We start from the raw sequence: 56,121 nt of genomic DNA, 5'->3' as shown, positions 1-56,121 counted from the left end.
ATCACCATCTCGGGCGGCAACGTGTAGTGCTCGGCGAAGCGGCGGATCAGGCGCCGGGCGAGCACGCGCAGGAGCCACGCGACCAGAAGCACCCCTACGATCTGCAGGGCGACGCCGGCGTAGTTCAACCACGGGTGGGTCCAGGGCGGCAGGTGATCCTTCAGCGACAACATCATGGGGCGACAACAGGTGGCAATAGCGACCTTCGATGTTACCCGGCGCGTGCCGGGGATTCGACCGCCGGGGCCCAGGCCAGGCACACCAGCGCCTGGCGGTGCTGTTGCAGGCAGGCACGGCCGTTACCGGGGTGCAGCTGCAGCGACAGGCCCAGTGCCTGCAGCACGACGCAGGCGGCGATCACCAGCAGGGCGGCGCAGGTTGGGCTGGACATGGCAGGACTCCTGGACGGCAATTTCGCGAAGGACCTTCCATGGATGCAGCAGGTGTCGAAAAGGTTGCACGGCAGTGATCGTCGTCCGGCTCTAAACCTTTTCCCGGGCCGCCGCATCCAAGCGATATGCTCGACACCACCATGCCCGCGCCGCCTGCCGCCCACGACGCCGTCGATGAACCCGCCCTGGTGCGGGCGGCCGCCGCCGGCGATACCTCGGCCTATGAACTGCTGTACCGGCGGCATGCACCGCGCGTGTTCGCCGTGCTGTGGCGGCTGTGCGGGGGCCAGCAGGCGCGTGCCGAAGACGCCTTGCAGGAAGCCTTCCTGCAGGCGTGGAAGGCGCTGCCGGGGTTCCGTTTCGAGAGCAGCCTGTCGACCTGGCTGCATCGCCTGGGCGTCAACGCTGCGCTGATGGAACTGCGTGGGCGCGCCGCCGGGCAGGACCACGACAGTCTTGATGATGTGGACGGAGGACTGCAGGAACTGGCCGTACACGACCGCTGCGCCGGTACCGAGCGCGACCTGGAGCGCGCGCTGGCGACGCTGCCGCCGAGGGCGCGCGCGGTACTGGTGCTGCATGACATCGAAGGCTGGAAACACCAGGAGATCGCCGCGCAGCTGCAGATGGCCGTCGGCAGCTCCAAGGCACAGTTGCATCGTGCGCGCGGCCTGTTGCGCGCACGGCTGGGAGACATGACATGAGTACACACGAACACGATTCCGACCACGATCTGGTGGCCCGACTGCGCGCGCTGCCTTCCGAACGCGGCCTGCCCGCCGATGGCTGGACGCGGTTGTCGGCGCAGCTGCCGCCGCGTGAACCACAGGCGGCGCCTGCGCCGACCGGCAACGTGGTGGTGCTGCCGGGGCGTTCGCGCCGGCGCTGGTGGTTGCCGGTGGGGGCCGCACTGGCCGCAAGCCTGGCGCTCTACGCGGTGGCGCCGTGGCGCCATGCGCAACCGGACGCGCCGGTGCCGTCTACCCTGCAACTGCAGGCCGCGGCGATGACCGAGCAGTACCAGCAGGCAGTGGCCTCGTTGCCCGCAGGCCGGGCGCCGGAATGGCAGCCGGCGCTGCACGAACTCGATGAAAGCGCGGCACAGATCCGGGCCGCGCTGGCGCAGGATCCACGCGCGCCGCATCTGCTTGGCCAGCTCAAGCGCACCTATGCGTTGCGGCTGGAATTGACCCGGCAGGCGGCCTATGCCGCCGAGTCCGGCCTGACGACCTGAGGAGACCCCCGATGACACGAACCCTGATGACCTGCTGCGCCGCGCTGTTGCTGCTGCCCGCGGTGGCCCTGGCTGACACCCGGATCGACGAGCGCCACAACCTGGCCGCCGGCGGCCGCATCGAACTGAGCAACGTGGCCGGCAAAGTGAGCGTGCGTGGCTGGGACCGCAACGACGTGCAGCTCACCGGTACGCTAAGCGATGGCCTGCAGCTGCGCCAGGAGAAGAGTGCCAACCGCGTGCGCTGGGAGATCGAGTATCCGCGTCGCAACAACAACGGCGGCGCGACGCTGGTGCTGAACGTGCCGCGCTCGGTGGAACTGCTGCTGAGTACGGTCAGTGCCAGCCAGGACATCAGCGGCATCGATGTGCGCCGCCTGCAGGCCGACACGGTCAGCGGCAGCCTGAGCGCCTCCGGTCGCAGCGGCGACAGCAAGCTCAATACGGTCAGCGGCGGTGTCATCGCGCGCCTGCAGACGCCGAAGCTGGACGTGAACACGGTCAGTGGCCGCATCGAAGCCGGCGGCGGCGTGTCCGGTGACATCGGTGCACAGACGGTATCCGGCCGGGTCGAGGTCGATGCCGGGCGGGTGCAGCGGCTGGCGGTGGAAACCGTGTCGGGCAGCATCGACCTGTCGGCGGCCGGGCTGGCGCCGGGGGGCCGTATCAATGTCGAATCGGTGAGCGCGTCGGTCAACCTGCGCCTGCCACGCACGGTTTCGGCGCAGCTTTCGGTGAACAGCTTCAGCGGGTCGATCAACAGCGACGCCGGCCAGGTGGAACGGCCGCGCTACGGCCCGGGCAGCCATCTCGATACTCGGCTCGGCAATGGCGACGGTGACATCCGCATCCAGTCGCATTCGGGCAGTGTGCGGGTACGCCTGGATCGCTGAGCGCGGTCCGGCAGGCCGCGGCGGCAGCGCCGCCGCGGTCGGAGCTGGGTCAGCTGGCTTTCTTCAGCGCCCAGGTAGTGCCGAGGACTTCGATCTTGCCACCGGCCTTGCGGAACGCTGCCAGGTCCGAAGCGATCGAATCGCTGCTGACCACGGTGCTGGCGGCCGCGCCCTTGCGTTCGCTGCGGATGCTGTTGCTGGCCTTCGCGGGGGTCTTTGCCTTGCGGGGCATGGTTGCTCCTGTCAGGTGGAAGGGGAGGAAAGCGCCCAGGCATCGGCCTGGCGCAGGTAGTCCTGCCGCTCGCGGCGGCAGTCATCGCCGCCCATCGAGAACTGGCGGCAGATCGCCGGGCGCTGCGAATAGATCGTGCAGCGCAGGTGATAGGGATCGATCGCCGCGCACCAGCCTTCCTCGTTGCGCGCCATCACGGCACGGCCGTGGGTGTCGCGTGACAGGAACTGGCCGGGCACGTGGTCGCCGGGCTGCAGCAGCACGGGCAACCGGCAACAGACCGCATCACAACGGCGGCAGTCGATGGGTGCAGGTGCTGCGTCAGGTTGTAAGGCCTCAGGGGCCTGGCGGGTGCCCAAAGCGGGTCTCAATGGCGGCTCAGGTGCTGCGCGGACCATGAACGAGCCAGGAAGGCATGGCCGCTAGGCCCGCTGGGCGGGCCAGGCTGCACCGTGGACACACACCGGCATGGCCGGTGGAAGGGGCAGCAGGGTTCTAGCCGACCAAGAGTAACTTAGACCGCGTAACGTTTTGTTAATCCTGGCTGGCTGCCGCCAGCGCAAGGCCCTGGACCACGCCCAGCGAGGGCTCGCCGTGGACCATGCGGGCGCCCGGGAAGGCGGCCGCCACCGCCTGGCGCAGGTAGCCGGCGCGGGACATGCCACCGGTCAGGAACACGGCATCCGGGTCGCCGCCGATGTCGCTGCGGACCTGGGCCAGCAGCTCGCGGATCTGCTCCAGGTAGCCATGGGCGGCGGCGGCCAGGCCGTCGGCGCTGCTGTCGGCATGCAGGTCGCGGGCGATGTAGTCCAGCGTGCTGCGGTGCTCGCTGGCAGCGCTGAGGGCGATTTTGGCGCGTTCGACGTCACGGTACAGGCGGGCGGTGTTGCCGGTGTCCTGCAGGGCCTGCAGGCGGTCGCCCCAGGGCGCGTCGACATGGTCGTACTTGTGCAGGCGGAATTCGCGCTGGCGGGTCATGTCCTGCACGGTGGCCGCTTCCACGTAGTGGTGGGCCGGCACGCGGGTGATGCCGCGGCCGAACAGCGGCATGTAGCTGGACAGGCTCAGCGCCAGATCGATGTCGGTACCGCCGCGGGCGATACCCCAGGCGCGGTGGATGCGCGGGGCGTCGTCGCCGCCGACTTCGGCATGGGCGATGTCGGTGGTGCCGCCGCCGATATCGACGATCACCGCCTGGTGCCGCTCGCGGCTTTCGGCGTGGTAATGCATGGCCGCCGCGGCTGGCTCCTCGAGGAAATCAACCTGGTCGAAGCCGGCCTGGGTGGCCGCTTCACGCAGGATGTCCAGCGCCTGGTCGTTGCCGGCTGCGCCGATCGAACTGCGGAACTGCACCGGGCGCCCGAGCAGGGCGGCGCGCAGCGGCCGGCCGAGCTGGGCACTGGCGGTCAGGCGGATGTGTTCGAGGATGTGCGCGGCGATGCCGGTGATGGTCTGCTTCGCGCGCGGGTGCAGGTTGTAGCCGAGCATCGACTTCGGGCTCTGCACCAGGTTGCCTTCGTGTTCCTCGAAATAGGCTTCCAGCGCTTCGTCGCCGTAGACCGCGTTCTGCAGCAGGTCGTTGGCGCTGCGTTCCTTGCCGGCGCGGGCTTCCATCCATTCCCGGCGCAGCGCGCGCAGGGCTTCGCGGCGCAGCGCCTGCGGCGTGCGTTCCTGGCCGGCGGCGCGCGCCGCGCGCGCGGCGCTGTCGATCATCTGCTGCAGCTGGTGTTCCTGGCCGTCGTCGAGCTGGAAGTCGTCCGGGTCGGGCACCACGCCGGGGAAGTACACACTGGTGCGGAACTGCTCGGCGTCGCCGAAGCGGATCGGCAGCAGTGTTCCCTCATGCACGATGGCGGCGGCGGAGTTGCTGGTACCGAAGTCGATGCCGAGGCGCATGGGGAGTTCCGGGGGGCGATCAGGGGCCGCGCACTCTGCTGCAGTTCGCCGCCGACTGCAAGTTCCTGCGGCCTCCCATTCCGTATCGGCAGGCCGGATCGGGTCAAGCCGGGAGCCGGGCGCCGCCCGGAAAAGGGCAGGCGAGCCGGGCGGTTACAATGGCGGCTGTTGATTCACTTTGAGGTACTTGCTGATGTCTTCTGCCCCCGCCTGCCCGCAGTGCACCCTGGAAAACACCTATGCCGATGGCGCGCTGTGGATCTGCGCCGACTGCGGCTTCGAATGGACCGCCGAGGAAAGTGCCGGTTCGACCCTGGTCGTGCGTGACAGCAACGGCAATACCCTGCAGGCCGGTGACACCGTCACCGTGATCAAGGACCTGAAGGTGAAGGGTTCCTCGATCCCGCTCAAGCAGGGCACCGTGATCCGCAACATCCGCCTGGTCGAGGACGATGCCGAGCACATCGAAGGCAACTCGGACAAGATCAAGGGCCTGGTCCTGAAGACCTGCTTCCTCAAGAAGGCCTGACCGGCCTTCAGCGCCTGGCCTGCTGCTGTGCGCGCCAGCGGGCCAGGCTGTCCAGCTTGGCCTGGTAGCGCGCCTGCTGCGGGGCACCGCCCAGCGCCTGCGCGCGCAGCAGTTCACGATCGGCGCGCTTGAGCTGGCCGGCCAGGAAATAGGCCCGCGCCAGCCCGAAGTGGAACTGGTGTGCGGTGTCGTACAGGCGCACGGCCTGCCGGTAATAGCGGATCGCCTGATCCAGTCGGCCGGCGCGTTCGGCCTCGGCGCCGAGCATGTACTGCGCGAACGGATCCTCGCGCTGCACCGACTGCAGGCGCTGCTCCAGCGCCTGCGCCTGCATGATCATGCCCAGCTTCCGGTACAGCGCGCTGGCGTTGGTCAGTGCAGCGTCCTGGCGGCCGTCCAGTCGCAGCGCCGTTTCCAATGCCCGGCGCGCGGCGGCGGTATCGCCCGTACGGTTTTCCAGCACGCCCAGGTTGTTCCAGGTGGCGGCGAAGCTGTTGTCCTGTGCCAGCGCGGCATTGAAGAAGGTGCGTGCACCCACCAGATCGCCGCTGGCCATGCGTTCGGCGCCGCGGTTGTTGTAGAAGTGTGCCAATGCCCGTGCCTGGCTGATCGGCAGCGGCCCGCGGCGGTCGTACAGCACGTTGCGATCCAGATCGACGGTGGCGAAGCGGCCGGCGAAGCCGACCCCGGCATTGACGTGGCCGACGCTGTAGACCAGGCCCTGGGCCTGGTCCTGGTACCACGACACGACCTGGCCGACTTCCTGCACGCGTGCCTGGATGCCGGCTTCGCGTGCCAGCGCGACGAACATCAGGGTAAAGGCCAGGCAGTTGGCGCGCCGCTGCTGCCAGATCTCGCTGACGGTGAAGGTCGCATCGGCGTCGTACTGCAGGTCCAGGCCGTGGCGGTCGAAGATCATCTCCACCAGCGCCTGCAGGCGCTGCTCGCGGGAGTAACCGTGATTGATCACCTGCGTGCGCAGCATGTCGCGCATCGCCGGTGGAATCGCGAACACCTGCTGCGGCGTCGGCATCGCCGGAGTGGTGGTGCTGGCAACGGCCAGCGGCGCGGCCGTTCCCGGATGATCCTGTGCGATCGCGGACGGTGCTGCCAATGCGGCCAGTGCGAGCAGAACGAATCGGGCGGCAGGACGGTACATGACGGCTCCCGGCAGCGGCGGGCGCTCCCGCCTGAGGCGAGTGTAGACCTGTGCGCGCACCGCTGCAGCGACCGTTGGTCGGTCCGCACGTTCATCCACAACCGGTGTGGACCAGCGCTCGGGAAAGCTGTGGACAACCGCGTTGCGGCCTAGTGCGAAGGGCGTTGTGAGGACGTGGTGAAAAAAGCGACAGCTTGCCCGTCAACCGCGCAGGCGGGATGATCCGGGCATGGACTTTTCCCCGCTGACGCTCGCTCCGGCGCAGTGGCAGGCGCTGCAGGACAGCTATGCAACGCCACCACGCGCCTACCATCACTTCGGCCACGTGCGCGCGGTGCTGCAGCACTGCCAGGAGGTTGCCGACGGCCCCGGCTGGCAGCAGCCGGCCGAGGTCTACCTGGCCGTGCTCTACCACGATGCGATCTACGTGGCGGGGCGAAAGGACAACGAAGCACGTTCGGCGCAGATGGCCCTGCAGGCGATCACGCAGGCGCCGGAACTCGCCGCTGTCGATGCCGCCCGGGTCGAGCAGCTGATCCTGCTGACCGCCCGCCATGGCGCGCTCGGCCCGGACGATGTCGATGCCGAGGCCGCGCTGTTCCTGGACTGCGACATGGCGATCCTGGCCGCGCCGGAACCGGTGTTCACCGCCTATGACCGGGGCGTGGCCGAAGAGTACAAGGGCGTGGTGCCGGGCTTCCTGTATCGCGCTGGCCGCCGCCGTTTCCTGCAGGGCCTGCTGCGCGCACCGCGCATCTTCCTCAGCGAGTTCTTCCACCAGCGCCTCGACGCGGCCGCGCGCGACAACCTGCGGCGGCAGCTGGGTCGCTGAGCCAGCCCGCTACACTGGGGCCCGTTTCCACCGATTGCCGCTTCCAACCGTGTCCGTCCCTGATCCCGATCCCCGTCCGCTGCCGCCGGAAGAGCCCGGTCCCAACGAATGCTGTGGCAGCGGTTGCCCGCTGTGCGTGCTGGACCTGTATGCCGACGAGCTGCAGCGCTATCGCAAGGCGTTGGCCGAATGGCAGGCGCGGCACCCGGAGGCCTCCGCATGAGCCGCGCGCGTCCGGCGGCGCTGCTGGCGCTGGCAGCCCTGGTTCTGTTCTTGGTTACCGCGCTGTGGACCCAGTTCGCACGCACCGACCTGGACTGGGTGCGGGCCACGCTCAGCCTCTACCTGCACGGGCCGTGGGGGCTGGCGTTGCGTGCGGCGTACTGCCTGCTGGCACTGGCGATCACCCTGCTCGGCATCGCCCTTTATCGCGGCAGCATCGGCCCGCGGCGCAGCGCGGCGGCGCCGCTGCTGTTCACGGTCTCGGCGCTGGGCCTGGCCACGGTCGCCATCGGTGACAGCTGGCTGCCCGAAGCAACCCCGCTGCTGGCACCGTTCATCCACGGGTTGGCGGCCAACACCGCGTTCCTGTGTGCCAGCGTCGGCATGCTGCTGCAGGCCTGGTACCTGCGCCGCGAACCGGGCTGGCAATCCGCCGCCGGCCTGCTCTGGGGCTGGGCTTGGCTGGCTTTCGTGCTGTTGTGGCTGCACGTGCTGTGGCGTGGCGGGCCGCCGCGCGGGCTGGGGCAGAAAGTGGTGATCGTGGTGATCGTGGGCTGGCTGCTGTATCTGGCGCTGGCGCTGTATCGGCGCAGTCGTCGCGCCGCAGCCTGCTGAAACCCCAACGGCCTGCACCGGTACGTGCCGTGCACGTGGAGGCAGCGTATCGTGTGCGCATTCCATCGGGGCTGCGATATGAAGCGTGCAGGGCTGGGCAGGGTAATGGGCGTGGTGCTGGCGCTGGCCGCACTGCCGGCAACCGCGGCAGCGACCGTGCAGCAGTTCAGCCACGGGCGGTTCGAACAGATTCCGGTGCATATGCCGGCCGGTACCCCGCAGCGGGTGGTGATCTGGTTCCACGAACCGACTCCCGGTGGCGATACCAGCCGTCTGCCGATCGAGGCCCTGCGTGCCGACGGTGCGATGGTCGCCGCCGTGGACATCGCGCACCTGCGCGGCGTGCTCAAGCGCGAAGGCAACCCGACCTGTTCGTTCGGTTCCGGCGATGTCGAGAATTTCTCGCGCTGGCTGCAGGCCTCGCTGCATCTGCCCGGGTACCACCTGCCGCTGGTCGGCGGCGATGGCGAAGGCGCTGAAATGGCCTATGCGCTGGCTGCGCAGGCCGATACGCAGGTGTTCGCCGGCCTGCTCACCACTGGTTTCTGCCCGGACCACAACCACGAGCGCATGGTCTGCGGCGATGGCGTGAAGCGCAACACGCTGCAACCCGCCGAACTGAACTTCCCGTGGTTGAGTGCAGCCGGTGATCACAGCTGCAAGGCGGGCGAGGCCAGCGGTTTCGTGCAGCAGGTGGCGATGGCGCGCGAGTTCAAGCGCACGGCGCGTGGTGATGCCTCACCGGGCCTGGTGGCTGCAGCGCGGGTGATGGGTGCGCAGGCAGGCGTCAGCCTGGCACCGCCGCCGGCCGCGCTGAAGGGCCTGCCGGTGGTGGAAGTACCGTCGATCGGCAACGGCGACACGCTGGCCGTGTTCGTCTCCGGTGATGGTGGCTGGGCCGGCCTGGACAAGGACGTGGCGTCGTCGCTCAACGAGCACGGCGTGGCCGTGGTCGGCATCGACTCGCTGCGCTACTTCTGGAGCGAGCGCACGCCGAAGGGCTTCGCTGCTGACCTGCAGAAGATCATCGATCACTATCGCCAGCAGTGGCACCGCGACAAGGTGATGCTGATCGGTTTCTCGCAGGGTGCCGACGTGCTGCCGGCGACCATCAACCAACTCGATGCCGATACCCGTGCAGCGCTGGACCGCATCGTGCTGCTGTCGGTAGGCAAGAAGGCCGACTTCGAGTTCCACGTCAGCAACTGGCTGGGCGGCGGCGGCGACGGCCTGCCGATCGCGCCGGAAGTGGCCAGACTGCCGGCGGAGAAAACGCTGTGCGTGTACGGCGACAAGGATGAGGACGCACTGTGCCCGGACCTGCCGGCCAATGACGGTGTGAAGAAGGTGAAGCTGCCGGGTGATCACCACTTCAATGGTGATTACGACCGCTTGGCCGAAGTGATCCTCAAGGGCGGTATGTAGCGCTTGGTAGACGCCGACCTTGGTCGGCGCTGGGGCTGAGGGCGCCTTGGGGATGAGCGTGTCGACCAAGGTCGACACCTACCGGGCGACAGGTGGCGCCGGGTATGCCTGGTGGTGCGGGGCTTCAGTTGCGCCGCGGGTCCAGCGAGATCAGGCGCGTGGCATCCAGCAGTGCGGCCGGCAGGTGCATGCCACCGGGCGCAGCGAGATAGCGTGGCCGCCACTGCGGGTCGAACTTCGACTTGAAGCGGCGCAGGCCACTGAAGCCGTAGAAGCGTTCGCCATGCCGCGCCAGCAGGCCGGCCAGGCGGTTCCAGCGGCCGGCCAGGCGATGCTGCGCCAGCCCGGACAGTGGCGCCATGCCCAGCGAGAAGCGTGCATAGCCCTGCGCGCGGCCCCACAGGAACAGTTCGATGAAGAGGAAGTCCATCGTCCCCTTCGGCGCCTCGTTGACGTGGCGCATCAGGTCCACCGACAGCTCGGCACCGGCCGGCGCCTGCCACAGGTTGGCGAACGCCACGATCTGGCCTTCGGCCTCGACCAGTGCCACCGGGAACCGCACCAGGTAATCCGGGTCGTAGCTGCCCAGCGAAAAGCCCTTTTCGTCGCCGGCCTTGTCTTCCAGCCACGCGTTGGAGATCGCGTGCAGGCGTGGCAGCAGGCTGGGAATTTCCTCCACCGGTGCCACACGGAAGGACAGGCCGCCGCGCTTGCCGCGGTTCCAGGCCTGGCGCAGGTCCGCACGTTCGCGGCCTTCCAGGCCGAAATCGTGCAGCGGCACCATCGCTTCTTCGCCCAGCTTGACCAGGCCCAGGCCCAGGTCGAGGTAGGTCTGCCAGTAGGACTCGCCGACCTGGTAGAACACCGGGCGCAGGCCGAGCCGGTCGGCTTCCTCGCGGAAGCGCCAGATCAATGCGCGGGCGACCTCCGGCGGGCCGACGGGATCGCCCATCGCGATCAGCGAACCGCCGTAGCGCTGCATCATCACGAAGCCCTGTTTCGCCTCGTCGCGCAGCACCGCCTTGTCGGCGGTCAGCACCAGGCAGGCCTGGGTATCGGTGGCACCGGCCAGTACCGGCGCCAGTGATTGCAGCGTGGCCTCGTCGGCGGCTGGCAGCGGGCTGCGCGTGCTGTGCAGCAGCCGCGCCAGGCCGAACATCACCAGCGCGATCGCCACGACCAGCAACGCGCGCAGCGCGCGTGGTGCGTTGCCGGATATCGCAAACTGCCACCACAGCTCGTTCTGGTACTCGACATGGCTGTAGGTGAAGAACAGCAGCCAGGTGACCGCGACCAGCACCAGGCCGAGGTTGCGCAGCCACGGCCATGACCAGGCTTCGTCCAGCAGCGCGCCCTGGCGGTAGAACTCGCGACGTGCGGCCCACAGTGCCATCGCCACCAGCACTGCCGAGACGGCGATCAACAGTTGGCCACCCCGCAGCCACAGCGGCAGCGGGGTGATCACGCACACCGCCATCGCCAGCACCCACGCGGCGTGGCTGCGCCGGGCCAGGCCCTGGCCGATCAGCAGCAGTGCGACGCCGCTGAGGCTGCCGATCAGGTGCGAGGTCTCCAGGATCGGCAGCGAGGCATTGACCAGGTGACGGCGTGGCGTCGGCAGCGTGCCGTCGATGACCAGTGCGGCGCCGATGCTGAACACCGCCAGCGCGATGATCTGCGGCAGCCACGGGCGCAGCGCGTTCCAACCCGCACGGGTTGCCCCGGCGCTGGCCTGCAGTGGCTGACGCAGGGCGGGCGCGAGCGCGAGCAGGGTGGCCAGCACCAGCGGCAGCACGTAGTAGGTGACGCGGTAGATCAGCGCCGCTGCCAGCACCGCCGCCGGTGCCACCTGCGGTAACAGCTTCAGCAGGCTCCACTCGAACACGCCAAGGCCGGCGGGCACGGTCGAGACCAGGCCGGCCAGCACGGCCACCAGGTACAGGCCGACGAAGCCGGGCAGTCCGGTCGGCGTGGAGTCCGGCAGCAGCACGTAGAACGCGGCACTGGCCAGCACCAGTTCGATCACGCTCAGCACGGTGACGCCGATCATGGTGCGGCGGTCGGGCAGCCACAACGCATGGCCGAACACGCTGAACTGCCGTCCATCGCGGCCGACCAGCAGCACGGTGCCGAGATATGCGAGCAGGGCGACGATGCCGACGATGCGCACGGCATCGGGATTCAATGGCAATGCCAACGCTGCCGCTGCAGGTTCCATGCACAGTGCCACGCTGATCAGCAGCCATGCCCCGAACACGAAGCCGAGCGTGCTCATCAGCACCACCTGGCCGATCTGCGCCAGGTCCAGGCCGGCGCTGCGGTAGCCACGCAGGCGCACCGCGCCGCCGGTCAACGCGGCAAAGCCCACGGTCTGGCCCAGCGTGTGCGCAAGGAACGCGGTGATGCCGACTCGCGCAGGGTGCACGCGGATGCCGCTGCGACGCAGGCCGATGGCATCGAAGCCGATCAGGCAGGCGTAACTGGCCAGGCCGAGTACCACGGTGAGCGCGATCTGCATGCCACTGAGCTGGCGGAACGCCTGGCGGATGGCCCGGTAGCCGTGCTCGTCGAACTCGTTGGCCAGGCCGTGCAGGGCCAGGGCGAGGATCAGCAGCGGGATGACGATGGTGGCAACCCGCTTCCAGGCTGGCGTGGAAGGGGCAGTGGTGGAATCGACGGGGACGGTCATCGGCGCAAGGGTGCGGCAGGAGGGGCGAGGGCGGTGTCAACGCGGGCGTGGCGCATCGTGCGCCTGTCATCGTCATTTGACCAGTGGGACCGTCGGAGCCCGGTAGTGACGTGTCGCGGAAGGTGCCCGTGCACCCACCGTCGACCGGATTGGAGGACAATGCAGGCCTGATCACCCGCAGGAGCCACGCCCATGATGGAGCGTTACGACGTCGGACCGCGCATGTCCGAAATGACCGTGTACAACAAGGTCGCCTACCTCTCCGGCCAGATTCCGGAAGACACCAGCCAGGACATCACCGGGCAGACCCGGCAGGTGCTGGCGGAGATCGACAAGCTGCTGGCACTGGTCGCCAGTGATCGCCAGCACGTGCTGCGCGCGGAAGTGTTCCTGGCCGATATCGCCGACTTCGACGGCATGAACAAGGCGTGGGACGAGTGGGTGGTCGAGGGCGCGACCCCGGCCCGCGCAACCTTCGAAGCCAAGCTGGCCCACGCCGAGTGGAAGGTCGAGATCGTGGTGACAGCGGCCGTGCCGTAACTGCGGGATGGGGTCGGATCCCTTTCCCGCGGAAAGGGATCCGACCCCTGTTACAGGGGCAGCAACTCGATGCAGTCCACCGGGCACGGCGGAATGCACAGTTCGCAACCGGTGCACAGATCGGCGATGACCGTGTGCATGTACTTGGCGCCGCCGACGATGGCGTCCACCGGGCAGGCCTGGATGCACTTGGTGCAGCCGATGCAGTCGGCTTCCACGATCAGCGCCACCTGCGGCACCTTGTGTTCGCCACGCGAACGATCAAACGGAATGGCAGGCACGCCCATTACCTGCGCCAGCGCGCGCGCGCCGGCATCGCCGCCCGGCGGGCAGCGGTCCACGCCCACCTCGCCGCGCGCCATCGCCTGCGCATACGGGCGGCAGCCGTCGTAGCCGCACTGCCCGCATTGGGTCTGCGGCAGCAGGCGGTCGAGGCGTTCGGTCAGGGGCGGGATCAGGCTCATGCGTGGCGAAGGCTGCGCGTCGGGGTTACTTCAGGGGTTTGCCACGGAACCAGCGCTCGTGGGCCAGCGCCAGCATCAGCTTGTCTTCGGAACTGTCACCGTAGGCATGGATGCGCACGTAGCGGGACAGATCGAACTGGCGACGGATGTGCTCGACCTTGCGCGGGCCGCAGTCGCCACCGGCATAGCGACCGGTCAGGCGGCCGTCCTGGCTTTCCAGCCGGTTGCAGATCAGCTGAAGGCCCAGCTGCTCGCACCATGGCCGCAGGTACAGGTCCAGCGAGCCGGACACGATCACCACGGTATGCTGCTGTTCCCTGTGCCAGCGGATCTGCTCCAGCATTTCCGGGCGCACCACCTCGGGCAGGAACTCACGCGAGAAGCCTGCGGCCAGCGTGGCGATGTCATCGCTGTGGCGGTTGCTGAAGGTCAGGCGGGTGACGCGTGCACGGATGCGTTCGGCCGAGATCAGTTTCAGCTTGTATGCGGCCAGCCACGGGCCGACCTTCCACCACGCCTGCGCCAGCTGTTCGGCGGTGGCCACGCGGCGCAGGAAACGGCCATAGGTATCGCAGGTGGTCACGGTGTGGTCGAAGTCGAACAGCGCCAGTTCCATTCCATTGCTTCCCATCGCGTTGCCTCCGCTGGCCGATGCTGCCGGCAGGCGCGGCGGTGGCCGCGCCCGCTGCAGGCATCAGCGGACCGGCATGCCCGGCTGCGCGCCGCTGTCGGCGTCCAGCAGCGCCAGCGCGCCGCCGTCGAAACCGGCCGACAGGATCATGCCTTCGCTCAGGCCGAAGCGCATCTTGCGCGGCGCCAGGTTGGCGATGAACACCACGCTGCGACCGACCAGGGCTTCCGGCTCGCCGTAGCTGCCACGGATGCCGGAGAAGATCTGGCGCTTGCCCAGTTCGCCGGCATCCAGTTCGAAGCGCAGCAGCTTGTCCGAACCTTCCACGAACTCGCACACCAGCACCTTGCCGATGCGCAGGTCGAGCTTGGCGAAATCGTCGATGCCGACATAGGCCGGAGCATCGGCACTCTTCGCGTCGTCCTTGGCCGGGGCCGGTGTGGCCGGCTTGGCGGCGTCGGTCCTGGCGGCGGGGGCGGCAGCGGCGGCCGGCTGCAGGGTGTCCTTGGAGGCGTCGATCATGGCGTCAATCTTCTTCGGGTCGATACGGGTGAACAGCGGGGTGTAGTCGGTGATGCGGTGGCCCAGCAGCGGCTGTGCCAGTTCGGTCCAGTCATTGACCGGCGCGGCCAGGAAGGCCTCGGCCTGCGCGGCGGTGGCCGGCAGCACCGGCTTCAGTGCGGTGACCAGCACGCGGAACAGGTTCAGGCCCTGGCTGCACACGGCCTGCAGCTGCGCGTCGGCGCCTTCCTGCTTGGCGATGACCCACGGCTTGACGTTGTCGATGTAGCGGTTGGCTTCGTCGGCCAGGGTCATGGTCAGGCGGATCGCCGCAGCCGGGTCGTTGCGCTCGTAGGCTTCACGGATCGGCGCCAGGCCGTCGACGAAGCGCTGGTACTGCGCCGCGTCGGGCAGCTGCGCGGCCAGCTGGCCGTCGAAGCGCTTGCTGATGAAGCCGGCGCAGCGGCTGGCCAGGTTGACGAACTTGCCGACCAGGTCGGCGTTGACGCGGGCGATGAAATCACCCAGGTTCAGGTCAAGATCGTCGACGCCACCGCCGGACTTGGCGGCGTAGTAGTAGCGCAGCGCTTCCGGCTCCAGGCCGGCATCGAGGAAGGTACGCGCCATCACGAAGGTGCCGCGCGACTTGCTCATCTTGGCACCGTCCACGGTGAGGTAGCCGTTGACGTGCAGGCGGGTCGGCGCGCGGTGGCCGGTACCGTGCAGCACCGCCGGCCAGAACAGGCCGTGGAAGTTGACGATGTCCTTGCCGATGAAGTGGTGCAGTTCGGTGGCGGTGCCGGCGCGCAGGTGCGCTTCGAAGTCCTCGCCGAGCTTGCCGCACAGGGTCTGGAAGCTGGACAGGTAGCCGATCGGCGCATCCAGCCAGACATAGAAGTACTTGCCCGGCTGGCCGGGAATCTGGAAACCGAAGTACGGCGCATCGCGCGAGATGTCCCACGCGCGCAGGCCACCTTCGGCGTTGAGCCACTCACCCAGCTTGGCCTTCACGCCCGGCAGGGCGACATCGCCGGCCAGCCATTCGCGCAGGAATGCATCGAAGTGGCCCACCTCGAAGAAGAAGTGCTCCGAATCGCGCATTTCCGGCGTGGCGCCGGAGATGACCGAACGCGGCTCCTTCAGGTCGGTCGGTGCATAGGTCGCGCCGCAGACTTCGCAGTTGTCGCCGTACTGGTCGGGGCTGCCGCAGTTCGGGCAGATGCCCTTGACGTAGCGGTCGGGCAGGAACATGCCCTTGGCCGGGTCGTAGAACTGGGCGACCGAACGGCGGCTGATGTGGCCGGCCGCTTCCAGCTTCAGGTAGAACTGCTCGGTCAGTGCCTTGTTGGCCGCCGAGTTGGTCGAGTCGTAGTGGTCGAAGGCCACGCCGAAGGCGGCGAAGTCACGTTCGTGGCTGGCCTGGATGTTGGCGATGAAGGTTTCCGGGGTGACCCCGGCCTTTTCCGCGGCCAGCATGATCGGCGTGCCGTGGGTGTCGTCGGCGCAGACGAACCAGGCCTTGCCGCCGCTCATTCGCCGCGCACGCACCCAGATGTCGGCCTGGATGTAGCCGACCAGGTGGCCCAGGTGCAGCGGGCCGTTGGCGTAGGGCAGGGCGGTGGTGACGAGCGCGGTACGGGTCATGGTCGCGGGGTGAAGCCGAGGGGAACCGCAGAGTATCGCATGCCCGCAACGACGTGACCCGGCCGGGGCCGGGTCACGGGGATGAAGCGGGGGCCGGGGCGCTTATTCGCGCTGCCAGGTCTGCGCGCGGCAGATGAAGGCGATGCAGCCGGACACGTCCAGCCTGGTGCCACCCGGCTGCAGCTCCATCTTCGACTTGTAGGTCTTGCCGTTGGCCGGGTCGAGGATGGTGCCGCCGGACCACTTGTTGGCGCCATCGGCCTTCAGGTTCCAGAGGATGGTCATGCCCTTCACCGGCTTGTTCCTGTTGGCGCCTTCACATCCATCGCAGACCGGGTTCGGGCCCTTGTCCGAGTGCAGGATGTCGACCACCTTGCCGGTCAGGGTGCCGTTGGCGGCTTGGCTGATCTCGACGATCGACTTCACCTTGCCGGTCTTGTCGTCGATGGTCTTCCAGCGGCCGGCGGCGCCGTCGGCGGCCTGGGCCGACAGGGCGGCCAGGCACAGCGGCAGTGCCAGCAGCAGGGTCTTGAAGGTGTTGCGCATGGTCCCCTCCCAGGGTTCATTCCGGCACGGTGCCGGCATGGGTCGACTGTATACCCATTCGGCGGGGTATGGGGAAGGGGGGCTTTGCAGGGCTGCGCCCTGCACCTGCAGAGGCAGCCGCAACAGCCGGAGCAACAGCAAAAGCGGACTTGCTGAGGGATGGCGGGGCACTGTGGGTTTGCGGGGCCGCCGTAAACCCGTCCCTGGGGGCTTGGTCGCCGCATCCATGCGGCTCACACCCCGCAAACCCACAATGCCCCGCCTTCGACAGTTTCCGGCGATCTGCCGGTGCTGGTGCGGTTGGTGGGTGTCGACCTTGGTCGACACAGATCCATGCCATGCGTGGATGACGTTTCCGGTGGCGGCGATAGGGTCAGATCCCTTTTCCGACGGAAAAGGGATCTGACCCCCGGGGACGTCAACCGGCTTCGTACAGCTCCAGTGGCAGGTCGTCGGGGTCGGCGAAGAAGGTGAAGCGGCGTCCGGTGTACTCGTCCACGCGGATCGGTTCGCAGGCGACACCATGCGCGGCCAGGCGCTGGATGAAGGGTTCCAGTGCAGTCACCCGGAACGCGAGGTGGCGCAGGCCCTGGGCTTCCGGGCGGCTGGGACGGGGCGGCGGCGAGGGGAAGGAGAACAGTTCCAGCTGGCCGCCGTCGGGCAGGGCCAGGTCCAGCTTCCAGGAATCGCGCGCGGCGCGGTGGTTCTCGGCCAGCACGCGCAGGCCGAGGATGCGCACGTAGAAGTCTTTTGAACGTGCGTAGTCGCTGCAGATCAGTGCGGCGTGGTGGATGCCCAGCAGGGCACCGGAATCGGCGGTCATTGCAGGGTGTCCAGCCAGCGCTGGGCGATCTTCAGCGCCAGCGGATAGGGTTCGGGGTCGTTGCGGTTGGTCAGAACGATCACGGTCAGGTGTTTTTCCGGGTGGCGCACGATCACGTTGCGGAAGCCGATGCTCTCGCCGCTGTGCCATTGCACGGGGCCATTCAGCCGCCAGCCGAACCCGTAGTGCGGTACATCCGGTTCGGGCGTCGATGTGGCGGGGCTGAACATCGCGCGGCGCGAGGCCTTCGACAGCAGGCGGTCGTCGTACAGCGCCGCATCCCAGCGGGCCAGGTCGTCCAGCGAGGAATAGATGCCGCCATCGCCGAGCACGGCGCTGGTGGTGCTCTGGTCGGTGCGCCGCCAACGGCCATCGATCCAGCTGTAGCCATAGGCGCGTGCGGCGATGGTATCGATGCCGTCCTGATGGGCCACGGTGTGGGCCATGCCCAGCGGGCGGAAGATGCGCTGTTGCAGGAAGGCTGCGAAATCCTGGCCGGAGGCGCGGCCGATGATCAGTGCCAGCAGCGCATAGCCGCTGTTGCTGTAGTGGTACTGCGTGCCGGGCGCGAAGTTCAGCCGGTCCTGGCGCGACAGCAGGGTCAGCACATCGGCGTCATGCACCTGCCGAGCATCAGCCGGGTCCATCAGGTCTTCGTAGTCGGGCAGGCCACCGGTATGCGAGAGCAGCTGGCGGATGGTGATGGCGGCCGCAGCCGGGGGCAGTTCGGGCAGCCATTGCCGGGCAGGTTGGTCCAGCCCGAGCCGGCCATCTTCCACCAGCAGCAACACCGCCGCAGCGGTGAACTGCTTGCTGACCGAGGCCAGCCGGAAGTTGCTGGCCGCGGTGACCGCCGTGCCGTCCTCCACCACCGCCAGGCCATAGCCGCGCCGGAATACCGGTTTGCCGTCATGCAGCACCAGTACGGCGGCGCCGGGCACCTGGCCGTCGTAGGCCTGCATCAGGCCGTCGATGCCCGCATCCGGTGGGGCCAGCACCGGTGCGGCAACGGTGGCCAGCGGCAGCAGGCCCAGCACGGCGGCGAACAGGGCGACGGCAGGACGCATGGCGGCTCCGGAAGGCTCAGAGTGACGGGGCGGGCGTGGCGCTGGCCGGCTGGGCCATCCAGCGTTCCATCTTGCGGTCCAGCACGTCCAGCGGCATCGAGCCGTCCTTCAGCAGTTCGGCGTGGAAGCGGCGCAGGTCGAAGGCGGCGCCCTGGCGCGCCCTGGCCTTGTCGCGCAGGGCGACAATGGTGGTCAGGCCGGCCACGTTCGACAGTGCCTGGCCAGGCTGGGCCATGACCCGCTCGACTTCGGCGTTGGCATCGTCGCTGCTCATGTCCACGGTCTTCTGCAGGTAGGTGACAGCCTGCTGCTTGCTCCAGCCCTGGGCATTCACGCCGGTATCGGCCACCACGCGGGCGGCGCGCAGCAGGCGCGAGTACAGGTAGCCGATGCGGTCGTAGGGATCGGTGTAGATGCCCAGGTCCTCGCCCAGCGTTTCGGCGTACAGGCCCCAGCCTTCGACGAAGGCGAGATCGCCACCGAGGCGGCGGAAGCGCGGCAGCTTGGCCAGCTCCTGTTGCAGGCCCAGCTGCACGTGGTGGCCGGGGATCGCTTCATGCAGGTACTGCACCGGCACGTTCCAGCGCTTGCGGCCGGGCAGGTCGCGGGTGTTCACGTACAGCACCGCGGATTGCCCGGGCAGTGCCGGCTGGTAGGCAGCGGCAGCGGCGGTGAGCGCACGCTCCGGTTCCACCGCGCGTACGTCCAGCGGCGCCTTGGGCAAGGTATCCAGCACCTGCGGCAGGCGTGCGTTGACCTGCTGCTGCACCTGGCGGTAACGGTTGATCAGCGCATTGGCATCGCCGTACTGGAACTGGCGGTCGTTGCGCATGCTGCGCAGCAGCTTGGTGGGGGTGCCGCGCAGCTTGGCATCCTTCATCACCGTGGCGATCTGCGCCTGCAGTTCCTGCACGCGCTGCTCGCCCAGCGCGTGCAGCTGCGCGGCGGTCTGGTCGCTGGCGGTGGTCTGCACGATCAGGCTGGCGTACCAGGCCTGGCCATCGGGCAGTGCGCCCAGGCCGCTGCTGGCGCGCGTGGCCGGCAGGTATTCGGTGGCGATGAAGCCGCGCAGGGCGCGATAGGCCGGCATGATGCGCAGTTCGATCATGCGCTTGTACTCGGCGCTGATGCGCGCCTTGTCCTCGGCCGGGATGGTGTTGGGCATGGTGCGGATCGGCGACCAGAAGATGCTCTCTTCGGCGGTCGGCTTGATCACCGCATCCAGTTGCGGCAGCACTTTTTCCATCAGGTCGCGCGGCTGTACCACGCCGGCCTTCATGCCTTGGCGCATGTTGTCGATGGCCTGGTCGAACAGTTCGGGAATGCCCAGCGAACGGCGCGACCAGGTGTCGTAGTCCTGCACGGTGTTGAATGGCTGCGCGCCGGCACCGGCACCGAGGATCGCCATGATGCTGCCGATGTTGTAGTACTGGCTGATCGGCATCATCCAGCTCGGGTAGCGCTCGGCGGCCAGCGAGGCGCGTGCGTCGCGCACGAAGATCTCGTAGCTGAGCAGGTCCTGGCCCTGCAGGCCATCACTGCCGAGCTTCTCGACCTTGCCCAGCCATTGCGTGGTGAAGTCGTGCGACTGCTGGCGCCAGGCGGCGGACAGGATGTTGGGCAGCTGGTCGTTGTAGCGGGATTCGCCCTGGAAGGTGGCCTGCAGCGGGTTCAACCGCATCGAGGCATCCCAGTACTCGTCGTACAGGCGCTCCAGCTGTACCTGCTTGGGTACGGCACGGGCCGGCGCGACCGGACGCGGCGCGGCGCGGCGTGCCGAGCTGCCACGCGCCGGTGCGGTGGCGCGGGCGGGCCTGGCCTTGGGCTTGGCAGCCTGGCGGGTCTGCGCGGCGGCAGGGCGGCTGGCCTTCTTTTTCGCTGCTTCGGCCGACGGCACGGCACTGAACAGGAACAACGCGGCGATGGCGGCGGCCAGGGCGCGGGTGGGATGCGGCATCAGGAGCTTCCGTGGAACACAGACCGTGGAGCTTGCACGATCCGGCCGCGTACGGCCAGCGTGAAGGCGCAGTCAGCTTGCCGCCGCTGGGGCTTCAGTCAGCCGCCGCCGCCGCGCGCAGCGCAGCGGCCCTGTCTGCGCCCAGATAGCGGGTGATCGCACGCCGCATCAGGTACAGCAGCGGAATCAGGGCAATTGCAAAGCCCATCTTGTAGATGTAGTTGACGCTGCTGACGGCCAGGAACAGCGAGGTCGGCCAGTGCTGCGGGCCGAGCACGAAGGCGATCCAGATCACCACGAAGCTGTCCACCACCTGCGAGATCGCGGTGGACCCGGTCGCACGCATCCACACGTGGCGCTCGCCGGTGGCCTGGCGGATGCGATGGAACACCGCCACGTCGATCAGCTGGCCGAGCAGGAAGGCCACCAGTGAACCGGCGATGGTCCACATGCCCTGGCCGAACACCGCTGCGAATGCGGCCTGGTAGTCCGGCACGCCGTGCCCGTCCATGGAGGTGACCCACCAGCTGGCCGGCGCCAGCGAGATCGCCGCGAAGGCGAACAGGAAGCCATAGGCGATCAGGACCACGGCCAGCCACGAGATGAAGCGCACGCCGCGCTTGCCGAAGAACTCGTTGATGGTGTCGGTCATGATGAACACCACCGGCCATAGCAGGGTGCCGGCGGTGAAGCTGAGCGAACCGGTCTGGCCGAACAGGTTCCAGTTCAGCGGATCGATGCCGAGGGTGTCTTCCAGCGCGAAGATCTTCACCCCGATCAGTTCGGCCAGCACCGCATTGCCGCAGAAGAACGCAGCCAGCACGATGAACAGCAGGACCGCGCGGTCCTGCAACGGGCGCTCGATCGGCGCCGCGGTCATTCGCTGCGATCGCCGGCGCGCGTGAACGGAACGCTGGACGGCGCGACGGCGCCGCCGGAAATGATGAAGCTCATGGCCTGGTCGACGGTCCAGTCGGTCGGGGTCAGCAGTTCCACCGGCACGATTTCCAGGTAACCCGAAGTCGGGTTCGGCGTGGTTGGCACGTACACCGCGGCCAGTTCACGGTCGGTGCCGTGTTCCTTGATCACGCGGGTGACCAGCCCGACCGACTTCATGTCGCGGTGCGGGAAGTCGATCAGCACCACGCGCTGGGTGCTGCCCGGTTCGGTCTGCAGCATGTCCAGCAGCTTCTTGGCGCTGTCGTAGATGATGCTGGCCAGCGGAATGCGCTTGATGACCGCGCCGACCCAGCGCAGCAGGCGCTGGCCCAGCACGCGGCGGCTGGCCACGCCCACCGCCAGGATCACCAGCAGGGTGGCCAGCAGAGCGATGGTGTTCTGGATCCACTCGGCCCGCACCCAGCCAAGGTAGTGCGGGAAGCTTGTCGCGATCTGCTCGGAAAGTGGCACCACCAACGGGCTGGAAATGCCCGACAGCAGCACGAACACGAACTTGACCACGACCCAGGTCAGCCAGATCGGCAGCAGGGTCAGCAGGCCGGTCAGGAACAGGCGCTGCAGGGAGGGGCGGGGGACCAGGGCGGGGGCTTCGAGCGACATGTGCGCATTGTAGCGGTCACGGCCGGTCGATTACGCTGGGGAATCGACTGCGGCAACGGCACATGGAAGGGAAGCTGTGTTGAAGATTCTGCGCGGACTGGGTTGGACCCTGGCAGGCCTTCTGGTGCTGGCCATCGTGGTGTGGTGCGCCTCGCGCATGTGGCCGGTGCCGGAATCGCGGCGACAGGCCCAGCAGCGCCTGCAGGCCCGCCTGCCTGTCCACGGCCACAACGGTTTTGCGCTGCTGTGGACGCTCGCGTTCGACGATCTGGACACGCGCCAGCGCGAACAGGCCCTGGCCCGCGACGTGCAGCGTTGGGAGGCCGATCCGCGCGGCAATGGCGGCGCCGGACCGCAGCTGGCGGCGGACCATGAAGCGCTGCGATCACGACCGGCGGCCAGCTGCGGGCCAACCGCCAGTGACTGCCTGGGCCAGGTGCGCGCCGACCCGCAGCGCTTCGTCGATGCCCACGCTGGCCACCAGCAGCTGCATGCGCGCCTGGACCAGCTGGCCGATGCGGACCACTTCGTGTCGCCATTCCGGCCCAAGGGCGACGGCATCCTGGTGCCGATGCCGACCTATGGCCTGATGATCGATGCCACCAGCGCACGCGCGCTGGCCTATGTGCAGGGCGATATCGACGGTGCGCTGCGTGGCAGTTGCAGGGGGCTTCAGCTGGGCCGGCGGCTGGTGACGGGCGGCAGTTACCTGGTGGAGAGCATCATCGGTGCCAGCCTGGTGCAGGCCAATGCCCAACTGCTGGCCGACATGCTGGTCGAACTGCCGGCCGACCATCCGTTGCCAGCGGAATGCGACCAGGCAATGCAGCCGATGCTGGCCGCCGAACAGAGCCTGTGCCGTGCGATGCAGGGTGAGTACGCGATGAGCCGGGCTGCGATCGAAACTTCGGCGCAGGAATTCGGCGGGGTGCTGGTCCTGGATCGCAGCAGCACCCTGGCGCGCGCGGCGGGCAATCTGGGCTGGGCCTGCGGCGCGGCGGCGATGGCGGCGCTGGAAGCGGATCGCCCGCTGCCGGTGCCGGCACCGCCGCAGCATGACTTTGGCTGCCTGTCGAACATCCTGGGGTGCGTGCTGACCGATATTGCCCGCCCGGTCTATCCGGCCTATTCGTCACGGACCCAGGATGCCGCCGCGATGGTGCGGCTGATCGGCGCGCAGCGCTGGCTGCGGCAGCAGGCGCAGGATCCGGTGGATGCGCTGCAGCGCCTGCCTGCGCAGTTCCGCTCGCCGGTGCGGGCACCGCAGCTGTCGGCCGATGGCCGCCGTCTGCAGGTGCCGCGGCGTTCACCGTCGCGCAGCACCGACGAGAGCCCATGGCTGTCGGTGCCGCTGGTGATGGAGAACGCCCCGGCCGCTGCTGCGCGCGACTGAGCAGCGTCTCAGTCGCTGCCCGCCAGCGGATCGAATGCCCAGCCATCACCAATGGTCTGCAGCGTCCAGCGGCGGCGGCTGTGCAGGGCCTCCCAGTGCACGCTGTCCTTGTCGTCCTCGATGCTGCCTTCGCTCCGCTTTACCCTGCCGGTGGAGAAGTTCACGCTCACCGACTCGGTCTGCCCGGAATTGCGCATCACCGAATTCTGGTCGTAGCCGATCAGCGCAAAGGCATCGTCCTGCCAACGGAAGGTAAAGGCGGTCGTGCCCATTGACCAGCTGCCCGCGCTGGCGAATGAAAACAGTGCGACCTTCAGGGTGCCCCGCTGGATGCTGACGCCGCCGTCTTCGAGCGGGTCGCTCATCACCGGATTGTCCGGGCGCGGTATCAGCTGGTGGTCCTGCACCGCCAGCACATAGCCGGACGGGCGCGACCACGCCACGGCGAGAATGCGCGGGTTGCTGTCGTACGGCGAGGGACCCAAGCCATCGTGCTCGATGACGTTGCGTGGCGCCTGCTGACGCAGCACCAGCACCAGGTCCGCGCGGCCATCCTGGTCGAGATCGCCTTCGACACTCGATTCAAGTGCCCAGCCCTGGGGGACGAAACCGGCGGCATTGGCCGCCTGGGCCGGCAGCGTCGGATATTGCACCGGTGGCAGGTCGAGGGCGTGGGCGGTGAAGGACAGCAGGGGCAGCAGTGTGGCAAGCGCATACGGGCGCATCGGAGCCTCCATGGCAGGGAGGCCGAGGATAGCGCGCGCGTGCTGGATCAGCGTGCGTGCGGCTTCAACCGCAGGTACACCTGCTTGCGTACCTGGGCGACCACTTCGCCGCTTTCGTCGACGACATCGTTGCTGAACCAGCGCAGCACCTTTTCGCCGCCGGCCGCTTCGGCACGCAGTTCGGCCAGCAGTGCATCATCGATGCGGAACGAAGTGCGCACCGTGCCCCGCCCAGGCTTGAGGAAATCGATCGCACCGGCCCGGTCCCACACGTAATAGTCACGGCCGAGGATGTGCAGCAGGCCCAGCATCCAGAATGGATCGGTCATCGCGAACAGGCTGCCGCCGAAATGCGTGCCCACGTAATTGCGGTTCCACGGCCGCATCCGCAGTGCCACGTCGATCTGCCGGTAATCGGGCGTGATCCGGGTGACGTGGATGCCGGTGAACAGGAACGGCGGCCAGAGGTTGATGCCGAAGCGGAACAGGCGGGCGTTCATGCGGGTCCGGGGCGCGAGGCGAGGTGCCCAGTCTAACCATTCGCATGCGTATGTTGCACCCCGGGAGTCACGTCCCGCTGTCGATCATGAACCCGTCGCGGCCGTTGGCCTTGGCCTGGTAAAGGGCGGTGTCGGCGCCTTCCACGAAATGGTGCGGTTGCAGGTCACCGTCGGGCACGCGGGTGAATACCCCGATGGTGAGCGTGACGCCGTCATCGCTGCCGTCGCCCGGCGCCGGCAGTGCACGCACGCAGGCAATCAGGTCCTCGATCACCCGGCGCGCGCCCTCGGCCGGCGTATCCGGCAGCACCAGTGCGAATTCGTCGCCACCGTAGCGCGCCGCCATGTCGCGCGGGCGACGGGCATGCGCGCCGATCAGGCGGGCGACATCACGCAGCACGCGGTCACCGACCTGGTGGCCATGGCGGTCGTTGTGGCGCTTGAAGTGGTCGACGTCGATCAGCGCCAGGCTCAATGGCTTGCCACTGCGCCGCGCGGCGTCGCATTCCTGCTGCAGTGACTGCTCGAAGCGCAGGCGGTTGCCCAGGCCGGTGAGGGCATCGCGGTTGGCCAGGCGGTGCCAGGCCGAGATCCGCCACACCGCCCAGACCAGCAGTGCCAGCACCACGCCCAGCATCGCGCTGGCCGGTGCCCACCACAGGTCACCGGTGCGCAGCAGCAGCCAGCTCAGCAGCGGCGGCATCGGCAGCGAACACAGCGCGACCAGCCACGGCAGGCGCAGGCCGAGCAGGATCACGCACAGCGCCACCAGCACGCCACTGATGGCGTGCTGCCAGGCGTGCGGCAGCACGTCGATCTGCTTGTGCTGCAGCAGCATCGAGGTGATGTTGGCCTGGTACTCGCTGCCGCTCATCCAGAACTCGCGGGTGGTCGGGGTCAGCAGGCGAGGCGCGATGCCGCTGGCCGTCATGCCGACCACGATGCGGCGGCCATGCAGCATCGCTCCATCCACGTGCCCATCGAGCACGTCCGCATAGGACACCTGCGGCAGCCGCTCGGGCGGGCCGGCGTAGCGCACGCGCACGTAATCATCGCGACGCCATTGATAGGGCGAGCCCAGCGCCGGGTCGGGGTCGGGCAGGCCGCGTACCGCACCCGCCGGCAGGTCGGCCAGTGCCAGGCCCAGTGCCGGCCAGTGCGGCCGTCCGATACCGGCGTGCAGATAGACGCCGCGGGCGACGCCGTCCCCATCCACCTCGACATCGGTGTGGCCGATCGCGGCGGCACTGGCGGCGATCTGCGGGATCGGCAGCATTTCCTCGGCCATGCGGTCGCCGGCCGCCGGTGCCGCCAGCACCGGCAGCACCACCCGGCCGTTGCGTCGGATCGCGGCCGCCAGCTCATCATCCTGGCGGCTGTCGCGACGGTCGGGTTCGGACAGCATCAGGTCCAGCGCAACGCGTTCGGCGCCGGCATCGGTCAGGCGGTCCAGCAGGCGGGCATGCACCGAGCGCGGCCAGGGCCACTGGCCGATACGCTGCAGGCTGCCTTCGTCGATGGCCACGATCAGCACGCTGGGGTCGGGGCGGTAGTCCCAGTTGCCGACCAGTGCGTCATAGGCCGCCTCGTCCTGCCGCCACAGCCATTGGCCCTGGCTGGCCACGATGGTCAGCACGCCGGCCAGCAGGGCCAGCAGGATCCGCTTCGACCATGGCAGCGGCGAGCGCCTCACAACAACAACCAGAGCAGCAGTGCACCGCCACCGGCGCCGTAGCACAGGCGGCATGGCAACGGGATCTGCTGGGCAGGAGAGAACTCGCCGGCGTGGCCGTCATCGTCGATGTACTGCACGCGCACGTGCAGCGTGCCGCTCCACGGGCGCTTGAAGCTCACCTGCGGCTGGGCCACGGTTTCATCGATCAGTGGGGCCTTGAAGTCACCGCGGCGATCCACCTGCACCCGGTAGCGCTGGCCTTCGCTGCCGGCCTGCCAGCGCAGGGTGAGCTCGCCGTGCGCGGCCTCGGGCGGTTGCAGTGCCGGGTCCACCGGCTCGTTGCTCAGCTGCAGCGGCAGCGCCTGGCCATAGCGGCCCTGGTGGCCTTCGGCATCGCGCGAGGCCACGCGCCAGTAGTACTGTCCGGGCGGCAGCGGTTGCGCCAGGCGCAGGTCGGTCGCATGGGTAGCCTGCTCCTGCAGTGGCTGCCGGAAGCTGGGTTCGGCGGCGATCTGCAGCACGCTGCTGCGTGCACCGGGGGCCTGGCTCCAGCGGAAGCGCGGGCGGTCGCTGTTGATCGTCTGCCCATGCAGCGGCGATACGGTCAGCGGCGGCGGTGGCTGGTCACTGAGCTCGAAATCGGCGCTCGCATCCATGCCTTCGACGCCCTGTGCGTCGACCGCGCGCAACAGGAGGCGCAGCTGGCCGGGCGGCAGGTCGCCGATCGCCAACCGGGTGTCGGCGGTGGAGGTGGCGAACAGCAGGATCTCCGGCGTTGCCGCCTGCACCACTTCCACCCGGTAGTGATCGGCGCCAGTGACCGGTTCCCAGGCAAGCAGGGTCGGCAGCGGCGCCAGGCGCAGCGCGTCATTGCGCAGCGCCGGCGCCGGCAGCAGGGCCGAGACCGCGGCGGGGGCCGCATCGGCGCTGCTGCTGCGGGTGGACTGCCCCGGCCGTACCAGCCGCTGGCCATGGGGGTTGCCGACCTGCACCTTGCCCTGCAGGACCTCGGTGGCGCCGACGTGCCCGGTATCCCCGGCGCTGACCCGGAACACCGTGCCGCGCACGCTGCTGGTCGCGGTGGGTGCATCGATGATGTAGCGCGAGGCCGGGCCGCGCGCCGGCGTCACCCGGTTGCTGGCGCGCCCCTGCTGCAGGCGCAGGCGGGTGTCGACCATGCCGGTGTGGCCATAGCGGCTGAGCTGGTCCAGGCGCAGGCGCGAGTATTCGCGCAGCTGCAGGCGCGAGGCATCGGCAAATTCCAGCGTGATGCTGGAATCGCCCTCGGTTTCCACGGTGTCACCGATATGCAGCTGCTCGCCGGCCTGGAGCGCACGGGTCGCCGTGCCATCGGCACCGGACAGCTCGACCTTGCCGCGCACCGACAGCACCCGGGCCGGCGCCGGTTCGGTGCGCAGCCAGCTGATCGGGAAGCGCAGCAGCTGGCCCGGCGGCAACTGGTAGGGGTTGTCGATGCGGTTGTGCTGCTGCAGCTGCTGCCAGCGTACCGAGGGTTTTAGGTACAGCCCCCCCAGGTCCCACAGGGTGTCGCCGGGCCGGACCCGGTAGTTCCAGTCCTGGGCGCCGGCGATGGCAGGCGGCAGGAGGAGGGCGCAGAGCAGGGCGCCCGTTAAACGCATGGCGAACGACAGAGAGCGGACGACGGTCACAGTTTGCAATCCCGGCAATGCGGGGGTGCAGCTGCAAGACCCCATGGCCCCGACCTCATCCCCCCGAACGGATCGTGGCGACCGCAAGGCCGCCAGCGCGCGCATTATTGCCCGCGTTCAGTGCAGGGATTCTGAACGGAGCGGGCTTCCGTTCAGAACAGCAGCGACGCCATCCTGCGGCGGTACTGGCCCACCAGGTCCTCGTCGGAGATCACGTTGAAGGCGTCGATCAAGGCTTTGCGTGGCAGGCCCTCCTCGAATCCACGGTCGATCCGCAGCATTTCCAGGAACTGCGCCAGGGCGGCCTCGTCATGCCCGCCCAGCAGCAGCTGCACGCCGCGCAGGTGGCGGGCCTTGAGATCCTTGCCATCAGCGGCGATGCGGGCCTCCAGCACCTCGGCCGCCGGGGCATCCTTCAGCGCAGCGGCGAAGGCCAGGCGGGCACGGGCGCGCACGGCGCGGTCGTCGGTGGCCAGATTGGCCGGCAGGCCGTCGATCAGGGTACCGGCCTCGTCCACGCCGCCGATCTGCAGCAGGGCCAGGGCCAGGTCGAGCTTCAGCTCATCCTTGTCCGGCTCGGCGGCGATCTGCGCGCGCAGTACGTCGACCTGCGCCTGCGGGTCCAGCGGGGCGTCATCTTCAGGGGCGGCATCGCCGACATCGGCCGGCACGATGCCGTGCTGGGCCAGGAATTCACGCAGCTGGCCTTCCGGAATGGCGCCGGGGAAGCCGTCCACCAGCTGGCCGCCCTTGACCAGGAACACGGTGGGCACCGAGCGGATCTGGAAGGCCGCCGCGATCTGCTGTTCCTTGTCGACATCGACCTTGGCCAGCTCGAAAGCGCCGTTGTACTCGGCAGCCAGCTTTTCCAGCATCGGGCCCAGGGTCTTGCACGGCCCGCACCAGGTGGCCCAGAAGTCGACCAGCACCGGCGTCTGCAGCGACTTCTGCAGGACTTCGGCCTCGAAGGTCGCAGTGGTGGCGTCGAATACGTAGGTCGTCTCGGTCATGGGGGAGGCATCGCTTGGCATCTGGAGACCGATTCTATGGTGACGATCGATGTCGGTCTCAACCCTGCGATCACGGAGTACGCCCTCGAGTGGTGCTGGCGGGCCGGCAGGGGCGCAGTGCAGCGAGTGGATCACCCACTAGCCGGAGGCGACAGGCTTCGATGGGGAGGCGCGCTTGCGACAGGGCGGAACTGCCATGCCTCGAGCATCACGGTAGGCGCAGCAGGCGGATATTGAAGTGCTCTGGAATGCGCCGCGCTTGGCGCATCGCGCCGCTACCGCGACAATGCCGTGGTCCATTCCTTTCCGGGTGATTGCGCGCAATGTCCGTGGTCCGGCTTGATCGTTGGTTGGGGCTGCTTGCGGCAGTCGTATTCGTCCTGGCCGTGGCCGGCTTCGGTGCCGGCCTGGACGGCTATGCCCAGGCTCGCCACCCGGTGGCGCTGCTGGGTGCGCGCGGTGTACCGCATGCGCTGGCCTTCAATCTGCTGGGTTTCGTGCTGCCCGGCGTGCTGGCGGTGGCGGTGGCTGAACGCCTGCGCCGCAGTCTGCCGGCCACCGCTGGCTGGGCGCCACGGGTCGGCAGCCAGATGCTGCTGCTGGCCGGTCTGGCCTTTGCCGCGATGGGGCTGCTGCCACTGGACGTGGATGACCTGCATGGGCCCGCCAGCCAGCTGCATGCCAGCGCCTGGATGATCTGGGTGCTGGGTTTCGTCGCGGGCACCGTGCTGCTGGGCGTGTCCCATCTGCGCCAGGCGCATGGCCGGGCCTTGGGCGCAGTGGCCCTGGGCTGCGGCGTGCTGGCCGCGCTGGCGGCGTTCGCCCTGCAGGGCACACTGCCGGCGCCGATGGCACAACGGCTCGCGTTCGCCTGCTGGCTGGTCTGGCTGGCGGCGGCCCTGCCGCTGTCGCGCCCGCGCTGAGACGCCTCCCCGAGCGCTGCGGCGCCGGCGTCCGGCAGGCAGGATTGGAGCCATTTGCCGCACTGCGGTACGCTGTACCGCTTTGCCGCCGCATCCGCGTGTTCCATGACCAGCGCTGAAACCAACGCCTACGACCCGCAGCAGGTTGAATCCGCCGCCCAGCAGTACTGGGACGCCACCCGTGCCTTCGAGGTCGACGAGACTTCGGACAAGCCGAAGTACTACTGCCTGTCGATGCTTCCGTACCCGTCCGGTGCGCTGCACATGGGCCACGTGCGCAATTACACGATCGGCGACGTGATCAGCCGCTACAAGCGCATGACCGGCCACAACGTGCTGCAGCCGATGGGCTGGGACGCGTTCGGCCTGCCGGCGGAAAACGCTGCGATCAAGAACAAGACCGCGCCGGCGGCGTGGACCTACAAGAACATCGACCACATGCGCAGCCAGCTGAAGTCGCTGGGCTATGCCATCGACTGGTCGCGCGAGTTCGCCACCTGCCGTCCGGACTATTACGTCCACGAGCAGCGCATGTTCACCCGCCTGATGCGCAAGGGCCTGGCCTACCGCCGCAACGCGGTGGTGAACTGGGACCCGGTCGACCAGACCGTGCTGGCCAACGAGCAGGTCATCGACGGCCGCGGCTGGCGCTCCGGTGCGCTGGTGGAGAAGCGCGAGATCCCGCAGTGGTTCCTGCGCATCACCGACTACGCCCAGGAACTGCTGGATGGCCTGGACGAGCTGGACGGCTGGCCGGAATCGGTCAAGACCATGCAGCGCAACTGGATCGGCCGTTCCGAGGGCCTGGAGATCCAGTTCGATGTGCGCGATGTCGATGGCAGCGCGCTGGACCCGCTGCGCGTGTTCACCACCCGCCCGGACACGGTGATGGGCGTGACCTTCGTGTCGATCGCTGCCGAACACCCGCTGGCGCTGCATGCGGCGAAGAACAATCCGGAACTGGCCGCGCTGCTGGCCGACCTGAAGCAGGGCGGTGTGTCCGAGGCTGAACTGGAAACCCAGGAAAAGCGCGGCATGGACACCGGCCTGCGCGCGCTGCATCCGGTCACCGGCGAGCCGGTCCCGGTGTGGGTCGCCAATTTCGTGCTGATGGGCTACGGCACCGGCGCGGTGATGGCGGTGCCGGGCCATGACCAGCGCGACAATGAAGTGGCCAACAAGTACGGCCTGCCGATCAAGCAGGTGATCGCGCTGAAGGACCCGCGCACTGAAGAAGAGCGCAACTGGGACGGTAGCCGCTGGCAGGACTGGTACAGCGACAAGAGCCGTGCCTTCGAACTGGTCAACTCGGCCGAATTCGACGGCCTGGACTTCCAGGGCGCCTTTGAAGCCCTGGCCGAACGTTTCGAGCGCAAGGCCCAGGGCCAGCGCCGCGTCAACTACCGCCTGCGCGACTGGGGCGTGAGCCGCCAGCGCTACTGGGGCTGCCCGATTCCGGTGATCTACTGCGCCAAGTGCGGCGCGGTGCCGGTGCCGGAAGAGCAGCTGCCGGTGGTGCTGCCGGAAGACGTGGCCTTCGCCGGTACCGGCTCGCCGATCAAGACCGACCCGGAATGGCGCAAGACCACCTGCCCGGATTGCGGCGGCGCGGCCGAGCGCGAGACCGACACCTTCGACACCTTCATGGAGTCGAGCTGGTACTACGCCCGCTACACCTCGCCGGGTGCCCGTGATGCGGTCGACAAGCGCGGCAACTACTGGCTGCCGGTGGACCAGTACATCGGTGGCATCGAGCACGCGATCCTGCACCTGATGTATTTCCGCTTCTACCACAAGCTGCTGCGCGACGCGCGGATGGTGGACAGCAACGAACCGGCGCGCAACCTGCTGTGCCAGGGCATGGTGATCGCCGAAACCTATTACCGCCCGAACCCGGACGGCTCGAAGGACTGGATCAACCCGGCCGACGTGGAAGTGCAGCGCGACGAGCGCGGCCGCATCACCGGCGCCACCCTGATCGCCGACGGCCAGCCGGTGGTGGTCGGTGGTACCGAGAAGATGTCCAAGTCGAAGAACAACGGCGTGGACCCGCAGGCGATGGTCGGCAAGTACGGCGCCGATACCGTGCGCCTGTTCTCGATGTTCGCCGCACCGCCGGAACAGTCGCTGGAGTGGAACGAAGCCGGCGTGGACGGCATGGCCCGCTTCCTGCGCCGCCTCTGGGCCCAGGTGCAGAAGCACGCTGCCGACGGTGCCGCCCCGGCACTGGATATCGCGGCGCTGGATGCCAACCAGAAGGCGCTGCGCCGCAAGACCCATGAAACCATCGGCAAGGTCGGTGACGACTATGGCCGCCGCCACAGCTTCAATACCGCGATCGCTGCGGTGATGGAGCTGATGAACGCGCTGGCCAAGTTCGAGGATGGCAGCGAGCAGGGCCGCGCGGTGCGCCAGGAAGCGCTGCAGGCGATCGTGCTGCTGCTCAACCCGATCACCCCGCATGCCAGCCACGCCCTGTGGCAGGTGCTGGGTCATGGCGAGACGCTGCTGGAAGACCAGCCGTTCCCGCAGGCCGACAGCAGCGCGCTGGTGCGCGATGCGCTGACCCTGGCGGTGCAGGTCAACGGCAAGCTGCGTGGCACCATCGAGGTGGCGGCCGATGCCGCGCGCGAGCAGGTCGAGGCGCTGGCCCTGGCCGAGCCCAACGCGGCCAGGTTCATGGAAGGCCTGACGGTGCGCAAGATCATCATCGTCCCGGGCAAGATCGTGAACATCGTCGCTGCCTGATGTCCCCGGCACCGGTCACCCGCGCGGTGGCCGGTGCCATTCCATGAGCAGGGCCGGGCGCCTGATGGCCCTGCATTCACGCGGCTACGGGCACGCTGTGTGTTGCCGTGATCGCCCGGCTCCGCCAGACTGTCTCCATGACCCGAATCCTGCTTGCCCTCGTTCTTGTCCTCGGCCTCGCCGGCTGCGGTTTCCATCTGCGCAACAAGCTGATGCTGCCGACCGACACTGCCCCGGTGAAGGTGGTCTCCACCGCCCCGTACAGTGAACTGGTCAAGCTGCTCAACCGCAGCCTGCTGGCCTCCGGTGCCAAGCTGGCCGATGAGGACAGCAAGGGACCCAACGCCCAGCTGCAGGTGCTGTCCGAGCGCTGGGGTGACCTGCCGATCGCCATCGACTCGCAGGGCCGCGCACAGGAATACAGCCTGCGCTACGCGGTGATCTTCATCTTCCGTCGCGAGGATGGCAGCGAACTGGTGCCGCAGCAGGTGATCGAACTGTCGCGCGACTATGTGTCGCCGCCGACCGACGCCACCGGTACCACCACCGAACGCGAAATCCTGGCCACGGAGCTGCGCCGGGAAATGTCCGCCTCGATCATCCGCCGTATCGACAGCGTGGTCCGCGCCGAGATCGAGAAGGGCGGCAGCCTGTCCGCGCCGAAGGCCAAGCCGATCGAGGGTGCGGTGCCGGCCGCCGACGTCAAGCACTGAGCGGCAGCGACGATGGAACTGCGTCCGGAGCAGCTGGCCAGCCAGGGCGCTGACACCCCGTTGGCGCCGGTGTACCTGATCGCAGGCCCGGAAACCCTGCGCGTGCTGGAGGCGGCAGATGCCGTCCGCGCGCGCGCGCGCGCCTCCGGCATCGGCGAACGCGAAGTGTTCGACGCCGACGGGCGGGATTTCGACTGGAACCAGCTCGACGCCAGCTTCAATGCGCCCAGCCTGTTCAGCGCCCGCCGCCTGGTCGAGGTGCGCCTGCCCAGCGGCAAGCCCGGCAAGGACGGCGCCGAAGTGATCAGCCAGTTCTGCGCCAATCCGGCGCCGGACGTGGTGCTGATGATCACCGCCAATGAATGGAGCAAGGCCCATCAGGGCAAGTGGGCCGAGGCGGTCAGCCGCATCGGCGTGCTGTCGGTGGCCTGGGCGATCAAGCCGCACGAACTGCCGGACTGGATCGAGCGCCGCCTGCGCGGCAAGGGCCTGCGTGCCGACCCGGCCGCCGTGCAGCGCCTGGCCGAGCGGGTGGAGGGCAACCTGCTGGCCGCCGCCCAGGAAATCGACAAGCTGGCGCTGTTGGCCGATGGCCAGCCGCTGGATGTGGAGCGGATGGAATCGCTGGTGGCTGACGCTGCCCGCTACGACGTGTTCCGGCTGGTGGAGGCGACGTTCTCCGGCCAGCCGCCGGCCGTACTGCGCATGCTGGCTGGCCTGCGCGGCGAAGGCGAAGCGGTGGCCGCACTGATGCCGATCGTGATCCGAGAACTGCTGGCCGGTGCCGGCCTGGCCCGTGTGCAGGCCCGTGGCGGCAACCTGGCCGCCGAAATGAAATCGCGTGGCATCTGGGAATCACGGCAGGCGCCCTACAAGCGCGCGCTGCAGCGGCACCCGGAAGGCAAGCGCTGGGAACGCTTCGTGGCCGAAGCCGGGCTGGTCGACCGCATCGCCAAGGGGCGGGCCGACGGCGATGCCTGGCTGGCGCTGGAGCGCCTGCTGGTGGCCGTGGCCGAACCGCGTGCCGTGCGCCTGCTGGCGCGGGCCTGAGCGATGAGCCTGCGGATCTATTACGGGGGCACCTTCGATCCGGTGCACCTGGGGCATCTGGCAATCGCGCGAGCCGCCCGGGACGAACTGCAGGTAGCCGTGCGCATGTTGCCGGCAGGCGATCCGCCGCACCGTGCGGTGCCCGGCGCCACCGCCGAGCAGCGCTGCACCATGTTGTCGCTGGCCATCGGCGACGAACCGGGCCTGCTGCTGGACCGTCGTGAACTGGACCGTGCCACGCGCTATCCCGGTCGTCCGTCCTACACCGTCGATACCCTGCGCGAGCTGCGTGGCGAGCTGGGCCCAAGCCGGCCACTGGCCTGGCTGGTGGGCGCCGACAGCCTGCTGGGCCTGTCCGGCTGGCACGAATGGGAGGCCCTGTTCGGGCTGGCCCACTTCGTGGTGGCCGAGCGGCCGGGCAGCCCGCTGCAGGCGTCGATCGACGGTGAACTGGGGCGTGCCCTGCAGGGGCGCTGGGCCGACAACGAACAGGCCCTGTTCGCCAGCCCGGCCGGACGCATCCTGCGCCTGCACCACCCGCTGCGCGAGGAATCGGCCAGCGCCGTGCGCTCGCAGATCGCCGCCGGTGGCCCCTGGCGCGCCCTGCTGCCGCCGGCTGTCGCGGACTACGTCGCTGCACACGGGCTGTACCGCCCGGCCACAGCGTGAATGGCGCCGCCGTGCCATCCCCGTATAATCGCCCCCACGTTTATCGAGTCGATCCACTTTGAGCAACCAGACCCAGCCCCAGACCATCAAGGTCGATCTGCCCAGCCCGCCGCCGTCCGTGCCGGAACTGCTGGCCAGCGTCCGCCAAGCCACCGAAGACCTGAAGGCCAAGGACCTGGTCGAGATCGACGTGCGCGGCCGGTCCAGCGTTGCCGACTACATGATCGTCGTTTCGGGCACCTCGACCCGCCACGTCAAGTCGATCGCCGATGAAGTCGTGCGCTTCGCCAAGAACATCGACGTGATGCCGCTGGGTGTTGAAGGCGAGCGCGAAGCTGAGTGGGTGCTGGTCGATCTGGGCGACGTGATCGTCCACGTGATGCTGCCGCGCGTGCGTGAGTTCTACGCCCTCGAGCGCCTGTGGACCGTCGGCGACCAGCCGCCGTCCAGCGACGACGAAGTGGCCTGAGCCGCACGTTGATGCATCCCTTCGACGGCGCCGATGGCGCCGTCGACGTTTTGGAGGACCGTGTAGATGAAAGCCCGCCTGATCGCCACCGGTGAACGCGCGCCCAGCTGGGTCGCGCAGGGCTTCGCCGAGTACCAGAAGCGGCTGTCGCACTGGCTGCCGTTCGAGCTGGTGGAAATCGAGCCCGGCTTGCGCGGCAAGGGGCGTGATCCGCGCCGCGCCACTGAAGATGAAGGCAAGCGGGTCATCGCTGCGCTGCCGAAGAACGCCTATGTGGTGGCACTGGATGTGCCAGGACGACAGCTGAGTTCCGAACAGCTGGCACAGCGCCTGGAGCATTGGCGCGGGCAGGGCCGCGACCTGGCGTTCCTGATTGGTGGCCCGGAAGGGCATTCGCCGGAGGTGTCCGCGCTGGCCGATGAGAAGTGGTCGATCGGACCGCTGACGCTGCCGCACATGCTGGTGCGCCTGGTGGTGGCCGAGCAGCTGTATCGGGCCGCCGCAATGATTGCCAATCACCCCTACCATCGCGCGTGAAGAGTGGTTATACTAGTCGTCTGCCCGAATAGCTCAGCCGGTTAGAGCACTTGACTGTTAATCAGGGGGTCGTTGGTTCGAGTCCAACTTCGGGCGCCACCTTGAGAAACCTGCATCGCAAGATGCAGGTTTTTTTTTGTCGCTACACTCTGCTGCTGCAACCATGGATGCCGATCATGCGCGTGCTGCTGTCCTCGAGCTTCCTGCTGCTGGCGATGGTGCCGTTCGCCACAACGAAGGCCGCGCCTTCCACCTGGCATCCGCCACAGGGCACCACCGAGCTTCCGTTGTGGCCGCAGGGCGCGGTGATCGCGCCGCCGAAGTTGAAGGGGCCCGAGCAGGTCAGCGAAGTGATCTCCGAAGCCAGTGGCGAACACTGGATGATGCTGCAGAACGTCGCTGCGCCGACCCTCACCGTGTTTCCACCGAAGGGACCGGCCACCGGCACCGCAGTGATGGTGGTGCCTGGCGGAGGCTATCGGGTGCTGGCGATGGACCTGGAAGGCAGCGAGATCTGCGACTGGCTGAACGCACAGGGCATCACCTGTGCATTGCTGAAGTACCGGGTGCCAGCCTCTGGCCCGAACTGGGACCCCGAGTGCAACTGCCGCGACTTTCCGGAAGTGCCGATGGCCCTGCAGGATGCACAGCGTGCAATGGGCCTGCTGCGCGCACAGGCCGAGCGCTGGTCAATCAATCCCAAGCGGATCGGGGCGATCGGCTTTTCCGCCGGTGGTCACGTGGTGGCTGGACTGAGCACGCACGCGCTGCGCAGCTACGCGCCGGTCGATGCTGCGGATGAGCAACCCAGCCGTCCCGATTTCGCCATGGTGATGTATTCCGGGCACCTGTGGGCTGGGCACGGGAAGGGATTGTCGCTGGTCAGGGACATCACCGTGGATGACAAGGTGCCGCCGACGTTCATCGCGCAGGCCACCGACGATCGCACCGATGACGTGCGCGAATCGCTGGCCTATTACCGTGCCCTGGCGGACGCGGGGGTGCCGGTGGAAATGCATCTGTTCGCACGCGGCGGCCACGCATTCGGGTTGCGCATGAAGGATGCACCGGTAGCGGCGTGGCCGCAGCTGGCCGAGCGCTGGATGCAGGATATCGGCATGCTGGCGGATCGCCAGTTGTAGAGCCGAGCCATGCTCGGCTGCCTGTGTGAAGCCGGGCGTGGGCTCGGCTCTACAGTGCCAGCTCACCTCTGCAGAAGGCCACCAGCGTGGCGATCGCCACCGCCAGGATCGCGCCGAACAGTACCCACTCCCAGCGCGTGAATACCCGCTCGCCGCGCTGGCGCCGGGTCAAAGCGAACAACACCACGCCGGGCACGTACAGCAGTACCGACAGCAGCAGGTTGTCCAGGCCGCCGGCATACACCAGCCACAGCGCATAGGCGCTGGCCAGCAGTGCGACCCCGAAATCGCGCCAGCGCACGCCTGGTTCGCCGGCGTAGGCCTGCCCGCGCCAGGCCAGCTGCACGCCGAACGCGGTGGACAGGAAGTAGGGCACCAGGCTCATCGACGCAGCGAGCAGCACCAGCCCGGTGTAGCTGCCCGAACTGACCAGCACCATCAGCAGGAACAACTGGATCAGGCCATTGCTCAACCACAGTGCATTGGCCGGCACGCCACGCGCGTTCTCGCGGCCGAGGAAGGCCGGCATGGTGCCGTCACCGGCGGCGGCATACAGCACTTCGGCGCACAGCAGCACCCAGGCCAGCAATGCGCCGAGTACGGAGACGATCGAACCGATGATGATCACCGTCGCGCCCCATTCGCCGACGATGGCGCGCAGCACATAGGCCATCGACGGATTGGGCAGCCCGGCCAGTTCGGCCTGCGACAGCACGCCCATCGACAGCAGGCTGACCAGTACCAGCAGCAGCCAGACCCCGAGGAAACCGATCACCGTGGCACGGCCAACGTCGGCACGGCGCGCGGCACGCCGCGAATAGATGCTGGCCCCTTCGATGCCGATGAACACCCACACGGTCACCAGCATCATGCCGCGCAGCTGCTGGCCGAGGTCGCCGAGTGCGGGCGTACCGAGGAAATCGGCGCGGAACACGTCCATGCGGAACGCGCCCGCCGCCAGGATCAGGAACAACGCGATGGGCAGCAGCTTGGCCACCGTCACCAGGCCGTTGACGATGGCGGCCGTGCGCAGGCCGCGCAGCACCAGCAGGTGCACGGTCCACAGCAGCAGTGATGAGGCGGCCACGGCGGCGGGTGTATTGCCTTCACCGAAGACCGGCACGAAGTGGCCGAGGCCACTGAAGATCAGCACGAAGAAGCTGGCGTTGCCGAGCACCGACGCCACCCAGTAGCCCCACGCCGCAGAGAAGCCGATGTAGTTGCCGAAGCCTTCGCGCGCATAGGCGTAGATGCCGGTATCCAGGTCGGGGCGACGATTGGCCAGGGCCTGGAACACGAAGGCCAGCATCAGCATGCCGGCGCCACTGACCGCCCAGCCGATCAAGGCGGCGGCCGGGCCGGCGCTGCGCGCGACGTTCTGCGGCAGTGAAAAGATGCCGGCGCCGACCATCGAGCCGACTACCAGTGCAGTCAACGCGGGCAGGCCCAGCCGTTGCGATGTCGCGGCCATGGAGATCCCCTGCGGCGCGGATGCCGCGAGCATACGGTAGCCATGTCCTCGTGAACATGTCCGCAAGAGTCAGCAGGCAAGCGCCAGCCTGCAGGAACCGGCCCGCGTGAAAACGACGAAGGCCCGGGCAACGGCCCGGGCCTTCGAAGGTGACGCTGCAACCGGTCTTACTTGAACGTGTACTTGAAGCCGACGGTGTAGTAACGGCCCAGCGCACCGGAGAAGTGCATCGGGTTGTAGTTCACCGCGCCGTAGGTGGTCGGATCGAGCGGGGCGATGCGGTCGAACACGTTGGCCACCGAGGCGTTGAGTTCGAACGAGTCGTTGATGCTCCAGCGACCGGACAGGTCCATGGTGGTGAACGAAGAGATCTTCTTCACCGGCGTACCGTCAGCGTAGAAGGCCAGGTAGCTGCCACCACGGCTGTCGATGTTGTCCATCTTGCTGATGTAGTTGACGATGCCGCTGACGCTCCACGGGCCCTGCTTCCAGGTGGTGCCGAAGTTGACCTTGTCCTTCGGCGTACCGATGCAGTTGGTGACGTCGCAGTTGCCGTGGGTACCCACGTAATCAACCGTGTCGCCGCCTTCGGTGCGCTCGAACTTCAGGATGTGGCTCCACTGCAGGTCCAGCTCCAGCTGGCCCGGGCCGATCTCGAAGGTCTGGCGGATATCGGTATCGATACCGCGCACGCGCGACGAGCTGGCATTCACGTAGCCGGTGTTGACCGCCAGGATGGTGCCGCTGTTGGCCACGCCATTGAGATTGTTGCTGTCGCGCAGCACGTTGCCGGCCAGGATCGCCGCCGCCGTGCTGCCCTGCACGATCTCGTTGGTACGCTTGATCTGCCAGGCATCGACGGTCATCGAGGTGGTCGAAGTCGGCTGCAGCACGATGCCGACCGAGTAGCTCTTGGACTCTTCCGGCTTCAGCAGCTTGTTCGGCTTGGTGATGATCGCCACCGAATTGGCGCCACATTCGCTGGCAGCGCCGCCGCTGATCTGGCAACGCACCGGGTCGACCGCAGTGGAGAAGGCGGCCAGGCCACCGTCACCGTTCTCGGCCGGGTTCGGCGCGCGGAAACCTTCGGCGTAGCTGGCGCGCAGGGCGATCCAGTCGGCCGGGGTCCACTTCACGCCCAGCTTCGGCGTAGCCTTGCCTTCGCCGCTTTCGTACTTGTCGTAACGCAGGGCGCCGGACAGTTCCAGCTGTTCCAGCACCGGTGCCGACAGTTCGACGTAGCCGGCGTAGACGTTCTGGGTGCCGTCATAGGCCGAGTAGCCCAGGCCGATGATGTCGCCCTGGTCGGTGTAGGTCTGCGGGGTCAGGCTGTTGCTGGTCTTGCGCCACTCGGTACCGATCGCCAGGCCCAGCGGACCACCCTTCAGGTCCATCAGGCTGCGCGAGACGGTGAAGTCGAACATGTCCAGGCTGGACTTGGCGCGGGCGCTGATCGTGGGCGAGATGTAGTCGTACAGCGCCTGCGAGTTCTTGCCGGCATCATCACCGATACGCCACACGCCACCGGCGCAGTTGGCATTGCCCAGTGCACACTGGACGGCGCTGTAGCGCAGGAAGCCGGTGCGCTTGTTGGTCAGGTCGGTGCCCGAGTGCAGGTAGGCGGTGTCGTAGCTCCAGTCGCCCCAGTTGCCCTTGATGCCGACCAGGAAGCGGTTGAACTCATTGGTGTTGTCGGTCACGCGCGGGCCGACATCCCAGGCCGAGTAACGCACGCGGCGCGCCGTGCCCGGGGTCGGGTTGTCGGGATGGTTCGGGCCCAGCACGGTGGCACCGGGGCCACTGTTGGCATTGACCGGGCCGCCCGGATAGCCCCAGCCGCCCGACACGCCGGACGGGGTGTTGCTGAAGATGGTTTCCTTCTTCGAGTAGCCGATCTCGGTGTAGATCTCGCCGCCTTCACCGAAGGCGAAGCTGGCGCGACCGAACACGTTGACGTACTTCTCTTCCGGAATCAGGTCGCGGTACTGCTGTGCCGGATCCCACAGGCAGCCATCGGCGGCGATGCTGGCCGCGGTCTGCCCACCGATGGTGGTCAGGCCGGCGCAACCCGGCAGCGGCACCAGATGGCCGGTGGCGTCGAGGTAGGAGCCGTTCGGGCCGGAACCGCCGGAGGTGCCACCACGGGTGTAGGCACCGCCGAGGAACTGGGCGGTCTTGTCATAGCCCCACGGGCGGGTGTCACCGGTACCGATCCACTTGCGGTTCTTGCGGTCGCTGATCTTGATCGCGTCGGTCTTGCCAACGTCCAGGCTGAAGAAGGCGTTCCAGCCATCGGTGGCCAGGTCGCCGGTACCGGCGGTCAGGGTTGCCTTCCGGGCGTCGCCATCGCTGTCACCGGACAGGCCGTAGGAGCCACGCAGGATGGCGCCCTGGAAGTCGCTGCGCAGGATGATGTTGACCACGCCGGCGATGGCATCGGAACCGTAGATCGCCGAAGCGCCGTCCTTCAGGACTTCCACGCGCTCGACGGCATCGAGCGGAATGGTGCTGAGGTCGGTGAAGACCTTCTGTCCGTCATCGGCCAGGCCGTAGGTGGCCATGCGGCGGCCGTTCAACAGTACCAGCGTCGAGCCGGCGCCCAGGCCGCGCAGCGAGATGCCGGCACCACCGCCGGCGAAACCGTTGCCGAAGGTCTTGGGAATCGAGCCGGCGCCATCGGCGGTGATGGTCTGCAGGTACTCGGCCAGCGAGGTCTTGCCGGTGCGGTCGATTTCCTGGCGGGTCACCACCTGCACCGGCGACGGTGTCTCGGTGTTGGTGCGCGGGATGTTGGAGCCGGTGACCGTGATGCGGTCGAGGTTGGTGGCCTTTTCCTGCGCGAAGGCGGAGGAGGAAGCGACGGCGCCGGCCAGCAGCAGGGCGCCGCCGGTGAGGATGTGGGTGATGGACGATGCCAGGGTGCTGCGGCGGCGGCTGGCGGGCCGTTGGATCGGGTGTTTCACAGCTTCTCTCCTAACTGGAAAACCGTAGCGTTGAGGGCTGTCGCCGGATCGATACCGGGACGCGCCAATCTAGGTTTCCTGCAGGTGACGAAGTCGTGAAATTTTGCTTAATCGGTAACGCTTGGTCCCTGGCCTGTCCGCATTTCCCGGGCAGCGGCAGGGACCGGCCCGGCGCGAGGCCGGGCCGGTGGTGGGGCTCAGTCGGGCAGCGAGAACTGTACCGGTACCAGGCCGATGGCCGGAACTGCCACGCCGTCACGCTGGGCAGGCTCGAAGCGCCAGTGCCGGAGCACCTGCTGGCGGGCGGCCTGGTCCAGGTTGCGCGAGCCGCTGCTGCGCTCGACGCTGACCGCGACCGGTTGGCCATGGCTGTCCACTTCCACCCGCAACAGCACTGTTCCCTGTTCGTGGTTGCGCAGGGACTGGATGGGGTAGGTCGGCGGCGGGGCGCTGCGGTACTGCAGCTGGGCGCCGGCCAGAGGGGTGGACGTGTCGATGCTGGGCGCCAGCTGCGGCGGAGCCGGTTCGGCGGCCGGCAACGCGATGCCCTGGGTCTCCTCCACGGTCGCGGTGGGCGCGGGCAGTGGCGGTACCACCGGCTGCGTTCGCGGTTTCGGCACCACCTGGACGATCTCCCTGGGCGTGACCGGAACCGGCGGTGTCGGCGGTGGCGGGATCTTCTCGATCAGCCGGACCGGCGTCTTTTCACGCGGGACCTGCACGGCCTGGTAGGTCGCAGGGATGAGCAGCAACAGGAAGGCCAGCAGGTGCAGGGCGATCGCCGCGCTCCAGGCGGCCACCCGGGCGGGGTCGAAATGCAGGGATGCAACGGGGTACGTACGAACCATGATCCACCTCCATGCCAGTGACGAAGTCCTCAACGCACCAGGGCCCGTGGCGGGGTTGCCGCACGCGGCTGGCAGTCCATCAGTAGCGCGGCACGACGGCTACTGCCTAGAGGCAGGGGCATGATCGTTGGGCTGGCCTTCAGCCAGTGTCGGCGGAGGGCACGAAAAAGGCGGGCCCCCTGCGGGACCCGCCTGTGTCGTCGACCGCGGCGGACGCGATCAGCGGCCCAGTTCGAACACCACGTCCAGGTTGACCGAGACGGTCGATTCGCCCGGTGCGACCGGGGTGGCCTTGTCCATCGCCGCACCGGCCGCCATGGTGCGCATCATCTGCATCGGGCGGAAACCGCCGCTGCTGTTCTCGGAGATGCTGACGATGCGGCGCACCTGCAGGCCCAGCGACTTGGCATAGGTCTGGGCGCGGGCCTGGGCCTTCTTCAGCGCGGCCAGGCGCGCTTCGTCATAGACCGGTTCGGGCTGGTCGATCTCAAACTGCGGACCGTTGATCTGGTTGGCGCCCTGAGCGGCCAGCGCATCGAGCACCTTGCCGAGCTTGGCGATGTCACGGACCTTCAGGCTGACCGTGTTGCTGGCCTGGTAGCCGGTGATCTTCGGCGCCTCGTTGTCGGCATAGCGGTACTGCGGGTTGAGGCTGACGCCGCTGGTCTGCACGTCGCGCTCGGCGATGCCGGCGGCCTTGATCGCGGCCAGCACCTTGTCCATCTGCTGGGCGTTCTGGCGCATGGCGCTGTTGCCGTCGGCGGCCTGGGTGACCACGCCGGCCGACAGGGTGGCGACGTCCGGCACGCGGGTGGCCTCGGCGTTGGCCGAAATGTTCAGCAGGGTGCCTTCGGCCGCGGCGGCGATCGACGGCGACGACGGAGCAGCATGGGCAGTCATCGAGGTTCCAAGGGCGAGGGACAGGGCGAGCAGCAGCGGGGTGGCGGTCAGGCGCATGGGATCTCCTTGTTGTGCGGTGAGGGTGGTGTCGTAGCGATGAACGCGCTGTGAGCCTGTACGGGGTTGTACGCGTTCCGTAACGGGTTGCCGACGATTCAGGTGACGGGCTCAGGTTATGCTGTGCCGATGCTCTATCTTGCTTCCCGCTCCCCCCGACGCAACCAGTTGCTGGCCCGACTCGGACGCCCCTTCCAGGCCCTGGACCTGGAGGTCGTCGAGCAGCGCGCCGCGACCGAGAGTGCCGAACAGTATGTGTGCCGGGTCGCCGCCGACAAGGCGCGCGCCGGGCTGGCCCGGGTGCTGGCCGAAGACCCGCAGGCGCGGGTGCTCGGCTCGGACACCGAGGTGGTGCTGGACGGTGAAGTGTTCGGCAAGCCGGCCGACGCCGCCGGCGCGCGCGAGATGCTGGCGCGCCTGGCCGGGCGCACCCACCAGGTGATGACCGCGGTGGTGGTGGTCGGTGCCGACGGGCTGGACAGCGAACTGGTCATTTCCGAAGTGACCTTCGCCCCGATCGCCGCCGCCGACATCGCCGCCTATGTCGCCACCGGCGAGCCGTTGGACAAGGCCGGGGCCTACGCCATCCAGGGCGGGGCCGAGCGCTGGATCGAACATCTTTCCGGCAGCTACTCCGGCGTCATGGGGCTGCCATTGCTGCATACCGATCGTCTGCTGGCGCGCTGTGGCGTGCCGGCCCCCACTGCCGATGCCGCCAGGGAGGCTGCCGATGTCTGAGGAAATCCTGGTCAATGTGACCCCCCGCGAAACCCGGGTCGCGGTGATCGAGAACGGCATGCTGCAGGAACTGCACATCGAGCGCGGCTGGCGCCGGGGTGTGGTCGGCAACATCTACAAGGGCAAGGTGCAGCGGGTCATGCCCGGCATGCAGGCCGCGTTCGTCGAGGTCGGCCTGGAGCGCGCCGCGTTCCTGCACGCCAACGACGTGGTGCGCCCGGCCCCGGTGGCCAGTGCCGACACCGAGAACACGACCCTGCCGCCGCCGGCCAGCGTGCCGATCGTCGAGCTGCTGCGTGACGGCCAGGACATCGTGGTGCAGGTGGTGAAGGACCCGATCGGCACCAAGGGTGCACGCCTGACCACGCAGATCAGCATTCCCTCGCGCTACATGGTGCTGCTGCCGCAGTCCAAGGTGGTGGGGGTGTCCGCGCGCATCGAGGATGAAACCGAGCGCGCCCGCCTGAAGGCGCTGGTGACCGAGTTGTCGGCGCAGCACGGCGGCTACGGCTACATCGTGCGCACCAACGCCGAAGGCCAGCCGGCCGAGGCCATCGCCGAGGACATCGCCTACCTGTCGCGCGTGTGGAACGTGGTCGAGCGCCGCGGCCGCGAAGCGCCGTCGTGCAGCATCATCTATGAAGACCTGAGCCTGCCGCTGCGGTCGGTGCGCGACCTGATCCGCAAGGACGTGGACAAGGTGAAGGTGGACTCGAAGGAGACCTTCGGCCAACTGCAGGCCTTCGTCGCCAAGTACATGCCGGTGCTGGCCGAGAAGCTGGAGCTGTACTCCGGTGACCGCCCGATCTTCGACATGTTCGGCGTGGAGGACGAGATCGGCCGCGCGCTGGACAAGCAGGTGCCGCTGAAATCCGGTGGTTACCTGGTGATCGACCAGACCGAGGCGATGACCACCATCGACGTCAATACCGGTTCGTTCCTCGGCCAGCGCAACCTGGAAGAGACGGTGTTCCGCACCAACCTGGAAGCGGCACAGGCGGTGGCCCGCCAGCTGCGCCTGCGCAACCTGGGCGGCATCATCATCATCGACTTCATCGACATGGACGATGCCGAGCATCGCCGCCAGGTGCTGCGCACCCTGGAAAAGGCGCTGGCCCGCGACCATGCCAAGACCACGGTGTACGACTTCTCGCCGCTGGGGCTGGTGGAGATGACGCGCAAGCGCACGGTGGAAAGCCTGGAGCGCCAGCTGTCGGAAACGTGCCCGCAGTGCAGTGGCCGTGGCAGCATCAAGACCACCGAAACGGTGACCTACGAGATCTTCCGCGAGATCACCCGTGCCGTGCGCCAGTTCGATGCCGCACGCCTGCTGGTGATCGCCTCGACCAAGGTGGTCGCGCGCATCACCGACGAGGAATCCTCGGCGGTGGCCGAGCTGGAGGAATTCCTCGGCAAGAGCATCCGCTTCCAGGCGGACGAGCAGTACCTGCAGGAGCAATTCGATGTCGTTCTGCTCTGATCCTCGCCGGCCGCAGGCCGGCGGTGGCCGATGAGCGCGCCGCCGCGCCTGCGACTGCGAAGGATCCGCCGTCATTTCATTGCCGCCTGCGCGGTAGGCCTGGTCGGGCTGGCACTGCTGGTGGGTACCCTCAGCCAGCTGCTGCCGCTGGCCGAGCGTCACCCCGACAGGATTGCCGCCTGGCTGAGTGAGCGTGCCGGCCAGCCGGTGCATTTCGACCAGCTGCAGACGGCCTGGACCCGGCGTGGTCCGCTGCTGCAGCTGAAGGGCCTGCGCATCGGCGCCGGGCAGGGCCTGGCCATCGGCGAGGCCGAAGTGCTGGTGTCAATGTACAGCGGGCTGCTGCCCGGCCGCTCGTTGACCGAACTGCGCCTGCGTGGCCTGGCGCTGGACCTGCAGCAGGGCGAGGACGGACGCTGGACGGTGCGCGGGCTGCCGCAATCGGACAACGGCGGCGATCCGCTGGATGCGCTGCGCCGGCTGGGCGAGCTGCAGGTGATCGGGGGGCGCCTGGGCGTGCAGGCGCCGACGTTGGGCATCGACACCACGCTGCCGCGCATCGACCTGCGCATGCGGGTCAATGGCGATCGCCTGCGCGTGGGCGTACGCGCCTGGGCGCAGCCCGAAGCGCTGCCGCTGACCGCGGTGCTGGACGTGGACCGTGCGCGCGGCAACGGCGAGGCCTGGCTGGGCGCCGACCCGGTCGATTTCCACGCCTGGGCGCCCTTGCTGGCGGCTGGCGGCGTGCGCCTGCGCGAGGGCAAGGGCGAGTTGAACCTGTGGTTGACCCTGCGCGATTTCGCGCCGGTGGCGCTGACCACGGATTCGGACCTGCGCGACGTGCGTATCGATGGCGCACCGATACCCGGCATGGCGGCGCCGCAGCTGCAGCTGCAGCGACTGCAGGCCCGCCTGCGCTGGCAGCGCCAGGCCGAGGGCTGGGCGCTGCAGGTACCGCAGCTGCGGCTGAAGAATGAAGACGGCGAGCAGCGCCTCGATGGCCTGCAGCTGCAGGTCGGCAAACAGCTGCAGGTCCGTTCCGGTGAAGTGCAGGCCGGCATCGCACTGCGTGCGCTGGCCCTGAGTGATCGCCTTGAGCCGGGCCTGCGTCGCTGGCTGTTCCTGTCCAGGCCGCAGCTGGACGTGCGCGCGTTGCAGCTGTCGGGCGAACGCGATGGCCCCCTGTGGGCGCAGGGTGAACTGCAGTCGCTGGGTTTCGCCAGCGTGGGCAACTCGCCCGGCCTGCGCGGCCTGGGCGGGCGCTTTGAAGGCGACGCCGACGGCTTCAGCCTGCAGCTGCAACCGCAACGGCAGCTGCAGTTCGATTGGCCGACCGGCTTCGGCGTGCGCCATGACCTGCACCTGGCCGGACAGATCGTGGGCTGGCGCGACGAGGGCGGTGGTTGGCGGATCGGGACGCCGGCGATGCGTGTGGAAGGCACCGACTACGCGGCCGACGTGCGCGGCGGGGTCTGGTTCCAGGGCGACGGCACGCGGCCGTGGCTGCAGCTGGCCGCGAAGCTGGACGACGTGCCGATGACGGCGGCCAAGCGCTTCTGGATCCACTCCAAGATGAGCAAGGGCGCCACCGACTGGCTGGACATGGCGCTGGCTGGCGGCCAGGTGCGCAATGGCGTCGGCCTGGTCACCGGTGACCTGGACGACTGGCCGTTCGACAACAATGATGGCCGCTTCGAGGCCACCGGCCACATCACCAATGGCGACATCCGCTTCCAGCACGACTGGCCGCTGATGAGCCAGGTCGACGCCGACATCGCCTTCATCGGCCCTGGCTTCGACATGCGTGGACGGGGTGATCTTGCCGGCGTGGCGGTACAGAAATTCGAAGCGGGCATTCCGGACTTCGGGCACCAGCCGTTGTACGTACGTGCCGACGCGCCGAGCGAGGCCGGCAAGCTGCTGGCGATGCTGCGCCAGAGCCCGTTGCACAAGGATTACGGCGATACGCTGGACAATCTGGTCGCCAGTGGTCCGGCCCATGTGACCTTCGATCTGCTGCAGCCGCTGCATCAGGATGAAGGCGAGGGCCACCTGCAGGGCACGGTTGATCTGGCCGGCGTGAAGCTGGTCGACAAGCGCTTCCAGCTGACCTTTGACAACATGCACGGGCAGGCGCGCTACAGCAATGGCGGTTTCGGCGCCGAGGACCTGGCGGTGCGCCACCTCGGCCAGGAAGGACGGCTGAGCCTGCGTGCCGGCGGTTACGTGCATGACAGCACGCGCGCCTTCGAGTCGCAGCTGACCGCCCGCCTCGATGCCAGTGTGCTGATCGACCGTGCTCCGGAGATGGCCTGGCTCAAGCCTTACATCAACGGCAATTCGGCCTGGACCATCGGCGTCAACCTGCCCAAGGTGGCGCCCGGCGCGCCTGCGCCGCCGAGCGAGCTGCGACTGGGTTCGGACCTGGTCGGCACCCGGCTCGACCTGCCGGCGCCGCTGGACAAGCCGGCCGCCGAGCCGCTGGCGACCACGGTGGCCGCGCAGCTGCCGATGGGCGCCGGCCGCATCGACGTAGCGTTCGGCCAGCGCCTGGCCCTGGCCGCGCGCAGCCACAACAACCAGACCGGTGTGCAGGTCACGCTGGGCAGCGACCATGTCGACCGCGAGCCGCCGGCGAGCGGACTGACGGTCAATGGCCGCAGCCCGACCCTGGATGCGCTGGAGTGGATCAGCCTGGCGCGCGGTGGAAGTGACGACGACGCGATGCCGCTGCGCGCGGTCGACGTGCAGGTCGGCCAGCTCAAGCTGATCGGCGGAGTGTTCGAGCAGACCCGGCTGCAGCTGCACCCGGGCCCGCAGGCACTGGACGTGCGCCTGGACGGGCCGTCGCTGGCCGGCCGCCTGACCGTACCCAACGCCGACGGCGGCACCATCAGCGGCCAGCTTGACCGCGTGCACTGGCAGTCACTGCCGACGGCACCGGGTGCGGCCGCCGCGCCGGCGCGGGTACAGGCCGGTGCCAATGACATGGACCCGGCCACGCTGCCGCCGTTCGCGCTGGACATCGCCGACCTGAAGTTCGGCAAGGTGGTGCTGGGCCAGGCGGTGCTGCGCACGCGCCCGCTGGCCAACGGCCTGAACGTGGACGCGTTGCGCTTCCGCGCGCCGGACCAGGAAATCGACATCACCGGCCGCTGGCTCGGCCGTACGGGCGGCGCCCGCACCGAACTGACCGCGCAGGTGCGCAGCGAGGACCTGGGCGGGCTGATGCAGAACCTTGATTACGGCGGCCAGCTGCGCGGCGGTTCCGGCCAGGCGCAGCTGCAGGCGGCCTGGAGCGGGGGGCCGTCGGACTTCCAGCTGGGCAACCTGCAGGGCAGCCTCGACCTGCATGCGCGCAATGGCCAGCTGCTGGAGCTGGAGCCGGGCGCCGGCCGCGTGCTGGGCCTGCTCAGCGTCGCGCAGCTGCCGCGGCGGCTGATGTTCGATTTCCGCGACTTCTTCTCCAAGGGCTTCGCGTTCAACCAGATCGAGGGCAGCATGCAGTTCGGTCAGGGCATGGCGCGCACCGACAAGGTGCTGATCGAAGGCCCGGCGGCCAACATCACCATCCGTGGCCAGGCCGACCTGCGCAACCAGCAGTTCGACCAGACCATCGACGTCAACCCGCGCGCGGGCAACCTGCTGACCGTGGTCGGTGCGGTGGCCGGCGGCCCGGTGGGGGCGGCGCTGGGCGCGGCCACCAATGCGGTATTGTCCAAGCCGCTGGGCGAGATTGGCGCCCGTACCTACAAGGTGACCGGTCCATGGAAGGAGCCGAAGGTGGAAGTGATCGAGCGCAGCCGCGACAAGACCCCATCACCGCCCGTGCCGGCACCTGCACCGGCCATTCCGCCGACCGTCACCGACCTGCCGCGCTCGCGCTGAGCACGGCTTCCTGTTCACGGGGCTTGCCTGAGCGCCCCCGCACCCCCAGATCGAAACCATGACTGATATCGCCCTGACGCTTGCCCAAGACCGCCTGCTGCGCCCCGGCGGCCTGGATACCGCCGGCCTGGAGCGCACCTTCGGGCAACTGCTCGGCCCTGGTGTCGACTTCGGCGACCTTTATTTCCAGCACGCCCGCCGCGAGAGCTGGAGCGTGGAAGACGGCATCGTCAAGGACGGCGCCCATTCCATCGAGCAGGGCGTGGGCGTGCGGGCGATTTCCGGCGAGAAGACCGGCTTCGCCTACTCCGATGACATCCATGCCGATGCGCTGCTGGCGGCGGCGCAGTCGGCGCGCGCGATCTCGCGCGAGGGCGGTGCGCAGACCGGACGTTCGCTGCTGCGCGGCAATGCGCGCGCGCTGTACCCGGCGCTGGACCCGATCGACGGCATAGGCAACGAGGCCAAGGTCGAGGTGCTCAAGCGCCTGGATGGCTACCTGCGTGCCGCCGACCCGCGCGTGAAGCAGGTGATGGTGAGCCTGTCCGGCGGCGTCGATACGGTGCTGATCGCCCGCAGCGACGGCGTGCTGGCGGCCGACGTGCGCCCGCTGGTACGCCTGAACGTGCAGGTCATCGTCGAACACAACGGCCGTCGCGAGTCCGGCTACGCCGGTGGTGGTGGCCGTTATGGCTACGAAGCGCTGTTCGCCAGCGGCCGCCCCGAAGCCCTGGCCCAGGAAGCGCTGCGCCAGGCGCTGGTGAACCTGGACGCGGTGCCGGCGCCGGCCGGCATGATGCCGGTGGTGCTCGGCCCGGGTTGGCCGGGCGTGTTGCTGCACGAAGCGGTCGGCCACGGCCTGGAAGGCGACTTCAACCGCAAGGGCACCAGCGTCTACGCCGGCCGCATCGGCGAGCGCGTCGCCGCACCGGGGGTGACCATCGTCGACGACGGCACCCTCGACGGTCGCCGCGGTTCGTTGAACATCGACGACGAAGGCCACCCGAGCCAGTGCACCCCGCTGATCGAGGACGGCATCCTGGTCGGCTACATGCAGGACAGCCTCAACGCGCGGCTGATGGGCATGGCCCCGACCGGCAACGGGCGCCGCGAATCGTTCGCGCACCTGACCATGCCACGCATGACCAACACCTACATGCGCGCCGGCGAGCACGACCCGCAGGAGATGATCCGTTCGGTGAAGAAGGGCCTGTACGCGGTGAACTTCGGCGGTGGCCAGGTCGACATCACCAGCGGCAAGTACGTGTTCTCGGCCACCGAGGCCTACCTGATCGAGGATGGCCGCATCACCACCCCGGTGAAGGGCGCGACCCTGATCGGCAACGGCCCGGAGACCATGCAGAAGGTGCGCATGGTCGGCAACGATCTGGCCCTGGACGAGGGCGTGGGCATCTGCGGCAAGGACGGGCAGAGTGTGCCCGTGGGTGTCGGCCAGCCCTCGCTGTTGATCGAGGGCATCACCGTCGGCGGTACGCAGGCCTGAGCGTGGCGATGGCCGCGGCCACCGCCCGGGCCGGCGCGGACTCAGTCCTCGTCGGCCTCGTCGACCGGATCGCCGGCGTGTTCGTCGCCCGCCGTCTTCAGGCCCAGCGCCGCCGGCAGCATCAGCGTACGCAGCACCTGGAAGATCTCGCGGTAGGCGCGCGGCGGCTTGTTCTTCGCCTTTTCGGCCTGCGCGTTGCGTACCAGGGTGCGCAGCTGCTGGCGGTCGGCCTGCGGGTAGTCGTCAAGCAGGGCGGCCAGCGCCTTGTCACCGTCGGCCAACAGGCGGTCGCGCCAGTCTTCCACGCGGTGCATCATCGCCACTTCGCGGCGGCCAGTCTCGCTGTTGGCGTCCAGCGCATCGCGGATCGCGTCCAGCGTTGCCTCGTCCTCGCGGCGCATGTGCTTGGCCAGGAACGCCAGCTGGCGCTTGTGGGCGATATGGGCGGTGATGCGCTTGCACTCGGCGATATGCGGCAGCAGGTCTTCCGGGATCGGCAGGCGCGCCAGCTGGGCCGGGGTCAACGACACCAGCTTCTCGCCCAGGGCCAGGACGTCGAGCGCGTCGCGCCGGTTCTGGCTGCGGCTCTTGTCGTGGAATTCACCGGTTTCTTCGTCGCGTCCGCGCATCGTCCCTACCTGATCTCAAAAAAAGTCGCCCGGCGTGATGCCGGGCCCAACCTGTACAGGATAAAGCATTGAACGTGATCGCCCCTGAAGTGGCCGTCGGCGACGACAGCCCGGCCCGGCTGGAACGGCTGGCCGACCTCTCCCAGCAGTTGCTCGACCGCGCCCGCGCGCTGGGCGCCAGCCAGGCCGAGGTCAGTTGCAGCGAGGACCGCGGACTGGAGGTCAATGTCCGCCTCGGCGAGGTCGAGACCGTGCAGTCCACGCGTGACCGCGGCATCGCCGTGACCGTCTATTTCGGCCAGCGCAAGGGCAGTGCCAGCACCGGTGACCTGAACGAGGCCAGCCTGGCCGCTACGGTCGAGCAGGCCTGCGCGATTGCCCGGCATACCGAGGATGACCCGGCTGCCGGCCTGGCCGAGGCCGCACTGATGGCCACCGACTTCCCTGAGCTGGACGGTTGGCACCCGTGGGCGTTGCAGGCCGATGAGGCGGTGGACCTGGCCCTGGCCTGCGAGGCGGCCGGTCGCGAGGCCGACGCGCAGATCCGCAATTCCGACGGCGCATCGGTGTCGAGCATGCAGAGCCTGTCGGTGTATGCCAATTCGCATGGTTTCTTTGGTCGTGAGCGCGGCACCCACCATTCGGTCGGCTGCGCGCTGATCGCCGGGCAGGGCGATGGCATGCAGCGCGATGGCTGGTACACCAGCGCGCTTGCCCGGGAGGACCTGGAAGACGTGGGCCTGGTCGGCCGTCGTGCCGCCGAGCGCACCGTGGCCCGCCTGCAGCCGCGTTCACTGGCTACTGGCAGCATGCCGGTGCTGTTCGCCCCGGAAGTGGCGCGCAGCCTGGTCGGCCACCTGCTGTCGGCGGTGTCCGGCGGCGCCTTGTACCGCCAGGCCAGCTTCCTGCTGGACAGCGTCGGCCAACGCCTGTTCCCGGAATGGATGCAGATCGACGAGCTGCCGCACCTGCGCCGTGGCCTGCGCTCGGCCGCCTTCGACGGCGACGGCGTGGCCACCCGTAGTTCGGCGCTGGTCCGAGACGGCGTACTGCAGCGCTACGTGCTGGGCAGCTATTCGGCGCGCAAGCTGGGCCTGCAGACCACCGCCAATGCTGGCGGCGTGCACAACCTGCAGCTGGCGGCCAATGCCGGCCCGCTGGAAGAGATCGCCCGGCAGATGGGTGACGGCCTGCTGGTGACCGAGCTGATGGGGCAGGGCGTGAACGGGGTGACCGGCGATTACTCACGAGGCGCGGGCGGCTTCCGTGTCGAGAACGGCGAGATCCAGTACCCGGTGGACGGCGTCACCATCGCCGGCAACCTGCGCGAGATGTTCAGCAGCATCGAGGCGGTCGGCAGCGACGTCGACCCGCGCTCGCACATCCGGACCGGTTCGATCCTGCTGGGGCGGATGACCGTCGCCGGTAATGATTGATGGCATTGATGACGTAAGCTATGCGCGCCTGACGCAACCAGCTTGGTGCTGGTGGGTCAAGACCACCCAATGAAAAGGAGTTTTGTCGTGAGCGAATTCGATAACGTCCCGCCGCCGCCGGCAACCACCGATGCCCCGGCCGACCAGCGCACCATGGCGCTGGCTGCGCACCTGCTGGGCATCTTCACCTGGTTCATCGGCGCCCTGATCATCTGGCTGATCAACAAGGATGACGCCAGCAAGGCCTTCGTGACCGACCAGGCCAAGGAAGCGCTGAACTTCCAGATCACCGTGACCATCGCCATGGTCATCAGCATCATCCTGATGGTGGTGATCATCGGCGGCATCCTGGCGCCGATCGTGGGCATCATCAACCTGGTTTTCTGCATCATTGCCGCAGTCAAGGCCAACAACGGCGAAGCCTATCGCTACCCGTTCACCCTGCGCCTGATCAAGTAATACCGGCCGCATGCGCAAGCAGGAACGCCCGGCATTGCCGGGCGTTCCTGTTTGAGGGCAGCGTCACCGGCGGCGATCAGTGATCGCGTTCCACCGCCAGCGTTGCCAGCGCGCGCAGCGCATCGGCCTCTTCGCCATGGCCGGCCAACGTGGCCTGCATGCGTGCGGCCAGTTCGCGCAGCTGCGCCTTCGCGCCGTCCATGCCGAGCAGCGCGGGGAAGGTGCTCTTGTCCTGCGCCTCGTCCTTGCCGGCGGTCTTGCCCAGCTGTTCGGAACTGGCTTCGACATCGAGGATGTCATCGCGGACCTGGAAGGCCAGGCCGAGTGCATCGGCGAAACTGTCGAGCTGGGCCAGCTGCGGCTCGTGGGCCTGGCCGCACAGCGCCCCCATGCGCACCGCTGCACGGATCAGCGCGCCGGTCTTCAGCGCATGCATGCGGGTCAGTGCCGCCAGGGTCTGCTGCTGGCCGGTGGCATCGATGTCCAGCGCCTGGCCACCGCACATGCCGGAGGCGCCGGACGCGTGAGCGAGGGTCTGCAGGCAGGCCACGCGCAGCGTGGCCGGCAGCGGCGCATCGGCCAGCAGGCCGAAGGCACGCGTCTGCAGGGCGTCGCCGGCCAGGATCGCGGTGGCTTCGTCGAAGGCGATGTGGGTGGTCGGCTTGCCGCGGCGCAGGGCGTCGTCGTCCATCGCCGGCAGGTCGTCATGCACCAGCGAATAGGCGTGGATCAGCTCGACAGCCATCGCCGCCGCGTCCAGCTGTTCCGGCTGCGCGCCGAACAGGTGGCCACTGGCATACACCAGCAGCGGGCGCATGCGTTTGCCACCGCCCAGCACCGAATAGCGCATGGCCTGGTGCAGGCGCTGCGGTGCTTCGGCGGGCGAGGGCAGGGCGGCATCGAGCTGGCTTTCGATACGGTCGCGCCAGCGCGCGAACAGGGCTTCAGCCGTCATGGTTGGGCGGATCGAAAGGCTCGGCCGTTTCCGGCTGGGCCGGATCGCTGAGCAGGCGCACGCGCAATTCGGCCTGCTCCAGCGCCTGCTGGCACTGACGGTACAGACCGACACCGCGTTCGTAAGCACTGAGCGACGCTTCCAGGCTCAGCTCGCCGGTTTCCATCTGCTCCACCAGCTGTTCCAGCGATTCGAGCGACTGCTCGAACTGGGCGACCGGGGAGGCGTTTTCGGGGGACTTCTTGGCCATGCGGCAAGTGTGGACGGGCTGCGCGCGGGGGTCAATTCACCAGCCGCCCGGACGCCACTGCAGCTGCGCGTCGTGGGCCTGCAACCAGGCCTGCAGGGGAGCTGCGATGACCACGTCGGCGGCGGCAAGCAGCTGCGCTCCATCGAAGACCAGCGGCAGCTGGGCGCGTCGCCAGGGGGCAAGGTGTTCGCGTTGCAGGCAGTCCTTCAGCGCATGCGAATGCTGGCGACCGGGCAGCAGGATGCGTTCGCCGCCCACACGCGCACGGACCTGGAGCGGCCGTTCGAAGGCCTCGGCGCCGTGCAGGTGCAGCTGACCGCCATCGGGCAGCGCCAATGGCGCGCGTCCATCCCATCCGGCCTGCCAATCATGGGGAAGCGCCGGCAGTTGCGCGGGCAGGAGATAGGCATGATCGCGCCATTGCTGGATGGCATGATCGTGCCAGCGCACCCGCGCCTGGCGATCGTTGCTGGCTGGCAGCAGCTCGTCCAGCGCCTGCTGCAGCACCGTGGCCGGCAGTGGGGCGGCCCCATGGCCGATCACCCAGGCACGCAGCACGCGCGCGGCGCGGCCCGGTGACACCTGGCGCAGCAGCTGCAGCGATAGCACACGCGGTGCCACCTCCAGATGCGCGATCAGCTCGGCGTCCTCCTCGTCCAGCAGCTCGCGGGTCTGCCGGCAATGCAGGGCGCTGCCCGCCAATGCCGCGGCGGCGTGCGGCCAGCGCTGGCGCAGCAACGGCAGCACCTGCAGGCGCAGGAAATTGCGATCGGCGTGGTCGTCGGCGTTGCTGGGGTCTTCAACCCAGCGCAGCGCGTGCTGGTGCGCGTAATCGAGCAGCGCACGGCGCGGCACCGCCAGCAGCGGTCGCCACACACGGTGTTCGCCTACGCGGCTGTCTGCGGACATCGCGGCAAGACCATCGACGCCGGAGCCACGCAGGGCACGCAGCAGGAAGGTCTCGGCCTGGTCGTCCAGGTGCTGCGCCAGCGCCAGTGTTTCGCCGTCGCGCAGTTCGGTGGCGAACGCGGCGCGTCGCGCCTGCCGTGCTGCGCCTTCCAGGCCCAGGCCCGATGTGGGGTCGATCTGCACGCGATGCACGGCCAGTTCGATGCCCAGCGCTGCGCATTGGTGCTGGCAATGCAGCACCCAGTCGTCCGCATCGGGGTGCAGGCCATGGTGCACGTGCACCGCGCGCAGCGCCGTGCCGGAGGCCTTGGCGCAGCGCCACAGCCAGTGCAACAGCACGGTCGAGTCGACACCGCCGCTGTAGCCCACCAGCAGTGGCGCATCCAGCGGAACGAGGGCAGGGAAGGCAGTCACGGCGGCAAGTATAGGGTTGCTCGGCAGGGCTGCGCCCTGCACCCGGGTACGATCCAGAGCAACGGCAACGGCAACGGCAACGGCAACGGCAACAGCAACAGCAACAGCAACAGCAACAGCAACAGCAACAGCAACAGCAACAGCA

Annotated in this window: 53 protein-coding genes and 1 tRNA gene (1 of these 54 only partly in view); 25 read left to right on the top strand and 29 right to left on the bottom strand. The window is 68.4% G+C overall.

Annotation, left to right across the window (positions count from 1 at the left end):
* Positions 1-176 carry the beginning of a mechanosensitive ion channel family protein gene (locus AC5JLE_RS10120; RefSeq protein ID WP_014647973.1) on the bottom strand. Its footprint begins 418 nt before the window's first position, so the window shows 176 of its 594 coding nt (coding positions 1-176); its start codon is at positions 174-176; the stop codon falls past the left edge of the window.
* Positions 177-211: 35 nt separating this feature from the next.
* Positions 212-391 (bottom strand): hypothetical protein, encoded by a 180-nt coding sequence (locus AC5JLE_RS10115; RefSeq protein WP_014647972.1) that lies wholly within the window; start codon positions 389-391, stop codon positions 212-214.
* A gap of 126 nt (positions 392-517) precedes the next feature.
* On the opposite strand from AC5JLE_RS10115, the gene AC5JLE_RS10110 reads away from it, so the two are divergent.
* From AC5JLE_RS10110 to AC5JLE_RS10100, 3 genes are read left to right on the top strand one after another with little or no spacing between them, the layout of a single operon-like run.
* Positions 518-1,096, top strand: coding sequence for an RNA polymerase sigma factor (locus AC5JLE_RS10110; RefSeq protein ID WP_032958649.1), 579 nt, complete (start codon positions 518-520; stop codon positions 1,094-1,096).
* Positions 1,093-1,626, top strand: coding sequence for a hypothetical protein (locus AC5JLE_RS10105; RefSeq protein ID WP_014647970.1), 534 nt, complete (start codon positions 1,093-1,095; stop codon positions 1,624-1,626). Before AC5JLE_RS10110 ends, AC5JLE_RS10105 begins: the two co-directional genes overlap by 4 nt.
* A gap of 11 nt (positions 1,627-1,637) precedes the next feature.
* Entirely contained in the window at positions 1,638-2,519 is an 882-nt protein-coding gene (locus AC5JLE_RS10100; RefSeq protein ID WP_032958651.1) for a DUF4097 family beta strand repeat-containing protein, read from the top strand.
* A 49-nt stretch (positions 2,520-2,568) separates the two neighbouring features.
* Here the strand turns inward: AC5JLE_RS10100 and AC5JLE_RS10095 are convergent, their stop codons facing one another.
* From AC5JLE_RS10095 to AC5JLE_RS10085, 3 genes are all read right to left on the bottom strand, one after another.
* Complete coding sequence (locus tag AC5JLE_RS10095) at positions 2,569-2,751, bottom strand: hypothetical protein (protein ID WP_005410566.1); 183 nt, start codon at positions 2,749-2,751, stop codon at positions 2,569-2,571.
* A gap of 11 nt (positions 2,752-2,762) precedes the next feature.
* Entirely contained in the window at positions 2,763-3,056 is a 294-nt protein-coding gene (locus AC5JLE_RS10090) for a YkgJ family cysteine cluster protein (RefSeq protein WP_053462562.1), read from the bottom strand.
* A 229-nt stretch (positions 3,057-3,285) separates the two neighbouring features.
* A complete protein-coding gene (locus AC5JLE_RS10085) occupies positions 3,286-4,647 on the bottom strand; it encodes an Hsp70 family protein (RefSeq protein WP_049407984.1) in 1,362 nt (453 codons plus the stop codon).
* A gap of 193 nt (positions 4,648-4,840) precedes the next feature.
* Here AC5JLE_RS10085 and AC5JLE_RS10080 point away from each other — a divergent pair, with 193 nt between their 5' ends.
* On the top strand, positions 4,841-5,176 hold the full coding sequence (locus AC5JLE_RS10080; RefSeq protein WP_010482882.1) for a zinc ribbon domain-containing protein YjdM: 336 nt from the start codon (positions 4,841-4,843) through the stop codon (positions 5,174-5,176).
* A gap of 7 nt (positions 5,177-5,183) precedes the next feature.
* Here the strand turns inward: AC5JLE_RS10080 and AC5JLE_RS10075 are convergent, their stop codons facing one another.
* A complete protein-coding gene (locus tag AC5JLE_RS10075; protein ID WP_134966276.1) occupies positions 5,184-6,335 on the bottom strand; it encodes a tetratricopeptide repeat protein in 1,152 nt (383 codons plus the stop codon).
* Positions 6,336-6,564: 229 nt separating this feature from the next.
* Here AC5JLE_RS10075 and AC5JLE_RS10070 point away from each other — a divergent pair, with 229 nt between their 5' ends.
* From AC5JLE_RS10070 to AC5JLE_RS10055, 4 genes are all read left to right on the top strand, one after another.
* Positions 6,565-7,167 (top strand): HD domain-containing protein, encoded by a 603-nt coding sequence (locus AC5JLE_RS10070; protein WP_014647966.1) that lies wholly within the window; start codon positions 6,565-6,567, stop codon positions 7,165-7,167.
* 49 nt (positions 7,168-7,216) lie between these two features.
* Positions 7,217-7,390 (top strand): oxidoreductase-like domain-containing protein, encoded by a 174-nt coding sequence (locus AC5JLE_RS10065; RefSeq protein ID WP_032958663.1) that lies wholly within the window; start codon positions 7,217-7,219, stop codon positions 7,388-7,390.
* Positions 7,387-8,004, top strand: a complete 618-nt coding sequence (locus tag AC5JLE_RS10060) for a DUF998 domain-containing protein (protein WP_014647965.1) — start codon at positions 7,387-7,389, stop codon at positions 8,002-8,004. Before AC5JLE_RS10065 ends, AC5JLE_RS10060 begins: the two co-directional genes overlap by 4 nt.
* Before the next feature lie 78 nt (positions 8,005-8,082).
* The gene (locus AC5JLE_RS10055) at positions 8,083-9,429 is read left to right on the top strand and encodes a virulence factor family protein (RefSeq protein ID WP_496065262.1); all 1,347 of its coding nucleotides are present in this window, start codon (positions 8,083-8,085) and stop codon (positions 9,427-9,429) included.
* Between the two features lie 124 nt (positions 9,430-9,553).
* Here the strand turns inward: AC5JLE_RS10055 and mprF are convergent, their stop codons facing one another.
* Positions 9,554-12,118 (bottom strand): bifunctional lysylphosphatidylglycerol flippase/synthetase MprF, encoded by a 2,565-nt coding sequence (mprF, locus tag AC5JLE_RS10050; protein ID WP_014647963.1) that lies wholly within the window; start codon positions 12,116-12,118, stop codon positions 9,554-9,556.
* 192 nt (positions 12,119-12,310) lie between these two features.
* Here mprF and AC5JLE_RS10045 point away from each other — a divergent pair, with 192 nt between their 5' ends.
* The gene (locus AC5JLE_RS10045; RefSeq protein WP_005418155.1) at positions 12,311-12,658 is read left to right on the top strand and encodes a RidA family protein; all 348 of its coding nucleotides are present in this window, start codon (positions 12,311-12,313) and stop codon (positions 12,656-12,658) included.
* A gap of 50 nt (positions 12,659-12,708) precedes the next feature.
* Here AC5JLE_RS10045 and rnfB read toward each other — a convergent pair whose 3' ends face one another.
* From rnfB to AC5JLE_RS10000, 9 genes are all read right to left on the bottom strand, one after another.
* On the bottom strand, positions 12,709-13,122 hold the full coding sequence (gene rnfB, locus AC5JLE_RS10040) for an Rnf electron transport complex subunit RnfB (RefSeq protein WP_164110719.1): 414 nt from the start codon (positions 13,120-13,122) through the stop codon (positions 12,709-12,711).
* Between the two features lie 25 nt (positions 13,123-13,147).
* Positions 13,148-13,738, bottom strand: a complete 591-nt coding sequence (locus AC5JLE_RS10035; RefSeq protein ID WP_262217131.1) for an HAD family hydrolase — start codon at positions 13,736-13,738, stop codon at positions 13,148-13,150.
* A gap of 78 nt (positions 13,739-13,816) precedes the next feature.
* A complete protein-coding gene (metG, locus tag AC5JLE_RS10030) occupies positions 13,817-15,898 on the bottom strand; it encodes a methionine--tRNA ligase (RefSeq protein WP_164110717.1) in 2,082 nt (693 codons plus the stop codon).
* A 102-nt stretch (positions 15,899-16,000) separates the two neighbouring features.
* Positions 16,001-16,444, bottom strand: a complete 444-nt coding sequence (locus tag AC5JLE_RS10025) for a DUF2147 domain-containing protein (RefSeq protein ID WP_032958676.1) — start codon at positions 16,442-16,444, stop codon at positions 16,001-16,003.
* 418 nt (positions 16,445-16,862) lie between these two features.
* Positions 16,863-17,267: an SMU1112c/YaeR family gloxylase I-like metalloprotein gene (gloA2, locus tag AC5JLE_RS10020; RefSeq protein WP_100450437.1), complete on the bottom strand. Its 405-nt coding sequence runs from the start codon at positions 17,265-17,267 to the stop codon at positions 16,863-16,865.
* Complete coding sequence (locus AC5JLE_RS10015; protein ID WP_197557269.1) at positions 17,264-18,334, bottom strand: serine hydrolase; 1,071 nt, start codon at positions 18,332-18,334, stop codon at positions 17,264-17,266. The genes gloA2 and AC5JLE_RS10015 overlap by 4 nt, the downstream gene beginning before the upstream one ends.
* A gap of 16 nt (positions 18,335-18,350) precedes the next feature.
* Complete coding sequence (locus tag AC5JLE_RS10010) at positions 18,351-20,291, bottom strand: DUF885 domain-containing protein (protein ID WP_049404664.1); 1,941 nt, start codon at positions 20,289-20,291, stop codon at positions 18,351-18,353.
* A gap of 94 nt (positions 20,292-20,385) precedes the next feature.
* A complete protein-coding gene (locus tag AC5JLE_RS10005) occupies positions 20,386-21,171 on the bottom strand; it encodes a queuosine precursor transporter (RefSeq protein ID WP_164167170.1) in 786 nt (261 codons plus the stop codon).
* Positions 21,168-21,851, bottom strand: coding sequence for a DUF502 domain-containing protein (locus AC5JLE_RS10000; protein ID WP_014647956.1), 684 nt, complete (start codon positions 21,849-21,851; stop codon positions 21,168-21,170). Before AC5JLE_RS10000 ends, AC5JLE_RS10005 begins: the two co-directional genes overlap by 4 nt.
* A gap of 76 nt (positions 21,852-21,927) precedes the next feature.
* Here AC5JLE_RS10000 and AC5JLE_RS09995 point away from each other — a divergent pair, with 76 nt between their 5' ends.
* Entirely contained in the window at positions 21,928-23,244 is a 1,317-nt protein-coding gene (locus AC5JLE_RS09995; protein WP_134967183.1) for a hypothetical protein, read from the top strand.
* Positions 23,245-23,252: 8 nt separating this feature from the next.
* Here the strand turns inward: AC5JLE_RS09995 and AC5JLE_RS09990 are convergent, their stop codons facing one another.
* The 5 genes from AC5JLE_RS09990 to trxA all read right to left on the bottom strand — a co-directional run bounded on the left by AC5JLE_RS09990 (position 23,253) and on the right by trxA (position 28,824).
* Entirely contained in the window at positions 23,253-23,969 is a 717-nt protein-coding gene (locus AC5JLE_RS09990) for a hypothetical protein (RefSeq protein WP_164167172.1), read from the bottom strand.
* Positions 23,970-24,016: 47 nt separating this feature from the next.
* Positions 24,017-24,469, bottom strand: coding sequence for a DUF4442 domain-containing protein (locus tag AC5JLE_RS09985; RefSeq protein ID WP_049447139.1), 453 nt, complete (start codon positions 24,467-24,469; stop codon positions 24,017-24,019).
* Positions 24,470-24,536: 67 nt separating this feature from the next.
* Positions 24,537-26,162 carry a CHASE2 domain-containing protein gene (locus AC5JLE_RS09980; RefSeq protein WP_496065261.1) on the bottom strand — a complete coding sequence of 542 codons (1,626 nt, stop codon included), beginning with the start codon at positions 26,160-26,162 and terminating at the stop codon, positions 24,537-24,539.
* Entirely contained in the window at positions 26,159-27,859 is a 1,701-nt protein-coding gene (locus AC5JLE_RS09975; protein WP_069116171.1) for a FecR family protein, read from the bottom strand. The genes AC5JLE_RS09980 and AC5JLE_RS09975 overlap by 4 nt, the downstream gene beginning before the upstream one ends.
* Positions 27,860-27,966: 107 nt before the next feature.
* Entirely contained in the window at positions 27,967-28,824 is an 858-nt protein-coding gene (gene trxA, locus AC5JLE_RS09970; RefSeq protein ID WP_014038035.1) for a thioredoxin, read from the bottom strand.
* A 323-nt stretch (positions 28,825-29,147) separates the two neighbouring features.
* On the opposite strand from trxA, the gene AC5JLE_RS09965 reads away from it, so the two are divergent.
* The 9 genes from AC5JLE_RS09965 to AC5JLE_RS09925 all read left to right on the top strand — a co-directional run bounded on the left by AC5JLE_RS09965 (position 29,148) and on the right by AC5JLE_RS09925 (position 37,075).
* Positions 29,148-29,747 (top strand): DUF998 domain-containing protein, encoded by a 600-nt coding sequence (locus AC5JLE_RS09965; protein ID WP_075076259.1) that lies wholly within the window; start codon positions 29,148-29,150, stop codon positions 29,745-29,747.
* 105 nt (positions 29,748-29,852) lie between these two features.
* Positions 29,853-32,495 (top strand): leucine--tRNA ligase, encoded by a 2,643-nt coding sequence (gene leuS, locus AC5JLE_RS09960; RefSeq protein WP_496065260.1) that lies wholly within the window; start codon positions 29,853-29,855, stop codon positions 32,493-32,495.
* A gap of 137 nt (positions 32,496-32,632) precedes the next feature.
* Entirely contained in the window at positions 32,633-33,208 is a 576-nt protein-coding gene (locus AC5JLE_RS09955) for an LPS-assembly lipoprotein LptE (protein WP_032961942.1), read from the top strand.
* Positions 33,209-33,220: 12 nt separating this feature from the next.
* Positions 33,221-34,258 (top strand): DNA polymerase III subunit delta, encoded by a 1,038-nt coding sequence (gene holA, locus AC5JLE_RS09950; protein ID WP_032961944.1) that lies wholly within the window; start codon positions 33,221-33,223, stop codon positions 34,256-34,258.
* Between the two features lie 3 nt (positions 34,259-34,261).
* Entirely contained in the window at positions 34,262-34,927 is a 666-nt protein-coding gene (gene nadD, locus AC5JLE_RS09945; protein WP_014647945.1) for a nicotinate-nucleotide adenylyltransferase, read from the top strand.
* 58 nt (positions 34,928-34,985) lie between these two features.
* A complete protein-coding gene (gene rsfS / locus AC5JLE_RS09940) occupies positions 34,986-35,396 on the top strand; it encodes a ribosome silencing factor (protein ID WP_005418109.1) in 411 nt (136 codons plus the stop codon).
* 66 nt (positions 35,397-35,462) lie between these two features.
* The gene (gene rlmH / locus AC5JLE_RS09935; RefSeq protein ID WP_005418108.1) at positions 35,463-35,933 is read left to right on the top strand and encodes a 23S rRNA (pseudouridine(1915)-N(3))-methyltransferase RlmH; all 471 of its coding nucleotides are present in this window, start codon (positions 35,463-35,465) and stop codon (positions 35,931-35,933) included.
* A 22-nt stretch (positions 35,934-35,955) separates the two neighbouring features.
* A tRNA-Asn gene (locus tag AC5JLE_RS09930) sits at positions 35,956-36,032 on the top strand.
* 77 nt (positions 36,033-36,109) lie between these two features.
* The gene (locus AC5JLE_RS09925; protein ID WP_496065259.1) at positions 36,110-37,075 is read left to right on the top strand and encodes an alpha/beta hydrolase; all 966 of its coding nucleotides are present in this window, start codon (positions 36,110-36,112) and stop codon (positions 37,073-37,075) included.
* 49 nt (positions 37,076-37,124) lie between these two features.
* On the opposite strand, the gene AC5JLE_RS09920 is transcribed toward AC5JLE_RS09925, so the two are convergent.
* From AC5JLE_RS09920 to AC5JLE_RS09905, 4 genes are all read right to left on the bottom strand, one after another.
* Positions 37,125-38,546, bottom strand: coding sequence for a basic amino acid/polyamine antiporter (locus AC5JLE_RS09920; protein WP_046431885.1), 1,422 nt, complete (start codon positions 38,544-38,546; stop codon positions 37,125-37,127).
* A 167-nt stretch (positions 38,547-38,713) separates the two neighbouring features.
* Positions 38,714-41,509 carry a TonB-dependent receptor gene (locus AC5JLE_RS09915; RefSeq protein ID WP_197561831.1) on the bottom strand — a complete coding sequence of 932 codons (2,796 nt, stop codon included), beginning with the start codon at positions 41,507-41,509 and terminating at the stop codon, positions 38,714-38,716.
* A gap of 197 nt (positions 41,510-41,706) precedes the next feature.
* The gene (locus AC5JLE_RS09910; protein WP_134966372.1) at positions 41,707-42,357 is read right to left on the bottom strand and encodes an energy transducer TonB; all 651 of its coding nucleotides are present in this window, start codon (positions 42,355-42,357) and stop codon (positions 41,707-41,709) included.
* A 219-nt stretch (positions 42,358-42,576) separates the two neighbouring features.
* Positions 42,577-43,314, bottom strand: coding sequence for an SIMPL domain-containing protein (locus AC5JLE_RS09905; protein WP_049406598.1), 738 nt, complete (start codon positions 43,312-43,314; stop codon positions 42,577-42,579).
* A 129-nt stretch (positions 43,315-43,443) separates the two neighbouring features.
* Between AC5JLE_RS09905 and AC5JLE_RS09900 the strand changes: the two genes are divergently transcribed.
* The 4 genes from AC5JLE_RS09900 to tldD are packed head-to-tail and all read left to right on the top strand — an operon-like array spanning position 43,444 to position 50,924.
* Complete coding sequence (locus AC5JLE_RS09900; RefSeq protein ID WP_197561830.1) at positions 43,444-44,052, top strand: Maf family nucleotide pyrophosphatase; 609 nt, start codon at positions 43,444-43,446, stop codon at positions 44,050-44,052.
* Positions 44,045-45,532, top strand: coding sequence for a ribonuclease G (gene rng, locus AC5JLE_RS09895; protein ID WP_005418079.1), 1,488 nt, complete (start codon positions 44,045-44,047; stop codon positions 45,530-45,532). The genes AC5JLE_RS09900 and rng overlap by 8 nt, the downstream gene beginning before the upstream one ends.
* A gap of 30 nt (positions 45,533-45,562) precedes the next feature.
* Positions 45,563-49,420: a YhdP family protein gene (locus tag AC5JLE_RS09890; RefSeq protein ID WP_496065258.1), complete on the top strand. Its 3,858-nt coding sequence runs from the start codon at positions 45,563-45,565 to the stop codon at positions 49,418-49,420.
* 58 nt (positions 49,421-49,478) lie between these two features.
* Positions 49,479-50,924, top strand: coding sequence for a metalloprotease TldD (tldD, locus tag AC5JLE_RS09885; protein WP_014647936.1), 1,446 nt, complete (start codon positions 49,479-49,481; stop codon positions 50,922-50,924).
* Between the two features lie 41 nt (positions 50,925-50,965).
* Here the strand turns inward: tldD and yjgA are convergent, their stop codons facing one another.
* Entirely contained in the window at positions 50,966-51,553 is a 588-nt protein-coding gene (gene yjgA / locus AC5JLE_RS09880; protein WP_014647935.1) for a ribosome biogenesis factor YjgA, read from the bottom strand.
* Between the two features lie 68 nt (positions 51,554-51,621).
* Here yjgA and pmbA point away from each other — a divergent pair, with 68 nt between their 5' ends.
* Both pmbA and AC5JLE_RS09870 read left to right on the top strand, forming a co-directional pair.
* A complete protein-coding gene (pmbA, locus tag AC5JLE_RS09875) occupies positions 51,622-52,989 on the top strand; it encodes a metalloprotease PmbA (protein ID WP_014647934.1) in 1,368 nt (455 codons plus the stop codon).
* Positions 52,990-53,076: 87 nt separating this feature from the next.
* Positions 53,077-53,448, top strand: coding sequence for a DUF4870 domain-containing protein (locus tag AC5JLE_RS09870; RefSeq protein WP_014647933.1), 372 nt, complete (start codon positions 53,077-53,079; stop codon positions 53,446-53,448).
* Between the two features lie 76 nt (positions 53,449-53,524).
* Here the strand turns inward: AC5JLE_RS09870 and AC5JLE_RS09865 are convergent, their stop codons facing one another.
* Genes AC5JLE_RS09865 through tilS form a run of 3 tightly spaced genes read right to left on the bottom strand, consistent with a single transcriptional unit; the run spans position 53,525 to position 55,976 of the window.
* Positions 53,525-54,403: a polyprenyl synthetase family protein gene (locus tag AC5JLE_RS09865; protein ID WP_014647932.1), complete on the bottom strand. Its 879-nt coding sequence runs from the start codon at positions 54,401-54,403 to the stop codon at positions 53,525-53,527.
* Positions 54,393-54,653 carry an exodeoxyribonuclease VII small subunit gene (locus AC5JLE_RS09860; RefSeq protein WP_014647931.1) on the bottom strand — a complete coding sequence of 87 codons (261 nt, stop codon included), beginning with the start codon at positions 54,651-54,653 and terminating at the stop codon, positions 54,393-54,395. Before AC5JLE_RS09860 ends, AC5JLE_RS09865 begins: the two co-directional genes overlap by 11 nt.
* A gap of 36 nt (positions 54,654-54,689) precedes the next feature.
* Entirely contained in the window at positions 54,690-55,976 is a 1,287-nt protein-coding gene (tilS, locus tag AC5JLE_RS09855; protein ID WP_204324692.1) for a tRNA lysidine(34) synthetase TilS, read from the bottom strand.
* Positions 55,977-56,121 lie beyond the last annotated feature (145 nt).

This window comes from Stenotrophomonas sp., from assembly GCF_059505245.1.
This window is presented reverse-complemented; position numbering and strand designations above follow the sequence as displayed.

Coding starts and splice junctions, on each gene's coding strand:
- AC5JLE_RS09990 (WP_164167172.1), bottom strand. CDS start 23,969: ATGCGCCCGTATGCGCTTGCCACACTGCTGCCCCTGCTGTCCTTCACC.
- AC5JLE_RS10085 (WP_049407984.1), bottom strand. CDS start 4,647: ATGCGCCTCGGCATCGACTTCGGTACCAGCAACTCCGCCGCCGCCATC.
- AC5JLE_RS09965 (WP_075076259.1), top strand. CDS start 29,148: ATGTCCGTGGTCCGGCTTGATCGTTGGTTGGGGCTGCTTGCGGCAGTC.
- AC5JLE_RS10035 (WP_262217131.1), bottom strand. CDS start 13,738: ATGGAACTGGCGCTGTTCGACTTCGACCACACCGTGACCACCTGCGAT.
- rlmH (WP_005418108.1), top strand. CDS start 35,463: ATGAAAGCCCGCCTGATCGCCACCGGTGAACGCGCGCCCAGCTGGGTC.
- mprF (WP_014647963.1), bottom strand. CDS start 12,118: ATGACCGTCCCCGTCGATTCCACCACTGCCCCTTCCACGCCAGCCTGG.
- AC5JLE_RS09955 (WP_032961942.1), top strand. CDS start 32,633: ATGACCCGAATCCTGCTTGCCCTCGTTCTTGTCCTCGGCCTCGCCGGC.
- AC5JLE_RS10000 (WP_014647956.1), bottom strand. CDS start 21,851: ATGTCGCTCGAAGCCCCCGCCCTGGTCCCCCGCCCCTCCCTGCAGCGC.
- AC5JLE_RS09900 (WP_197561830.1), top strand. CDS start 43,444: ATGCTCTATCTTGCTTCCCGCTCCCCCCGACGCAACCAGTTGCTGGCC.
- AC5JLE_RS09975 (WP_069116171.1), bottom strand. CDS start 27,859: ATGGGGTCTTGCAGCTGCACCCCCGCATTGCCGGGATTGCAAACTGTG.
- gloA2 (WP_100450437.1), bottom strand. CDS start 17,267: ATGACCGCCGATTCCGGTGCCCTGCTGGGCATCCACCACGCCGCACTG.
- rng (WP_005418079.1), top strand. CDS start 44,045: ATGTCTGAGGAAATCCTGGTCAATGTGACCCCCCGCGAAACCCGGGTC.
- AC5JLE_RS10060 (WP_014647965.1), top strand. CDS start 7,387: ATGAGCCGCGCGCGTCCGGCGGCGCTGCTGGCGCTGGCAGCCCTGGTT.
- AC5JLE_RS10055 (WP_496065262.1), top strand. CDS start 8,083: ATGAAGCGTGCAGGGCTGGGCAGGGTAATGGGCGTGGTGCTGGCGCTG.
- AC5JLE_RS09925 (WP_496065259.1), top strand. CDS start 36,110: ATGCGCGTGCTGCTGTCCTCGAGCTTCCTGCTGCTGGCGATGGTGCCG.
- leuS (WP_496065260.1), top strand. CDS start 29,853: ATGACCAGCGCTGAAACCAACGCCTACGACCCGCAGCAGGTTGAATCC.
- AC5JLE_RS10105 (WP_014647970.1), top strand. CDS start 1,093: ATGAGTACACACGAACACGATTCCGACCACGATCTGGTGGCCCGACTG.
- trxA (WP_014038035.1), bottom strand. CDS start 28,824: ATGACCGAGACGACCTACGTATTCGACGCCACCACTGCGACCTTCGAG.
- AC5JLE_RS10095 (WP_005410566.1), bottom strand. CDS start 2,751: ATGCCCCGCAAGGCAAAGACCCCCGCGAAGGCCAGCAACAGCATCCGC.
- holA (WP_032961944.1), top strand. CDS start 33,221: ATGGAACTGCGTCCGGAGCAGCTGGCCAGCCAGGGCGCTGACACCCCG.
- AC5JLE_RS09905 (WP_049406598.1), bottom strand. CDS start 43,314: ATGCGCCTGACCGCCACCCCGCTGCTGCTCGCCCTGTCCCTCGCCCTT.
- AC5JLE_RS09910 (WP_134966372.1), bottom strand. CDS start 42,357: ATGGTTCGTACGTACCCCGTTGCATCCCTGCATTTCGACCCCGCCCGG.
- yjgA (WP_014647935.1), bottom strand. CDS start 51,553: ATGCGCGGACGCGACGAAGAAACCGGTGAATTCCACGACAAGAGCCGC.
- AC5JLE_RS10005 (WP_164167170.1), bottom strand. CDS start 21,171: ATGACCGCGGCGCCGATCGAGCGCCCGTTGCAGGACCGCGCGGTCCTG.
- AC5JLE_RS10015 (WP_197557269.1), bottom strand. CDS start 18,334: ATGCGTCCTGCCGTCGCCCTGTTCGCCGCCGTGCTGGGCCTGCTGCCG.
- rnfB (WP_164110719.1), bottom strand. CDS start 13,122: ATGAGCCTGATCCCGCCCCTGACCGAACGCCTCGACCGCCTGCTGCCG.
- tldD (WP_014647936.1), top strand. CDS start 49,479: ATGACTGATATCGCCCTGACGCTTGCCCAAGACCGCCTGCTGCGCCCC.
- AC5JLE_RS09890 (WP_496065258.1), top strand. CDS start 45,563: ATGAGCGCGCCGCCGCGCCTGCGACTGCGAAGGATCCGCCGTCATTTC.
- AC5JLE_RS10115 (WP_014647972.1), bottom strand. CDS start 391: ATGTCCAGCCCAACCTGCGCCGCCCTGCTGGTGATCGCCGCCTGCGTC.
- AC5JLE_RS09860 (WP_014647931.1), bottom strand. CDS start 54,653: ATGGCCAAGAAGTCCCCCGAAAACGCCTCCCCGGTCGCCCAGTTCGAG.
- AC5JLE_RS09865 (WP_014647932.1), bottom strand. CDS start 54,403: ATGACGGCTGAAGCCCTGTTCGCGCGCTGGCGCGACCGTATCGAAAGC.
- AC5JLE_RS10025 (WP_032958676.1), bottom strand. CDS start 16,444: ATGCGCAACACCTTCAAGACCCTGCTGCTGGCACTGCCGCTGTGCCTG.
- nadD (WP_014647945.1), top strand. CDS start 34,262: ATGAGCCTGCGGATCTATTACGGGGGCACCTTCGATCCGGTGCACCTG.
- AC5JLE_RS10070 (WP_014647966.1), top strand. CDS start 6,565: ATGGACTTTTCCCCGCTGACGCTCGCTCCGGCGCAGTGGCAGGCGCTG.
- AC5JLE_RS10080 (WP_010482882.1), top strand. CDS start 4,841: ATGTCTTCTGCCCCCGCCTGCCCGCAGTGCACCCTGGAAAACACCTAT.
- AC5JLE_RS09985 (WP_049447139.1), bottom strand. CDS start 24,469: ATGAACGCCCGCCTGTTCCGCTTCGGCATCAACCTCTGGCCGCCGTTC.
- AC5JLE_RS10045 (WP_005418155.1), top strand. CDS start 12,311: ATGATGGAGCGTTACGACGTCGGACCGCGCATGTCCGAAATGACCGTG.
- AC5JLE_RS10010 (WP_049404664.1), bottom strand. CDS start 20,291: ATGCCGCATCCCACCCGCGCCCTGGCCGCCGCCATCGCCGCGTTGTTC.
- AC5JLE_RS10110 (WP_032958649.1), top strand. CDS start 518: ATGCTCGACACCACCATGCCCGCGCCGCCTGCCGCCCACGACGCCGTC.
- AC5JLE_RS10100 (WP_032958651.1), top strand. CDS start 1,638: ATGACACGAACCCTGATGACCTGCTGCGCCGCGCTGTTGCTGCTGCCC.
- metG (WP_164110717.1), bottom strand. CDS start 15,898: ATGACCCGTACCGCGCTCGTCACCACCGCCCTGCCCTACGCCAACGGC.
- AC5JLE_RS09920 (WP_046431885.1), bottom strand. CDS start 38,546: ATGGCCGCGACATCGCAACGGCTGGGCCTGCCCGCGTTGACTGCACTG.
- AC5JLE_RS10075 (WP_134966276.1), bottom strand. CDS start 6,335: ATGTACCGTCCTGCCGCCCGATTCGTTCTGCTCGCACTGGCCGCATTG.